39 protein-coding genes, 1 tRNA gene and 1 pseudogene are annotated in these 41,913 nt (G+C 66.9%); 28 read left to right on the top strand and 13 right to left on the bottom strand.

The window, feature by feature from the left end; translation table 11 throughout:
- Nucleotides 1–326 precede the first annotated feature (326 nt).
- Nucleotides 327–1,508, bottom strand: a complete 1,182-nt coding sequence (locus tag ACFQEY_RS14470) for a CBS domain-containing protein (protein WP_379769848.1) — start codon at nucleotides 1,506–1,508, stop codon at nucleotides 327–329.
- Between the two features lie 86 nt (nucleotides 1,509–1,594).
- On the opposite strand from ACFQEY_RS14470, the gene ACFQEY_RS14465 reads away from it, so the two are divergent.
- Entirely contained in the window at nucleotides 1,595–2,005 is a 411-nt protein-coding gene (locus ACFQEY_RS14465; RefSeq protein ID WP_379769845.1) for a cupin domain-containing protein, read from the top strand.
- An 18-nt stretch (nucleotides 2,006–2,023) separates the two neighbouring features.
- Here ACFQEY_RS14465 and ACFQEY_RS14460 read toward each other — a convergent pair whose 3' ends face one another.
- Entirely contained in the window at nucleotides 2,024–2,827 is an 804-nt protein-coding gene (locus ACFQEY_RS14460) for a M14 family metallopeptidase (protein ID WP_379769843.1), read from the bottom strand.
- 112 nt (nucleotides 2,828–2,939) lie between these two features.
- The gene (locus ACFQEY_RS14455) at nucleotides 2,940–3,488 is read right to left on the bottom strand and encodes a DUF309 domain-containing protein (RefSeq protein ID WP_379769841.1); all 549 of its coding nucleotides are present in this window, start codon (nucleotides 3,486–3,488) and stop codon (nucleotides 2,940–2,942) included.
- Between the two features lie 171 nt (nucleotides 3,489–3,659).
- Here ACFQEY_RS14455 and ACFQEY_RS14450 point away from each other — a divergent pair.
- The 5 genes from ACFQEY_RS14450 to ACFQEY_RS14430 all read left to right on the top strand — a co-directional run bounded on the left by ACFQEY_RS14450 (nucleotide 3,660) and on the right by ACFQEY_RS14430 (nucleotide 8,463).
- Nucleotides 3,660–3,743 (top strand) — tRNA-Leu (locus tag ACFQEY_RS14450).
- A gap of 346 nt (nucleotides 3,744–4,089) precedes the next feature.
- On the top strand, nucleotides 4,090–5,367 hold the full coding sequence (locus ACFQEY_RS14445) for an outer membrane protein assembly factor BamB family protein (protein ID WP_379769839.1): 1,278 nt from the start codon (nucleotides 4,090–4,092) through the stop codon (nucleotides 5,365–5,367).
- A 136-nt stretch (nucleotides 5,368–5,503) separates the two neighbouring features.
- The gene (locus ACFQEY_RS14440) at nucleotides 5,504–7,159 is read left to right on the top strand and encodes a CTP synthase (RefSeq protein ID WP_379769837.1); all 1,656 of its coding nucleotides are present in this window, start codon (nucleotides 5,504–5,506) and stop codon (nucleotides 7,157–7,159) included.
- Nucleotides 7,160–8,077, top strand: coding sequence for a glutamine-hydrolyzing GMP synthase (gene guaA / locus ACFQEY_RS14435; RefSeq protein WP_379769835.1), 918 nt, complete (start codon nucleotides 7,160–7,162; stop codon nucleotides 8,075–8,077).
- Nucleotides 8,077–8,463, top strand: a complete 387-nt coding sequence (locus ACFQEY_RS14430) for a DUF7126 family protein (protein ID WP_379769832.1) — start codon at nucleotides 8,077–8,079, stop codon at nucleotides 8,461–8,463. Before guaA ends, ACFQEY_RS14430 begins: the two co-directional genes overlap by 1 nt.
- Before the next feature lie 74 nt (nucleotides 8,464–8,537).
- Here the strand turns inward: ACFQEY_RS14430 and ACFQEY_RS14425 are convergent, their stop codons facing one another.
- Both ACFQEY_RS14425 and ACFQEY_RS14420 read right to left on the bottom strand, forming a co-directional pair.
- Nucleotides 8,538–9,380, bottom strand: a complete 843-nt coding sequence (locus ACFQEY_RS14425; RefSeq protein WP_379769830.1) for a beta-keto acid cleavage family enzyme — start codon at nucleotides 9,378–9,380, stop codon at nucleotides 8,538–8,540.
- Nucleotides 9,377–9,652 carry a hypothetical protein gene (locus ACFQEY_RS14420; RefSeq protein ID WP_379769828.1) on the bottom strand — a complete coding sequence of 92 codons (276 nt, stop codon included), beginning with the start codon at nucleotides 9,650–9,652 and terminating at the stop codon, nucleotides 9,377–9,379. The genes ACFQEY_RS14425 and ACFQEY_RS14420 overlap by 4 nt, the downstream gene beginning before the upstream one ends.
- Nucleotides 9,653–9,776: 124 nt before the next feature.
- On the opposite strand from ACFQEY_RS14420, the gene ACFQEY_RS14415 reads away from it, so the two are divergent.
- The 5 genes from ACFQEY_RS14415 (at nucleotide 9,777) to ACFQEY_RS14395 (ending at nucleotide 14,002) form a co-directional block, all read left to right on the top strand.
- Nucleotides 9,777–10,124 carry a hypothetical protein gene (locus ACFQEY_RS14415; RefSeq protein ID WP_379769826.1) on the top strand — a complete coding sequence of 116 codons (348 nt, stop codon included), beginning with the start codon at nucleotides 9,777–9,779 and terminating at the stop codon, nucleotides 10,122–10,124.
- Nucleotides 10,125–10,251: 127 nt separating this feature from the next.
- Nucleotides 10,252–10,731, top strand: coding sequence for a TRAM domain-containing protein (locus tag ACFQEY_RS14410; RefSeq protein WP_379769824.1), 480 nt, complete (start codon nucleotides 10,252–10,254; stop codon nucleotides 10,729–10,731).
- Between the two features lie 699 nt (nucleotides 10,732–11,430).
- Nucleotides 11,431–11,925, top strand: coding sequence for a Tfx family DNA-binding protein (locus ACFQEY_RS14405; RefSeq protein WP_379769821.1), 495 nt, complete (start codon nucleotides 11,431–11,433; stop codon nucleotides 11,923–11,925).
- Between the two features lie 123 nt (nucleotides 11,926–12,048).
- On the top strand, nucleotides 12,049–12,876 hold the full coding sequence (locus tag ACFQEY_RS14400; RefSeq protein WP_379769819.1) for an MBL fold metallo-hydrolase: 828 nt from the start codon (nucleotides 12,049–12,051) through the stop codon (nucleotides 12,874–12,876).
- 37 nt (nucleotides 12,877–12,913) lie between these two features.
- On the top strand, nucleotides 12,914–14,002 hold the full coding sequence (locus ACFQEY_RS14395; RefSeq protein WP_379769817.1) for a molybdopterin-dependent oxidoreductase: 1,089 nt from the start codon (nucleotides 12,914–12,916) through the stop codon (nucleotides 14,000–14,002).
- A 27-nt stretch (nucleotides 14,003–14,029) separates the two neighbouring features.
- Here the strand turns inward: ACFQEY_RS14395 and ACFQEY_RS14390 are convergent, their stop codons facing one another.
- The gene (locus tag ACFQEY_RS14390; RefSeq protein ID WP_379769815.1) at nucleotides 14,030–16,504 is read right to left on the bottom strand and encodes a DEAD/DEAH box helicase; all 2,475 of its coding nucleotides are present in this window, start codon (nucleotides 16,502–16,504) and stop codon (nucleotides 14,030–14,032) included.
- Between the two features lie 322 nt (nucleotides 16,505–16,826).
- Here ACFQEY_RS14390 and ACFQEY_RS14385 point away from each other — a divergent pair, with 322 nt between their 5' ends.
- Nucleotides 16,827–17,270: a DUF5807 family protein gene (locus ACFQEY_RS14385; RefSeq protein ID WP_379769813.1), complete on the top strand. Its 444-nt coding sequence runs from the start codon at nucleotides 16,827–16,829 to the stop codon at nucleotides 17,268–17,270.
- Nucleotides 17,271–17,276: 6 nt separating this feature from the next.
- Here the strand turns inward: ACFQEY_RS14385 and ACFQEY_RS14380 are convergent, their stop codons facing one another.
- From ACFQEY_RS14380 to ACFQEY_RS14370, 3 genes are all read right to left on the bottom strand, one after another.
- On the bottom strand, nucleotides 17,277–18,929 hold the full coding sequence (locus ACFQEY_RS14380; protein WP_379769811.1) for a long-chain fatty acid--CoA ligase: 1,653 nt from the start codon (nucleotides 18,927–18,929) through the stop codon (nucleotides 17,277–17,279).
- Between the two features lie 324 nt (nucleotides 18,930–19,253).
- On the bottom strand, nucleotides 19,254–20,552 hold the full coding sequence (gene metX, locus ACFQEY_RS14375; RefSeq protein ID WP_379769810.1) for a homoserine O-acetyltransferase MetX: 1,299 nt from the start codon (nucleotides 20,550–20,552) through the stop codon (nucleotides 19,254–19,256).
- Nucleotides 20,553–20,556: 4 nt separating this feature from the next.
- Nucleotides 20,557–21,855: an O-acetylhomoserine aminocarboxypropyltransferase/cysteine synthase family protein gene (locus ACFQEY_RS14370; protein WP_379769808.1), complete on the bottom strand. Its 1,299-nt coding sequence runs from the start codon at nucleotides 21,853–21,855 to the stop codon at nucleotides 20,557–20,559.
- Between the two features lie 147 nt (nucleotides 21,856–22,002).
- Between ACFQEY_RS14370 and ACFQEY_RS14365 the strand changes: the two genes are divergently transcribed.
- On the top strand, nucleotides 22,003–23,424 hold the full coding sequence (locus ACFQEY_RS14365; protein WP_379769805.1) for a DHHA1 domain-containing protein: 1,422 nt from the start codon (nucleotides 22,003–22,005) through the stop codon (nucleotides 23,422–23,424).
- 44 nt (nucleotides 23,425–23,468) lie between these two features.
- On the opposite strand, the gene ACFQEY_RS14360 is transcribed toward ACFQEY_RS14365, so the two are convergent.
- On the bottom strand, nucleotides 23,469–24,032 hold the full coding sequence (locus tag ACFQEY_RS14360) for a HalX domain-containing protein (RefSeq protein ID WP_379769803.1): 564 nt from the start codon (nucleotides 24,030–24,032) through the stop codon (nucleotides 23,469–23,471).
- A 144-nt stretch (nucleotides 24,033–24,176) separates the two neighbouring features.
- Between ACFQEY_RS14360 and ACFQEY_RS14355 the strand changes: the two genes are divergently transcribed.
- Nucleotides 24,177–24,905 carry an RAD55 family ATPase gene (locus tag ACFQEY_RS14355; protein ID WP_379769801.1) on the top strand — a complete coding sequence of 243 codons (729 nt, stop codon included), beginning with the start codon at nucleotides 24,177–24,179 and terminating at the stop codon, nucleotides 24,903–24,905.
- A 34-nt stretch (nucleotides 24,906–24,939) separates the two neighbouring features.
- Here ACFQEY_RS14355 and ACFQEY_RS14350 read toward each other — a convergent pair whose 3' ends face one another.
- Nucleotides 24,940–25,278, bottom strand: coding sequence for a helix-turn-helix domain-containing protein (locus tag ACFQEY_RS14350; RefSeq protein ID WP_379769799.1), 339 nt, complete (start codon nucleotides 25,276–25,278; stop codon nucleotides 24,940–24,942).
- Nucleotides 25,279–25,463: 185 nt separating this feature from the next.
- Here ACFQEY_RS14350 and ACFQEY_RS14345 point away from each other — a divergent pair, with 185 nt between their 5' ends.
- From ACFQEY_RS14345 to ACFQEY_RS14330, 4 genes are all read left to right on the top strand, one after another.
- Nucleotides 25,464–25,802 carry a hypothetical protein gene (locus ACFQEY_RS14345; RefSeq protein WP_379769797.1) on the top strand — a complete coding sequence of 113 codons (339 nt, stop codon included), beginning with the start codon at nucleotides 25,464–25,466 and terminating at the stop codon, nucleotides 25,800–25,802.
- Between the two features lie 339 nt (nucleotides 25,803–26,141).
- A complete protein-coding gene (locus ACFQEY_RS14340; protein WP_379769795.1) occupies nucleotides 26,142–26,720 on the top strand; it encodes an archaellin/type IV pilin N-terminal domain-containing protein in 579 nt (192 codons plus the stop codon).
- Nucleotides 26,721–26,722: 2 nt separating this feature from the next.
- Nucleotides 26,723–27,355: an archaellin/type IV pilin N-terminal domain-containing protein gene (locus ACFQEY_RS14335; RefSeq protein ID WP_379769793.1), complete on the top strand. Its 633-nt coding sequence runs from the start codon at nucleotides 26,723–26,725 to the stop codon at nucleotides 27,353–27,355.
- Between the two features lie 85 nt (nucleotides 27,356–27,440).
- Nucleotides 27,441–28,166, top strand: a complete 726-nt coding sequence (locus ACFQEY_RS14330) for a DUF7500 family protein (protein WP_379769791.1) — start codon at nucleotides 27,441–27,443, stop codon at nucleotides 28,164–28,166.
- 623 nt (nucleotides 28,167–28,789) lie between these two features.
- Here ACFQEY_RS14330 and ACFQEY_RS14325 read toward each other — a convergent pair.
- Nucleotides 28,790–29,248: a zinc ribbon domain-containing protein gene (locus ACFQEY_RS14325; RefSeq protein WP_379769789.1), complete on the bottom strand. Its 459-nt coding sequence runs from the start codon at nucleotides 29,246–29,248 to the stop codon at nucleotides 28,790–28,792.
- 227 nt (nucleotides 29,249–29,475) lie between these two features.
- Here ACFQEY_RS14325 and ACFQEY_RS14320 point away from each other — a divergent pair, with 227 nt between their 5' ends.
- The 10 genes from ACFQEY_RS14320 to flaJ all read left to right on the top strand — a co-directional run bounded on the left by ACFQEY_RS14320 (nucleotide 29,476) and on the right by flaJ (nucleotide 41,275).
- Nucleotides 29,476–31,881 (top strand): BGTF surface domain-containing protein, encoded by a 2,406-nt coding sequence (locus ACFQEY_RS14320; RefSeq protein ID WP_379769787.1) that lies wholly within the window; start codon nucleotides 29,476–29,478, stop codon nucleotides 31,879–31,881.
- Nucleotides 31,882–32,015: 134 nt separating this feature from the next.
- Nucleotides 32,016–32,372, top strand: a complete 357-nt coding sequence (cheY, locus tag ACFQEY_RS14315) for a chemotaxis protein CheY (RefSeq protein WP_379769785.1) — start codon at nucleotides 32,016–32,018, stop codon at nucleotides 32,370–32,372.
- Nucleotides 32,372–33,592 (top strand): chemotaxis protein CheC, encoded by a 1,221-nt coding sequence (locus tag ACFQEY_RS14310; protein ID WP_379769783.1) that lies wholly within the window; start codon nucleotides 32,372–32,374, stop codon nucleotides 33,590–33,592. The genes cheY and ACFQEY_RS14310 overlap by 1 nt, the downstream gene beginning before the upstream one ends.
- Entirely contained in the window at nucleotides 33,589–34,113 is a 525-nt protein-coding gene (locus ACFQEY_RS14305) for a chemotaxis protein CheD (protein WP_379769781.1), read from the top strand. Before ACFQEY_RS14310 ends, ACFQEY_RS14305 begins: the two co-directional genes overlap by 4 nt.
- A gap of 143 nt (nucleotides 34,114–34,256) precedes the next feature.
- A complete protein-coding gene (locus ACFQEY_RS14300) occupies nucleotides 34,257–36,098 on the top strand; it encodes a FlaD/FlaE family flagellar protein (protein WP_379769779.1) in 1,842 nt (613 codons plus the stop codon).
- Nucleotides 36,088–36,558: an archaellum stator protein ArlF gene (gene arlF / locus ACFQEY_RS14295; RefSeq protein WP_379769777.1), complete on the top strand. Its 471-nt coding sequence runs from the start codon at nucleotides 36,088–36,090 to the stop codon at nucleotides 36,556–36,558. The genes ACFQEY_RS14300 and arlF overlap by 11 nt, the downstream gene beginning before the upstream one ends.
- Complete coding sequence (gene arlG, locus ACFQEY_RS14290; RefSeq protein ID WP_379769775.1) at nucleotides 36,559–37,056, top strand: archaellum stator protein ArlG; 498 nt, start codon at nucleotides 36,559–36,561, stop codon at nucleotides 37,054–37,056. It begins immediately after the preceding gene.
- A complete protein-coding gene (arlH, locus tag ACFQEY_RS14285; protein WP_379769773.1) occupies nucleotides 37,057–37,809 on the top strand; it encodes an archaellum protein ArlH in 753 nt (250 codons plus the stop codon). It begins immediately after the preceding gene.
- Nucleotides 37,810–37,834: 25 nt separating this feature from the next.
- Nucleotides 37,835–39,508, top strand: coding sequence for a type II/IV secretion system ATPase subunit (locus tag ACFQEY_RS14280; RefSeq protein WP_379769771.1), 1,674 nt, complete (start codon nucleotides 37,835–37,837; stop codon nucleotides 39,506–39,508).
- Nucleotides 39,509–39,538: 30 nt separating this feature from the next.
- Entirely contained in the window at nucleotides 39,539–41,275 is a 1,737-nt protein-coding gene (gene flaJ / locus ACFQEY_RS14275) for an archaellar assembly protein FlaJ (RefSeq protein WP_379769768.1), read from the top strand.
- A gap of 261 nt (nucleotides 41,276–41,536) precedes the next feature.
- On the opposite strand, the pseudogene ACFQEY_RS14270 reads toward flaJ, so the two are convergent.
- Nucleotides 41,537–41,913 (bottom strand): annotated as a pseudogene (locus tag ACFQEY_RS14270) (NAD-dependent epimerase/dehydratase family protein); the annotation flags it as partial.

Below are 41,913 nucleotides of genomic sequence, written 5' to 3'. Positions count from 1 at the left end.
TCATGAAGCCGGCGCTCCGCGCCGGCGACACCGCAACGAGGGAGCGTGAGCGACCGAGTGAGGAGCGCAGCGAGCGTGCGCCCGCCTCGCGGCTGGGGCTTTGTAAGTGTTCACCGCGCTGTCGACAATCATTTATAAGAAATCAACGCCACACACTGAGCGATTCACCGCGCCGTCAACGATATATAAAAAGCGGCTAACAACACCACACGTTCACTTATAAACGACACGTTCACCGAATTGACATACCCACTCCCGGTATCGTTCAATCGATCCGAGGCAGCGATTCCAGAACCGTCGACGAATCAGCCACGAACTCGACGCTCTCAGAACACGCCGGGGCCGCCCTCGGCCCGTCGCCGGCCGCTGATGACGCTCGGGGTGCCGCCGGTTTGGATGATGTTGAACGCGGTCATCAGATCGGACCGGGAGATGAGCCCGACGAGCTCGTCGTGACCGTCGATCACGGGAAGCCGCCCCACGTCGTGCTCTTGCATTCGCTGGAGCGCGGTCATCGCGTCGGTGTCGGGGGCGACCGCGACGACGTCGGTCGCCATCACGTCGTCGACGCGGTAGGCGTCCCGCTCGACCTCTCGGACGGACCGAGCGTCCTCCAGCGTGACCATCCCGACGAGGTCGTCGCCGTGGAGGACCGGATACCCGGTGTGACGCTCCTCGAACATTCGACTCATCAGGTCGGCGATCGAAGTGTCCTCGGTCACCGTGTGGAGGTCCTCGCGCCGGGTCATCACGTCGGCCACGGTGACGTCCTCGAAGACGGCCCGAAGCGTCGTCTGCTGTGCCTCTCCCGAGGCGGCGATGTAGACGAAGAAGGCGAGCACGATCAACAACAGCTGGAAGGTGAACAGCCCGATGAGCCCCATGAAGAACGCGAACGTCTTCCCGATCGCGGCGGCGCGCTGGGTCGCCTGCGCGTGCGGTTGGTTCCGTGCCAACAGCGCCCGGAGGACGCGCCCGCCGTCCATCGGGAACGCGGGCAGCATGTTGAACACCGCGAGCACGACGTTCAACAGCGCGAGATATCCGAAGACGAAGAGGACGGCGTCGGCACCGACCGGCGCGAGCGCGAACACGGCGTAGCAGGCGACGCCGACCGCGACGCTGACCACCGGGCCCGCGATCGCGATCCAGAACTCGTGTTTCCAGTCCTCGGGGAACTCCGCGAAGCTGGCGATGCCGCCGAGCAGCCACAGCGTGATCGATTCGATCTCGTAGCCGTACCGCATGGCGACGATCGAGTGGCCGAACTCGTGGAGTAACACGCCGCCAAACAGCCCGATCGCGGCCGCCAAGCCGAGCGTCCACGGCGTGGTCCCCGCGCCGATCGCGGCGGGGTCGATGCCGGCACCGAACGCGTCGTTCATCACCCCGGCTATCATCCCGACCTGCGAGCCGATGAGGTACGCGAACAGCGGCAACACGATCAGGAACGTCCAGTTGAGCCTGACCGGGATCCCCAGTACCGTCCCGATCTTGATTCCGCGCATACACGCAGGTTCGGTCGGTGACCGGTTAAATACCCGGGCAACTCCGTGCGCCACCGTTTATGTCGCCTCGCGATCCACCGTCCCGCATGAGTGACACGACGATCGACTCGGAGGACGGCGACTCGACCGACGAGATCGAACCGGCGATCAAGCGCGGCGGCGAAATCGCCTACGAGCCAGTCGACGCCGCCGAAGGGCTCCGGAAGGGGGTACTCCTCGACGAGTCGGACGGCGCGCCGCACTTCGCGATGCGGCGGTTCGAACTGGACGCCGGCGCAGAGGTCCCTCGGCACACGAACGCGATCGAACACGAACAGTACGTCCTCGCGGGCGAGTACGTCGTCGGAATCGACGAGAACGAACACCGGGTGAGCGCGGGGGACGCTCTCCTCGTTCCCGCGGGCGTCGAGCACTGGTACCGCAACGACGGCGACGAGCCGGGAGCGTTCATCTGTGCGGTACCGAACGGCGACGACGATATCGAACTCGTCGAGTAGGTCTCGTCGCCCCGTTCCTTATTCGAGCGTCCCGACTCGATCGGCGACGTAACCGAACTGCTCGCGGTAGCCGTACGGCGAAAGCAACACGGGATAGAACGGCTCGTCGGCGCGGAGCGATTCGCCGTCCGCGGCCGCGAACGAGTCGCCCGCCTCGACGCGCTCGAAGTTCCGCGCGAACACCTCGTACTCCTCGGCCTCCGGCTTCGGGATCCGATCGCGGAGCCGGAACACCTCCACGTCCTCGCGCCCGCCGGCGTCGATCACGCCGTCGGCTCCGGGTGCCGGGAGGACGCCGGTCGCGGCGAGGAACGCCCGCGTCAGCCAGTAGGCGTTGTCGGCGGCGGCGTCGGAGCCCTGCAGGCCCGCCTCGACTTCGAGCGTGTGCGGGTGTTCGATGAGCCGTCCCTCGGTGAACGCGTCGGTCTGGATGACGGCGTCGACCGGGAGGTGGGGTGCGACGGCGCGGGTGACCTCGTCCATCGAATCGATGACCGCGAACGGTTCGGCGTACGACTGCGTCGAGTGGATCGCGAGCGTGGTACAGCCCTCGACGGCGTCCAACAGGTCGACCGCGAGGCGCTCCTCGTGGGCGTCGGAGTTGGGATCCCCCGGGAACGCCCGGTTGAGATCCGCATCGAGGTAGCGTACCCCGGCGTCGAGCGCGGCTTCGTTGGCGACGATCAGCCGCACCGCGCGCTCGACGTCGAGGTCGGCGTCGCGGAGCCGCCGGACGGCGCGGGCTCCGCAGGGCTCGTCCCCGTGGATCGCGCCGACGACCGCGACCTCGGGTTCCCCCTCGCCCAGTTCGTAGACGTCCATACCATCGAGACGCACCCGGCGGATAAGTGGCGTTCGGATCCGATCCGTGACAAGGTGACCTGCAGATCCGATCCGTGACGAGTCGACTGCGATCCGATCGACGGGAGTTCCCTCAGTTCCCCTCGTCGGCTCGCTCGGCGTACTCGTAGTCGGCCGGGTACGCTCTCGGGCGAGAGCCGTCGAGAGGGATCCGCCAGCCGTCGATCGCGGCGGGATCGTCGAGCGCGTCGCGCAGCGTCGCGCGCACTTCGTCGACGTCGACGCCGTAGAAGTCGCCGGGGACGCCGTCGAGGTACTGCAGCGCGGTCTCGAACAGGGACCGCATTCCCTCGTCGCTCTGGAAGTCGGCGCGCTTGTACGCCCCCGCGGCGACCTGGACCATCCCGTGGAGGAACGCGCTCTCGACGGTGCCACTCCCGTAGCTGTACCACTCGTCTTCGAAGCAGTCGTGCGATTCGTGGAAGTCGCCGGCGTTGAACAGCCGAACGCCGTGTTCGGTCGCCCGCCTGAGGGTCGCGTGCTCCCAGTAGCCGCCGCCGAGCTGCTCGTCGTCGGAAGGCGGATCGTCGTCGAAAGGCGGATCGTCGGATTCCGCCGCGTGCCACCCGGTCGGGTTCCCGAGCGGCGGGGCGACGCCCGGATCACGGGTGTGGTCGTCCATGGGTAATCCGTCGCGTGCGCGTCGACTTGACACCTTCCCCGCGCCGGACCGCTCGTTCGGTTCTCCTCCACGCCGCCCCACCCGGTCCCCTCCGGCATCCGATCGCAGACTCGCCCGCCCGAGGCGGAACCGACGGGATAAAGGGCTGCCCTGTCGAACTTCCGACCGCGTGCGAGGGTAGCCAAGCCCGGAAACGGCGGCGGACTCAAGATCCGCTCCTGTAGAGGTCCGTGGGTTCAAATCCCTCCCCTCGCATGAGCGCGTCACAGCGCGCGAATGCACGAAGGGAGGATTTGAATCAGGGAGCGCCTCTGGCGCGACCGTGGTTCAAATCCCTCCCCTCGCATCGTCGGGGTCACCCCCCGTGATGCGGAAGACGCTCTCGGAGCGCTCTTCCCTCGCAAAATTCACACCGCTTTCTTCCACTAGCGACGGCTTCGGGTCTCGGAAACGGCGGCGGACTCACGATCCGCTCCCGTAGAGTTCTCGTGAGCGAGCGGCGCGAGCGAACGAAAGGACGCGAGTCGCTCACCCTCCCGGCGGATCCGCTGAAGGCGAACGACCGAGGTGGCTTTTTATGCTCTCCGGCGAATCGGGTTGCATGACCGATTTGACGCGTCGCGACTGGATCCGAGTCGCCGGCGGCGTCGGCGTCGCGGGCCTCACCGGCTGTCTCTCCTCCGAAGACCCGTCGGACGACGACGCGCCGTCCGGAAACGGGACCCCGTCCGGTAACGGAACGCCGTCAGACGACGGGGAGTCGGTACTTGGTCCCGAGTCGTCGAACGGACTCACCTCGCAGTTCCGAGCGGGACTGCGTAACACCGGGTACCTCGACGTGACGATCCCCGACAGCGTCGAAACTGAGTGGGCCGTTCCGACGAACCACGGGGACCACAGCGCCTCCAAGGGAAGCCCGGTGATGGCCCCGACGGGCGCGATCATCCTCGCCGACGACACGGGGCGGATCCGGTCGCTCTCGCCGAACGGGGAGACAAACTGGTCGACGTCGGTCTCCGACGACGACCGCGGCAGCCACGGGACCGCGGCGATCGCCGACGGCACGGCGTACATCGGCACCTACGACGGCGTCATCTCCGCGGTGTCGGTCGAGAGCGGAGAGATCGAGTGGCAGACCGAGGTCGGCGACGCGGCCGCGGCCAGCCCGACCTACCACGAGGGGAAGCTGTACGTCGCCGTCGAGCACGCGACTCCGAGCGGGAGCGTCGTCGTGATGGACGCCGAGAGCGGCGAGATCGAGTGGCGCGACGAGCGGCCGACCGACCACCCGCACTCGACGGTCGCCGTCGACGTGGAGCGCGATCGCTTCCTGTTCGGGTCGAACGACGGTCACGTCTACGCGTGGTCGTTCTCGGATCTCGAACGGGAGTGGACCTACGACACCGGCGGCGACGTGAAGGCCCCGATCGCGGTCAGCCGGGGGATCGCGGTCGTCCCCTCGTGGGCGGAGACGATCACCGGCGTCGACGTCGAAGACGGGTCCCGAGTCTGGGAGTTCCAGGCCGACGGCGACATCATGTGCGCCCCCGCGGTCCACGACGACACGGTGTACGTGGGGAGCCACGACAGCAACGCCTACGCGATCGACCTCGCGACCGGCGAGGAGCAGTGGTCGACGGCGACGGGCGGCTGGATCACCGGGAGCGCGGTGGCGACCAACGAGCACGTCCTCGTCGGATCGTACGACGCGAAGCTCTACGCGCTCGACCAAGCGGACGGCTCCGTCACGTGGTCGGTCGAGGGACTGGGTGACGTGACCAGCGCCGCGTTCGCGACCGACGACGCGATCTACTACGCGGAGCGCGCGCCAGAAGATACGGATGAGCCAGGAATGTGCTACAAGCTGGTCGAGGCGTAGGGAGACGCGACCGAAGCGGCCGGCGATACGTCGGTGAGTCGGTTCCGTGTTGAGTCGGTTCCGATGGAACGTCACGAACGCCCACCCGAAACGGAGGGTCCGAAACGGTTTTGCCGGCCCCTGACGGACGGTCGATATGCCAACGGATCCCGACACAGGGTACGACCCGTCGCTGGGTCGGAAGTTCGTGTTCGTCACCGGCGGCGTCATGTCCGGGCTGGGGAAGGGGATCACCGCCGCCAGCACCGGGCGACTCCTCGCGAACGCCGGTTTCGACGTCACCGCGGTGAAGGTGGATCCATATCTCAACGTCGACGCCGGGACGATGAACCCGTACGAGCACGGGGAGGTGTACGTCCTCAAGGACGGCGGTGAGGTCGACCTCGACTTGGGCAACTACGAGCGCTTCCTCGGCACCGACATGACCTTCGACCACAACGTCACCACGGGGAAGACCTACCAGCACGTCATCGAACGCGAGCGCGCCGGCGACTACCTCGGCAAGACCGTCCAGATCATTCCGCACGTCACCGACGACATCAAGCGGCGCATCCGCGAGGCCGCCGAGGGGAGCGACGTGTGTCTCATCGAGATCGGGGGGACGGTCGGCGACATCGAGTCGATGCCGTTCTTGGAGGCCCTCCGCCAGTTCGCCCACGAGGAGGACGACGAGGATATCCTCTTTACGCACGTCACGCTCGTCCCGTACTCGAAGAACGGCGAGCAGAAGACGAAGCCGACCCAGCACTCGGTGAAGGAGCTTCGGTCGATCGGCCTCCAGCCCGACATCCTCGTCGGGCGCTCCGAAGACCGGCTGGACCCGGAAACGAAAGAGAAGATCGCCTTGTTCTGTGACGTCCCCACCGACGCCGTCTTCTCGAATCCCGACGTCGAGGACATCTACCACGTCCCGCTGATGGTCGAAGACGAGGGGCTCGACGAGTACGTGATGGAGCGGCTCGGGCTCGTCGACGAGGCGCTTCCGAAGGCGGAGCGGTCGACGGAGTGGCGCGAGCTCGTCACCCGCGACCGCGACCGCGAGATCGACGTCGCCCTCGTGGGCAAGTACGCCCTCGAAGACGCCTACATGTCCATCCACGAGGCGCTGAAACACGCCGGCATCCAGACGGAGACCGAGGTGAACGTGCTGTGGGTCGACGCCGACGAGACACGCGCGGAACACGAACAGCGGCTCGCGGAGGCCGACGCCGTCGTCGTCCCCGGCGGCTTCGGATCCCGCGGCACCGACGGAAAGATCGAGGCGGTCCGCTACGCCCGCGAGAACGACGTGCCCTTCCTCGGGCTCTGTCTCGGCTTCCAGATGGCGGTCGTCGAGCACGCGCGCAACGTGCTCGGACTCGGCGGGGCGCACTCCGCGGAAATCGACCCGGACACGCCGTACCCGGTCATCGATCTCCTCCCCGAGCAGTACGAGACAGAGGACATGGGCGGGACGATGCGGCTCGGTGCCCACGAGACCGACATCGAACCGGGCACGCTCGCGGCGTCGGTGTACGGCGCGGACTCCTGTACCGAGCGGCACCGCCACCGCTACGAGGTGAATCCCGAGTACATCGACGAGCTGGAGGCCAACGGGCTCACGTTCTCCGGTCGTGCCGAGAACCGGATGGAGATACTCGAACGCGCGGACCACCCGTTCTTCTTCGGGACGCAGGCGCATCCCGAGTTCCGGTCGCGGCCGGACCGAGCGAGCCCGCCGTTCGTCGCCCTCGTCGAGGCCGCGCTGGGATCGACGGACACAACCGAACGGAACGCGGACGTGAGGCTATAGATGGTCGAGACGGAGACGTTCATCGACGAGGCGGTAGCGGAGATCCGAGAGGCGATCGGCGACGCGAACGCGGTGATCGCGCTGTCGGGCGGCGTCGACTCGTCGGTCGCCGCGACGCTCGCGTACGAGGCGGTCGGCGACCAGCTCACCCCCGTCTACGTCGACACTGGACTGATGCGGAAGGGCGAAACCGAGGAGATCCGCGAGACCTTCTCCTTTATGGAGTCGCTCCGGGTGATCGAGGCGCAGGACCGCTTTTTCGACCGGCTCTCGGGCGTCACCGACCCCGAGGAGAAGCGTCACGTCATCGGCGAGGGCTTCATCGACGAGTTCGAGACCGTCGCCCGCGACGTCGGAGCCGACTACCTCGTGCAAGGGACGATCTACCCGGACCGCATCGAGTCGGAAGGGAACATCAAGTCGCACCACAACGTCGGCGGGCTCCCGGAAGTCGTCGACTTCGAGGGGATCGTCGAGCCGGTGCGCGACCTCTACAAGGACGAGGTCCGCGAGGTCGCTCGCGAGCTCGGTCTCGAAGCGGTCATCTCCGAGCGGATGCCGTTCCCCGGCCCCGGACTCGCCGTCCGGATCGTCGGCGAGGTCACTCCCGAGAAGGCCGCGGTCGCCCGCGAGGCGACGCACGTCGTCGAGGAGGAACTGGCGGAGTACGACCCGTGGCAGGCGTTCGCCGCCGTCCTCGGGAAGGCGACGGGCGTGAAGGGCGACAACCGCGTTCACGGCTGGGTCGTCGCCGTGCGCTCGGTCGAGAGCCGCGACGGGATGACCGCGCGCGCTCAGGAGATCGATTGGAGCACGCTCCAGCGCATCCAGAGCCGGATCACCGGCGAGAACGAGAGCGTTGCGCGCGTCGTGTACGACGTGACCCACAAGCCGCCCGCGACGATCGAGTACGAGTGATGGCGGGGACCCCCACCCGTCCCGACGGGGGCCACGTCGTCGACGCCGTCGCGGTCGTCGCCGGTCCCGACGATCACGGTCTCGGCGAGGAACTCGAAGCGCTCGGCGTCGAGATCCGCCGCATCGACGGACTCGTCACCGCGGAAACGCTGCGCGACGCCGGGATCGAGGAGGCCGCCTACCTCGTCCTGACGGACGTCGAGGAGGCGACCGGGATCCCGATCGCCAAGGAGCTGAATCCCGACGTGCTCGCGGTGACGTACGCCGAGCGGTCGCTGCCGGAGTTCGTCGCCGTCGTCGCCGATCTCGCGATCGATCCGAACCTGCTGGATCCGGCGGTGGTCGCCGAAGAGCTGACGAGCGGATCGACCGACGGCGACGTCTGACCGCGCTCGGAGAGGCTCGACCCCTCCGATGATATCCGATCGCTTCGGGCGGGATCCGACCTCGCCCGGAACCGCTACCTTCCTCGGAGTCCCAGCATCTCTCTGGTCTCGGCGGGCGTCGCCGCGGGCCGACCCAGCTCCTCGGCGATCCGCGCCGCCCGCGCGACGAGCCGCTCATTCGTCGCCAGCTCCCCTCGCTCGTAGTAGCGATTGTCCTCCAACCCGACGCGGACGTGTCCCCCCAACAGGAGCGATTGGGTCGTCAACGGTAGCTGGTGCGGGCCGAAGCCGATCACGCTGAATTCGACATCTTCGGGGAGATCCTCGATCCGGTTCACGAGGTTCCGCGGGTGTGGCGGTGACGTGGTCCCGCCGCCGAACAGGAAGGTAAAGTACGGCGGTTCGTCGAACTCGTTGAGGACCGACAGCGACTCGTTGAGGTGGCCGTCGTTGAACACCTCCAGTTCGGGTTTGATCGCCCGCTCCCGCATCTCCGCGTGCAGCGACGCAACCAGCTCTCGGGTGTTCTCGGAGGTGAGCCGATCGTAGCGGTTGAGCGGGCCCATGTCGAGCGACGCCATCTCCGGGGCGGGGTCGGTACGCAGCGGCTCGTGACGCAGGTCGTCGGGGGCCGCGGTTCCGCCCGTCGAGTGCTGGATGATCGCGTCGTCGGTGGCGGCCCTGACGGCGTCGCTCACCGCTTGAAAGCGCTCCGCCGAGAATGCACGCTCTCCGTTCTCCCGACGGGCATGCAGGTGAAGCACGCTCGCGCCGGCCGCCTCGCAGGCGGCAGCCGCCGCCGCGATCTCCTCAGGGGCCTCGGGGAGGTCGGGGTGTGCCTCCTTGCCGTGCACTCCGCCGGTCAGGGCCGCGGTGATGATCGCCGGCTTCCCGTCGAGGTACTCCTCGTAGGTCATCTGTCGTCTTCGCCCCGGACGTCGGTGCTCCCGCTCTCGTCCGGTTGGTCGGATTCCGGTTCGGCAGTCGGGTCGCGTTCCAGTCCGTCAGGATCCGGTTCGACGTAGAACTCGCAGTCGGTCTTCGGGTCGAGGCCGTATCGGGCGGTACAGATATCCGCGCGCATCGGCTGCACGAACGATCCGGTCACGGTGCAGAACGCGCGGGCGACGTCGAACGATCTCCCGTCGCCACCCTTCCGGTACGCCAGGTGTGGACACGTCTCGGTCACGGCGGGTGTACGCCGGGAAGCGGCTTGAAACCACCCGTCAGGGACGACCGCTCCCCGACCGTTCGCGCTCTCAGGGGCCGAATTGACCGACGGTGTTTAACCGAACGCCCGAGAACGGGGCGGCATGGAGCCGGTCGACGATTGGCGGACGGCGATCGCGGAGGCCGGGGAGCTGACCGGCCCGATCGCCGCCGCGGTCGTCGACGAGCACGGCGATCGCGGGAAGCGCGCGATCGAGGCGGTCGGCGAGGGCCGAGTGAAACGCTACCGCGATTTCACCGTCGTCGTCGGTCACGACGACGAGTACGTGATCGAAGACGGCGAGTGCACCTGTGCGGACGCGACGTACAACCTCGACGCCGACGATCCGTCGGAGCGGTGCTGGCACGCGATCGCCGTCGACGTGGCGGACGCGATCGGCGCGGTCGATCACCACGACATGTGGTACTCGGAGGTCCGCGAGTTCCTTTGAGCGGCACCGGACAGCCGACAGCGTTCGGCCCGATCAGCGGCCGCTCGCCCGCGTGAATCGCCCGTTTCCCGCCATTTTCGGCCTGGGAGTCGAAAACGTTTCAACGGCGGCCGGTCTGCCCTACGGTATGGCGGACTGTCCACTCGCCGACGATTGCCCCAGTTTCGACGAACGAATCGAGGGGATGGGGTGTCAACACTACGGTAACAAGGGCGGCGCGGAGTGGTGCAACCACTACGACATGCCGATCTACGAGCTGAAACAGCAGCCGGTCCAGCCCGGCGAGGAGGTCGTCGTCGAGGTCGACGACATCCACGAGAGCGGAGCGGGCGTGGGCCGCACCGACGACGGCTTCATCGTCCTCGTCGACGGGCTCCTCCCCCCGGCGCGCGCCGAGGTGCGGATCCATCGCGTGAAGTCCAGTCACGCGACCGCGCGCGACATCGTCGAGCGACTCCCCGACGACCCGGACGAGGAGGCCGACGGAGACGAGGGCGGCGTCGGTCGCGACGCGGACGGGGACGCGGACGACGAGGAGGGCGACCGACGCCGCAATCGCCCGGACCGCGAGCGGCTCGGTAGCCGGGAAAACTTCTGGGGCAAGTGACCGGTTCCCGGGGTGACCTCACCCCAACGGACAGTCCGGACGCCGCCGATCGCGTGGACGCGCTTTCGGTCTCGTTCTGGTTCATTTATACGTAATTGCTGGCGCGGTGGATAGCGACGGTACCGCGGATGGTCGCTTATAAGTGTTTGACGTCGAAACGGTGCCGAACGCCCCAAAAGCTTCGATGGATTGCTTATAAATGATCGTTGCTGGCGCGGAGAATACTCACAAAGCCCCAGTCGCGAGGGGCGGAGCGCCTCTGGCAGCCGGCGCTCCGCGCCGGCGACTGCCCCTTTGAATCCCACCCTGCACCGCACAGCACCACCGGAGGACGGTCACGCGGTTTCACCGCGTGAGCAAGCGAGACCTTTGGTCTCGCCCTGGTCGCCTCGCTTCGCTCGGCGCTGCGACTTCCGTACTCCCGCTCGCTCCCGCTCGCGGGACCGCACAGCCCCGCACCTCACGCCTCCCCAGCCTCGTCCGGACCGTCCGCCCGACCGCTGGGCGGACGGTCCGGTCTCCCTCGCGGTCCGGTCCCGGGCCTTCGGCCCGCTCCCGGGCGCGCCAGTTTGTCGCCGATTCGCCGCCCGTTCGTCGCCGGGCCGTTGTCGGATCGTCGCCGGGCCGTTGTCGGATCGTCGCCGGATCGCCGCTTCGCGAAACCGCCGTTTTTTCAGCGCGCGTCCCCTGACGACGCGTATGGTCGCAGACGACGTGCCGTCCGACTCCGTCGATCCCGCCGACGTCGACGCCGCGGACCTGTTGGAACGTGCCGGGTTCGACGCCGACGAGAGCGTCCTCACGGACCGCCAGGCGGAGGTGCTGGCGCTGCGCGAGCGCGGGCTCCGACAGTCCGACATCGCCGAGCGACTCGGCACGTCGCGCGCGAACGTCTCCAGCGTCGAAGCCAGCGCACGGGACAACGTCGAACGAGCCCGCGAGACGGTCGCGTTCGCCGAGGCGCTCGCCGCGCCGGTTCGCGTCGAGATCGAGACCGGTACTGATCTCTACGACGCCCCCAAGCGCGTGTACGACGCCTGCGACGAGGCGGGCGTGAAGGTGAACCAGACCGCGCCGAACCTGATGAAGACGATCGGCGACCGCGCGGGCGACGCGGTCCACGGCCGCGAAGTCAAACGCCGCCTCTTCGTCACGGTCGACGCCGACGGGACGATCCGAGTGCGACGGCCGTAGCCGTCCGTGGTGGCCGATACGAGCACTCCGAGCAACCCGAGCGACTTGAGCGGCAGACCCCCCGAACGGGGTCGGTCAAATCCGACCGCGGACGCTAAGGGTCTGGCCCCGTGACCGTCTCTCATGCGGGTCACCCTCCTCGGAACCGGCGACACGACGGGGACGCCGACGGTCGGCTGCGACTGCGACACCTGCGCGGCGGCGCGCGAACGGGGGGTATCGCGCTCGCGGTTCTCGGTCCACGTCGCGAACGAGCGCACCGACGAGTCGCTACTCGTCGACTTCAGCCCGGACTTCCGGAGCCAGTTCCTCGATCACGACGTCCCGCTCCCCGACGCCGGGCTCGTGACGCACATTCACTTCGATCACCTCGACGGACTCGGCAACGTCTACCGGCTCGTCGACGGGCTCCCCGTCCACGCGCCGAATGAGACGGACCCCGCGACCGACGAGAGCGTCGCGGAGACGATCCGCGACAAGTACGACTACCTCGAAGATCGGATCGGCGTCCACGCCCGCGAACCGTTCGAGCCCTTCGAGACGTGCGGGTTCGAGGTCAGATTCGTTCCCGTCGACCATCCGCCTCTGCTCTGTTTCGGGGTCGCGATCGAGGATCCGGAGACGGGAGCGACGCTCGCGATGACGGGCGACACGAGCTACGACATCCCGAACCGCTCGCGTGACGCCCTCGCCGACGCCGATCTCCTCCTGGCCGACGCCATCGTTCCCGCGTCCCTCTGCAAGTATCACCCGATCGGCGGCCGCCACGAGGGCCCCGACGGCGTTCCGCGCACGTTCGGCTCGAAGCACATGACGCGGGAGGGCGCACTCGAGCTCGCCGACGAGTTGAACGCCGACCGGACGCGGCTCGTCCACCTCGCGCACTTTTATCCGCCCGACGAGGCGTTCGACGAGCCGCTGGCGGTCGACGGCGAGGTATACGAGCTGTGACGAGGCTTTTACCTCGGTAACGCGTAGCACACTCGGAATGGGGGTAGGCTCTCGGCTTCACGCGGTGCTCGATCGGCTTGAGCCGCCGCCGCGCGCCGTCGACTGGTCGCTGCTGCTGTTCGTCTCGGCGGAAGTCGTGACCGGATTAGTCTCCTTCACCGTCGGCGTCCCCGAGGGGTGGCCGCTGTTCTGGCTCCACCGCGCGCTCGGGCTCGCGATCGTCGCGTTGCTCGCGTGGAAGCTCGCCCGCGTCCGACCCCGACTCACCGATCCCAGCCTGTGGCGGCGGTCGACTGCGCTGTCTATCCTGACACTCGTCACTGCGCTCGGGGCGCTCTCGACTGGGATCGTCTGGGTGTTCGGACTCGACGTGCGGATCTCCTACTGGACCCTCCTCTCCGTCCACGTCGGGTTCGGCCTCGCGCTCCTCCCGCTCGTAGCCGCGCACGCAACGACTCGATTCCGGCTCCCGCGGCGAGTCGATTTTGAGCGTCGACGAACCGCGGTACGCTACACCGTCCTTCTGATCGCCGGAACCGCGGTTTATCGGATTCAGGGGGCCGTCAACGACGCGCTCGACACCCCCGGCGCGGACCGACGGTTTACCGGGTCACAGCCCCGCGAAGGGACCGGAAACGGCGCGTTCCCGATCACCTCGTGGGTCGCCGACGATCCGGACCCGATCGACCGAGACGACTACCGGCTTCGCGTCGAGGGGCTCGTGAGCGCACCCGTCGAACTGACCGTCGACGAACTCGTCGCGAGCCACGAGGCCGAAGCGCTGCTCGACTGCACGAGCGGCTGGTACACGGTTCAAGAGTGGGACGGGATCCGCGTCGGCGACCTACTGGACGCGGTCGGAGAGCTCGATGACGACGCTGCCTACGTTCGATTCGTCTCCGTGACGGGTTATCGATGGAGCCTCCCGATCGAAGAGGCTGCGGACGCGCTGCTCGCGACCCACGTCGGCGGCGAGCGGCTCAGTCACGGACACGGCGCGCCGGTCCGGCTGGTCGCGCCCGACCGTCGCGGGTTCCAGTGGGTGAAATGGGTGACGCGCGTGGAAGTCAGAGCGGAGTACGACCTCGGCCAGTGGGTGGTGACGCTGGTGAGTGGGTTCGAGTAGCCGGATCGTCGACGGAACCGCGTGCCGCTACTCGTACTCGCTCCCGACGACCTCGCGGATGCGCTCTGCGGTCACCGGGCCGACGCCGTCGACGTCCAGCAGGTCGTCCTCGGGCGCGGTCATCACGGCCTCGACGGTGCCGAAGTGCTCCAGCAGGGTGCGGGCCGTCACCGGGCCGATGTCGGCGATGGAGGAGACGACGTACTCCTGCTGTTCCGTACGGGTCTTCGTCGTCTTCTCGCCGTGGACGCTCACCTCGCGGTCGCGCGTCTCCTGCTCGCGCTTGGCGATCGTCGCGAGCAGCTCCGTGGTGTCGGTCTCGCCCTCGGTCCGGAGGACGCTCACGTCGAAGTCGACCGCAAGCGACGCGAGCGCACCGCGGATCGCGTTCGGCTCGATGTCGCGCTGGCCGTAGAGGTTCGTCCCCTCGACGACCATCACCGGGCGGGCGTACGCCCGCGCGAGCTCGCCGACCTGCTCGAACATCGACCGGTCGGCGTCGAGCATCGAGTCGACGAAGTCCGCCGCCGACTTCCGCTCGACGGCCACCCGATCGGAGAGGACGTAGTCGCCGACAGCGAGGGTCTCTAGCCGGGTGACGAGACCCTCTCGCGTCGAAAGATCCTTCGCGATCGAGGAGTCGAGCTCGCGTTGATCGACGACGATCTCCACCCCCTCGTCGACGCCCGCGGTGGCGACGACGGCGTCGTCTCCGTTCGATCCGGAGTTCTCGGCGTCGATATCCGCGTTTCCGTTGCCCGTCTTGTCTTCGCTAGCCCGAGCCTCCGCCGCGAAGTCGGTGAGTCCGGCGTCGTCGCCATCGACGTTGTCTTCGCTGTCGTCCCTGTCGACTGCGCTATCAACCTCCTCGTCGCCGGCGTCGCCTTCCGAACCACCGGCGTCCGCTGACCCCCCGGCGAACGCGTCGAGCCCGGCCTGTCCGTCGTCGCCGACGGTCTCTTCGATGTCGCCGGTGGCGGCCTTCAGTTCTGCGAGCTGGTTGGCCATCTTCTTCTCGCGTCGCCGGGAGATCCAGAAGAACGCCTCGTCGCGAGTGTCCTCGGCCATCAGGACGACGACCTGCCCCTCGGCCTGTCTGCCAGTCCGACCCTTGCGCTGGATCGAGCGAATGGCGGTGGGAACCGGCTCGTAGAAACAGACCAGATCGACCTCCGGCACGTCGAGCCCCTCCTCAGCGACGCTCGTGGAGACGAGTACTTCGAACTCGCCGTCCTTGAACTGCTGGAGCGTCTCCTGTTGCTGGGTCTGGCTCATCCCGTCTGAGCCCTCCTTGTCTCCCTGTCCGACGAACTTCCGGACGTCGAAGCTCGCCGAGAGGAACTCCACGAGCGCCTCCGCGGTGTCGCGGGACTCGGTGAACAGGATCGCGCGCTCGCCGCCGTTGATGCCGAGCGTCTCCGCGAGCAGGATCCGGGCCTTCGAGAATTTCGGGTGGAGGCCGTCGAACGATTCGGCCTTCCGCATCGCCTCGCGCACCTTCGGATCGGCGACCATCCGCTGGCTCGCCTTCGACGCGCCCGACGAGCGGGCGGCCTCGCGCTGGCGCTCGAAGTAGCGGCGGACGGACTCGACCGACTGGGTCTCGACGAGCTCGGTCGCGCGGCGGAGCTTCATCACCTCCGCGTGGGTGGACATCCCCTTGTACCCGTCCGACTGGTCGTTGTCCATCATCTTCTTCAGCTTCCCGCGCATCTCGTTGAGGTCGCGCTGGGAGAGGTCGGGACTCGTCTTGTTCGTCACGCCGAGCGACTTCAGCTTCTCCAACCGATCGGTGATCACCTCGTTGAGCGCGTCGCGGATCGCGAGCACCTCGTCGGGGAGGGTCACCTGCTCCCAGCGAACGTCGGTGTCGTGGGTGTACTCGTCGACGTCGGCGTCCGCCTCGGTCATCACCTCGACGTTCGATAGCCCGAGGTTCTCACAGACCGTCTCGATCTCCTCCGTGTCGCCGCCGGGGGAGGCCGACATGCCCGTGACGAGCGGGTCCGCGGCCTCGGCGTGGTACCGCTCGGCGATGTACACGTACGCGTAGTCGCCGGTCGCGCGGTGGCACTCGTCGAAGGTGCAGTGGGTCACGTCCCGAAGCGAGATCCGGTTGCCGACGAGGTCGTTTTCGACGACCTGCGGGGTCGCGATAACGATCCGCGCGCCGTCCCAGAGCGCGGCGCGGTCGTCGGGCGGGACGTCGCCGGTGAACACGACGATCTCGTCGTCCGGAAGCTCCAACGCCTCGCGGTAGAAGTCGGCGTGCTGCTGGACGAGCGGTTTGGTGGGGGCCAAAAAGAGCGCCTTCCCGCCGGCCTCGTGGAGGCGTTCGGCGGTGACGAGCAGGCTCACGGTAGTCTTACCGAGGCCGGTCGGGAGACAGACGAGAGTGTGGTCGGTGACCGCGGCGTCTGCGAGCTGGAGCTGGTAGCGGCGTCGCTGGAGGAAGTCGTCGACGAGCAGCGGTCGATCGATTCCGGCGGCCTCGGTCGCCATCGGCGGGCCTACGCCGCCTCCGGCCAAAAGCCTTCGCGAAGCGGGGCGAACGTTATCGATCGCCGGAACGGTCCTCTCGGACCTCCTCCGGGACGTCTTCGTCGACCAGCCGCGCCCACTCGACGAGCCGGTCTCCGGATGGGGTTCGCGCGCTCATCAGGCGACGAATCAGCGTGGTGCGTATTAACACTTCCCCCGATCCCGGACGGGCCCGTCGCGCTCGCGCGGTGCCACGTCGTCGCAGCAACGTGGCCGTCGTCGCAGCAACGTGGCCGTCATCGCGACTCGCACTCCTTTTACCGCTCACGCGCGTCCGGCCGGCATGAGCAAACTCGACGAGTTCCTCGCCGGCGAGCGGCTCGACGACGTGGTCTTCTACGTGAGCGACGCGTACCTCGACGACGACTCTCGACTTCGCACCGTCGGTAGCGAGACCAACGGCGGCGTCCGACTGATCCTCGACGGCGAGACCGGTCGGTCCGCGTTCGAGGCCGGCACGGGGATGGGTGCGATGGAATTCGCGAAGACCGCGATGGGAGCCGAGGGCGAGATCGCCCGCTCGCTCGACGGCGGGGAGTGTCCGTTTACCGACGAAAATCCCGACGCCGACCACGAGATACGGTTCGTCTTCGCGTTCGCGGAGGCGCAAAACGAGGAGGTCGGCGGAATCTACGCCGACGGCGACGTGGTCCACGCGTACGCCCACTGCACCTGCGGGGAGAGCTACTCGCACAAGTGGATCGTCGGCGAGCGGGACGGCTCCTAGGTAGCCCTACTCCTGTCCCGGCGCGTCGCCCTCCGGAACCGATCCCTCGACGAGCGACTGGTCGGCGTACCGCTCCCGGAGGTCCTTCTTCGAGAACTTCCCGGTGGCGGTCTTGGGCACCTCGTCGATGAACTCCACCGCGTCCGGCACCCACCACTTGGGGTACTCCTCGCGGAGCCCGGAATCGATCTCGTCGACGAGCGCGTCGCGGTCGACGCCGTCGATCGCGACGACGAACGCCACGGGACGCTCCTGCCAGCGCTCGTGGGGCACGCCGATCACCGTCGCTTCACTCACGCCGTCGTAGGCCATGATCGCGTTCTCCAACTCGACGCTGGAGATCCACTCGCCCCCCGACTTGATCACGTCTTTCGTCCGGTCGACCAACTGCAGGTAGCCGTCCCCGTCGACGGTGACCACGTCGCCGGTCTTCAGCCAGCCGTCCTCGAACCCCTCCTCGCTGGCGTCGGGGCGAGCGAAGTACTCCTGCGTGACCCACGGGCCGCGGACGCGGAGCTCACCGAACGCCTCGCCGTCCCACGGGATCTCTTCGCCGTCCTCGTCGATCACCTCGAACTCCAGGCCGGGAACGACGAGCCCCTGTTTCGACCGCTTGTCGACCTGCGCGTCGTAGTCGGCGTCCCGAAGGTCCGCGGTGAGGTGCGAGACGGTGCCGATCGGCGACAGCTCCGTCATCCCCCACGCGTGGAGCACCTCGACGCCGCGGTCGTCGTACCACTCGATGAGTGCCCGCGGGGCGGCCGCGCCCCCGACGATCACGGTGTCGAGCGAGGAGAGATCGACGTCGTTGCCCGCCGCGATGTACTCCTGAAGCCCGAGCCAGACGGTCGGGACGCCGGCGGTGATCGTCACCCCCTCCTCTTCGATCAGCGCCGCGAGGTCCGCTGGTTCCGGCGACGGCCCCGGGTAGACGTGTTTCGCGCCCGCGGCGGTCGCCGTGAACGGCATCCCCCACGCGTTGACGTGGAACATGGGAACGACGGGCATGACCACGTCGGAGTCCTCCATCGGGATCCCCTGCGGCGTCTGCGAGGCCATCGTGTGGCTCCACAGCATCGACTGGGTGTACTCGACGCCCTTCGGCTTCCCCGTCGTCCCGGAGGTGTAACAGAGCCCGGCCGGTTGGTCGCCGTCGAAGTCGGGCCAGTCGTACTCGGTCGACTGGTCGGCGATAAACGCCTCGTACGGGGTCGCGTCGAGTTCGTCAATCTCCGTCGAACCCATCACGACGAAATCGACGTCGGCGAACTCCTCGGCCCCGTCGGCGGCCGAGGCGAGCTTCGACGCTAGCGACGGGTCGACGAAGACGATCTCGTCGGCGGCGTCGTCGACGATGTATCGAATGTGTTCATCGGGGAGGAGGGGATTGATCGTGTGGAGCTGCGCGCCGATGCTCGGCACGCCGAAGTACGTCTCGAAGTGGCGGGTGTGGTTCCAGCAGAACGTCGCGATCCGGTCTCCCCGTTCGATTCCGTACTCCTCGAGCGCGTTCGCGAGCCGCGCGATGCGGTCGTCGTACTCGGCGTAGGTGTGTCGCGTGCGTCCCTCGCGGGTCCGCGAGACGATCTCGGTGTCCGGGTACAGTCGTCGCGCGCGCCACAGGAACGGCCGAAGCGTCTGTGAGTGTCCACCGGGCATACCTCGCACACCACGGAACCGCGAACTATGAACGTTATCATGGTTGATCGTGATAATTTTGCGAGGCCGATTTTGATGACCGGCCGCTCGCTGATAAATAGTTGACGCCGATCTGACAGCGGACACTACCCCAGCCCCAGCCACGAGGCCCACCCCACCCCCCTCACAGCACCTCACACCTCCCCAGCCTCGTCACCGGACTACGTCCGGTTGCAAGCGAGAGTTTCGTTCTCGCCCTGTCGATCGTCCTCCGCTTCACTCCGGACGATGATTCCCTCGTGGGCTCTTGCCGGCGGAGCCGCCGTCGACGGCACTGCACGTCACCTATCCCTTAAAAAGGCTCGCGTGGACGGGCGCGTGGTCCGGCTCGGGGCGTGCGGACTCGTCGCCTTCACCGCCGCCGTCGGAGACGGCGCGGCCCGTCACTCCCTCCGCGAGGAAGTCGCGGAGCGGCGGCCCGACGTGCTCGGGTTCGACGAGGAACGCGTCGTGGCCGTGGTCCGAGTCGATCACGTGGTGGGCCACGGGGACGTCGCGGTCGCGGAATGCGTCCGCCAGCGACGACGACTGCTCGACGGTGAAGTGCCAGTCGGCGGTGAAGCTCACGAGCAGCGCCTCGCCCTCGAAGGCGGCGATCGCGTCGGCGTCGGTGCCGTGACCGGCCGAGAGGTCGTACTCGTCCATCGCCCGCGTGAGGTAGAGGTAGCTGTTGGCGTCGAACCGATCGCTGAACCCCTCCGCTTGGTAGTCGAGGTACGACTCCACCTCCCGGTACGGGAAGAACGCCGCCGTCGGCTCCGGTGGCAGTCCGAGGTCCCCATCCTCGCGGGTCAGCGAGTCGCGACCCGCCGATCGCCGGCCGAATTTTCGCTCCATCGACGCCTTCGAGAGGTACATGATGTGGCCGATCTGCCGGGCCAGCGCGAGCCCCTCGTCGGGCGAGGGGCGGTCCTCCCCGTAGTAGTCGCCCCCGTTCCAGTTCGGGTCCGCGCGGATCGCCCGACGCGCGACCGCGTCGAGCGCGAGACACTGCGCGTCGAGGCGGCCGGCGGTCGCGACGGCGACGATTCGGTCGACGTCGTCCGGGTACCGCTTCGCCCACTCTAGAACGTTCATGCCGCCGACGCTCCCGCCGACGACCGCCCGGAGCCGCCCCACGCCGAGGTGGTCGAGCAGCCGGCGCTGCGCGCGCGTCCAGTCTTCGACCTGCACCGGCGGGAACGCGGTCCCCCACCGGTCGTGGTCGGGCTCGTCGCGGAGGTCGAGATCCGCGGGCCGCTCGCTCGCCGGTCCCGTGGTCCCGTAACAGGACCCGGGGACGTTCGCGCAGACGACGTAGTACTCCGTGGTGTCTATCGCCTTCCCGGGACCGACGATGTCGTCCCACCACGCGCGGGCCTGTCCGGCCTGGCCGGCCCCGCGGGTCCCCTCGTCCCGCTCCGGTGCGGGCGATCGAGCGACGTTCTGACTCCCGGTGAGTGCGTGACACACCAACACCACGTTGTCGCCGTCGAACTCGCCGTGCGTCTCGTAGGCGACCTCCAGATCGGGGACCGACTGGCCGCACTCGAACGCGAACTCGCCGAGCGCGGCGACGCCGTGGCCGGTGGGAACGGTGCTCACGGCGTCACACCTCCGCGTCGGCCGCGGCGCGCTCGCCGGCATTCAGCCCCGCGTCGAGGTCGGCGATCACGTCGTCCGGATCCTCGATCCCGACCGAGAGCCGGAGCATATCCGGGAACACGCCCGCGAGGCGTCGTTGCGTCTCGTCCATCTGCGCGTGGGTGGTGGAGGCGGGGTGGATGACGAGCGTCTTCGCGTCACCGACGTTCGCCAGGAAGCTCGTCAGGTCGACGGACTCACAGAGCGCCTTGGCGGCCTCGTAGCCGCCGTCGACGCCGAACGTGACCATCCCACCGTAGCCGTCGAGGTACTCGGCGGCGTTGCCGTGGCTCTGGTGGTCCTCGCAGCCGGGGTACGCCACCCACCCGACCCGGTCGTCGTCGCGGAGGAACTCGGCGACGGTTCGGGCGTTCTCGCAGTGGCGGTCCATCCGGAGCGGGAGCGTGTTGAGCCCCTGGATCGTCTGCCACGCGTCGAAGGGTGACTGCTGGCCGCCCGTCGGGCGCACCCCTCGCTGACGGACCACGTTGGCGAACGCCGCGTCGCCGAACTGCTCGACGAAGTCGATCGGGAAGGTGGGTGACGTTCCATCGAGTTCGTCGTAGTCGGCGTCGGGATGATCCCACGGGAACTGACCGCCGTCGACGACGACGCCGCCGACGGTCGTCCCGTTGCCCGTGATCCACTTCGTCGTCGATTCCCAGACGATGTCCGCGCCGTGTTCGAACGGGCGACAGAGGTACGGGCTCGCGAACGTGTTATCGACGACGAGCGGCACCGCGTGGTCGTGGGCGATCTCGGCGAGCCGCTCGAAGTCCGGAGTGACGAGCGAGGGGTTCGCGACCGTCTCCACGTGCACGAACGCGGTGTCCTCGTCGATGACTGTCTCGTACGCGTCGTAATCGAGCGTGTCGACGAGCCGCGTCTCGACGCCGCGTCGGTTCGCGATGCTGGTGAGGTACGCGGCCGTGCCGCCGTACATCTCGGAGCTGGCGACGACGTTGTCGCCGGCGCTCGCGAGCACGGTCGTTATCGCGTCGAATGCGGCCATCCCCGATCCGGTCGCGACCGCGTCCGATCCGCCCGACAGGTCCGCGAGCCGCTCTTCGAGGACGCTCACCGTCGGGTTCGAGAGCCGGGAATAGACGTGGCCCTCCGCCCGGAGCGCGTACAACTCCGCCGCGGTGTCGGCGTCGTCGAAGACGAACGAGGTCGTCTGATGGATAGGGGTCGCGCGCGCCCCGGTCGCCGGGTCGGGCTCGCCGCCGGCGTGGAGACTCCGGGTGTTGAACCCACGTGTCATGTGTGTAGTGCATATATCTTCAAGCATCTATAACCGTCAGTTACGGCAAGTGATGCCTCTGCCTGCGGCAGAAGGGCGGCCAGTCCGAGCGATCCGTCTGCCAGCCGAAGCGTGAGTTTATCCCCGATCGCGAGCCAACGGTGGGTAATGGCAGTCGCCGATCCACCCGTGCCGGACCTCGTCGGACGGGCGAACGCCTGCGCCGACCGCCTTCGTGCGGCGGGACGCGTCCTCTTGGCGTCGCACATCGACGCCGACGGGCTCACCAGTGCCGCCGTCGCTTCCACCGCGCTCGCTCGCGCCGGAATCGATCACGAGGTCGTCTTCGAGAAGCAACTGGACGAGGCGGCCGTCGCCGGCATCGCCGCCCGGGAGTACGAGACGGTGCTGTTCACCGACTTCGGCTCCGGCCAGCTCGACGTCATCTCTCTCCACGAGGCCGCGGGTGAGTTCACCCCCGTCATCGCCGACCACCACCAGCCGGCCGACGCGGACACCGAGTTCCACCTCAACCCCCTGCTGGAGGGAATAAACGGGGCAAGCGAGTTATCCGGGGCCGGTGCCAGCTACGTGCTCGCCCGCGCGCTCGAAGGTCCCGACGGCGACAACCGCGACCTCGCGGCGCTGGCGGTCGTCGGCGCAGTGGGTGACATGCAGGACTCCGACGGCGGCCTCGTCGGCGCAAACGAGGGGATCGTCGCCGACGGCGTCGACGCGGGCGCGATCGAGACGCGCACCGACCTGGATCTGTACGGCAGACAGACGAGGCCGCTTCCGAAGCTCTTGGAGTACGCCTCCGACGTGGCGATCCCCGGCGTGTCGAACGACGAGTCCGGGGCGATCGCGTTCCTCACTGACATCGACGTCGACGTGAAACGCGACGGCGAGTGGCGACGTTGGGTCGATCTCGACGGTGCGGAACGGCAGACCCTCGCGTCCGCGCTGATGCGCCGCGCGGTCGCCTCCGGCGTCCCCGCGGATCGAATCGAGGCGCTCGTCGGTACGTCCTACACTCTCGTCGACGAGGAGCCCGGCACGGAGCTCCGTGACGTCAGCGAGTTCTCCACCCTCCTCAACGCCACTGCGCGGTACGAACGGGCAGACGTCGGCCTCGCGGTGTGTCTCGGCGACCGTGGCGACGCGCTCGCCGAGGCGCGGCGACTTCTCCGGAACCACCGACGGAACCTCTCGGAGGGGTTGCAGTGGGTGAAGACCGAAGGCGTCACCCGCGAGGAACACCTGCAATGGTTCGACGCGGGGTCGCGGATCCGCGAGACTATCGTCGGAATCGTCGCGGGGATGGCGATCGGCTCGTCGGCGGTCGACAGCTCGAAGCCGGTGATCGCGTTCGCCGAGGAGAGCGCGACGGAGCTGAAGGTGTCGTCTCGGGGATCGCACGCGCTGGTTCGAAGCGGGCTCGATCTCTCCGCGGTGATGCGAGAGGCGAGCCGCTCCGTCGGCGGCGACGGCGGCGGTCACGACGTCGCGGCCGGCGCGACGATCCCCCTCGACGGGCGAGATGAGTTTCTCGCGGCGGCCGATCGACTGATCGGCGAGCAACTCTCGTGATGATCGGGATCGAGACAGACGCGAGCGAGACAGACTGCGAGCGGTCAGGCCTCGCCGAGGTCGCGGAACATCGCGCGGTAGTCGTCGGATGAGAGAGATTCGCCGAGGTCGTCGATGTCGGCGTCGAGGTCTTCGAGCCGCTCCACGAGCTCCGCATACGACTCGTTTCCCTTCCGCTGTGCGGCGGGCTTCTGCGAGTTAAGGATAGCGCGCTTGCTCGCCAGCGACGCCGCTTCTTGGACGAGCTCGTCGTACTCGCTGCGCGTCAGGAGGGTGTCTATCGCCGCGAGCAGATCGGATCGGCTGACGGGCTTGGTGAGGTACAGGTCGAATCCCATATCGATGATGTCGAAGTCCGGTTCGACGGCGGTCACCATCGCGACCCTGCACTCGTACCCGGCGTCCCGGATGTGTTCGAGAACGTCGTCGCCGCTTCCGTCCGGGAGCCGTCGATCGAGTAACACGACGTCGACGGCGTCGTCGACCCGATCGATCGCCTCGGCCGCGGTCTCGGCGAGATCCACGTCGTACCGCTCTTCGAGGAAGCCGGCGTACAGCGCGGCGATGTCGGGCTCGTCCTCGACGACGAGGACCGAGGACTCGCTCACCGCGGATCACCGCCGGAGTCGACGGGGGACGCTTCACCGGACATACACGAACGGGCGGCGTGTCGAGAAATAAAGCTGTCGCCGTCAGTACGGTCGGTCCGTCGGATCGTCTTTTATATACTCCCGTCGCCAAGAACGGGACGAATGTCAGAACTCGTCTCCACCGGGATCGAGGGGCTCGACTCGATCCTCTCCGGCGGTATCACGGAGCGATCGACCGTGCTCGTCTCCGGCAACCCCGGCACCGGAAAGAGCATCTTCGGGATCCAGTACCTTCACCACGGCGTCACCGAGCACGGTGAGCGCGGCGTGTACGTCTCGTTCGAGGAGGACGAGGCCGACATCCGGGGCGCGGCGGAGTCGATCGGTCTCGAAGGATTCGGTGACGCCGTCGACGACGGCGACGTCGTAATCCTGGACAAGCGAGAGATGCTCAGGGAGACCGACTTCTCGACCGCGGTCGACCGCCTGCTCGACACCATCGAGGACGGCGACTTCGACCGGCTCGTCCTCGATTCGCTGTCGATGTTCCAGCTCTTTTTCGACGCCGAACAGGAGAAGCGGACCTACCTGCTGAAGTTCTCGGACATCCTCAAAGCGAACGGGTTGACGTCGTTGCTCATCAACGAACAGGGCGCGGTGTTTCCGGACACCGAGGTCGGACTGGAGAACTTTCTGACGGACGGGAACATCTACTTCATCCAGACGCCGACCGACTCGGGCGTCAACCGGTACGTCTGGGTGGCGAAGATGCGGAAACAGGACATCGACACCGACATCTTCCCGATGGAGATCGGGCAGGGCGGGATCACAGTCCACGAGCGCGCCGGCGGGTTCTCGATGATGGGGCGGTCCGACGAGCCGTCGTTTTAGCTGGATCGAGGGTCGTGGAGGTCGAACCGATCCGCTACTGTCCGGACGAGAGGTCGCGCCACACGTCGTCGAGGCGATTTTTCACCGCCGAGCGCTCTTCGACTTCGATCGTGAGCCCGTCGCGGAAGTCGACCTCCACACCGTCCACTTTCCGCCGGTATACCTTCACGCGGCGGTGCTCCTCGGAGAGCGGCCGATCGTGTAGTTCAAGCAGATCGGCCTCCTCCAGTTCGTTGATCCGCCGGTAACACGTTGCGATCGGCACGTCGAGCTCGTCGCTGAGATCCTGCGCGGACATCGCGTCCCCCGTCGCCGTCAGGATGTCCGTGTTATACTTGTTACCGAGAACCGTGATCAAGTCGTCCCCCACCATTCACGTTATCGCCGTTGATTTTTGAGCTTAAAAGGATACCGGTGATCGGAACCTCTCGGGAAGCCGCCGACGGAGGGTTGGTCGGGGGTACGTACCTGCCTCCGCTGTGAGCGATCTGTCGGACGTGTTATCGCCGGTGATAGCCGCCACCGTGGGTTTATATATCGACTTCGAGCAGGAAGCGTATGGAGCTCACCGAAGGGCTGTATCTCGTGACGACCACCGTGCTCGCCGGGGCGAGCGCGACGCTGGTCGCGTTCGCACTCTCGGCGTATCGGTCGTCGGGCCGCACGGCGATGGCGTACTTGGCGGTCGGTTTCGGACTGGTCGTCGTCGCCGCCGTGGCGACGCCCGTTGCCGCCTTCCTGACGGGGTTCGGGAACCCGGCCGCGTTGCTTCTCGTCAACACCGGACTGATCGCGGCGTCGATGGCGCTGGTCGCGGGGAGCCTCGTCGTCTACGAACCGGGAACACAGGAGTTCGTGATCCCGGAGTCGGAGATCGCGCAACTTCAGGACCGGTAGGTCTCGCCGTCGTTCGTTCATCGTCGGCCCTCGGAGCCGTTCGTCCCTTCCCTTCGGAGCCGTTCGTCCCTTCCCTTCGGAGCCGTTCGTCCCTTCCCTTCGGAGCCGTTCGTCCGGGTTGAATCCCCCGGTTCAGATGACCTTTTCCGATATTCAATAGCGATAACCACGGCGGCAGTTTGTTACTATTTCCATAAACTATTCCTAGAAAAATAACCCGATAATCGACAGACTGCAGGGGTTTATCAGGTCGAATAATCGGTACAGAGTCTTTAATAGGGAAATTCGACTCGCTATCGATAACGCCGCCGGGCAGGCCGGGGGCCCACGCAACACACAATGTTCGAAACCATACTGAACGAGGAAGAGCGCGGTCAAGTGGGGATCGGGACCCTCATCGTGTTCATCGCGATGGTGCTGGTGGCGGCGATCGCCGCCGGCGTCCTGATCAACACGGCCGGCTTCCTTCAAACGCAGGCGGAGGCAACGGGCGAAGAGAGTACAAGTCAGGTGAGCGACCGCCTACAGGTCGTGAGCCAGTCGGGGAACGTGACAGATAGCGGGGGAGACAGAATCGTTGACAATATAAGTCTCACAGTCGCGCAGTCGCCCGGTTCCGACAACATCGATCTTTCTGAAACGTCGGTCGAACTCATCGGCACCGGCGGCCAGGAGACGACCACGTTGGATGAGGGTATGATCGACATCTTCACCAACGACCAATTGGACGTCGTGCTGACGGACAGCAGCGAGCGCGCCAACATCGAAATCGACCTCGACACCGATGTCGACTACGGTGACCTCGAAGGAGGCGATCGGCTGTCGGTAACGTTCACCACACCGTCCGGTGCGACGACGACCACCGAACTGCGCGTCCCCACGACGCTAACCGAGAGCGAAGATTCGGTGAGGCTGTAACAATGTTCGAATTCATCAACAACGATGACGACCGCGGTCAGGTGGGTATCGGCACGCTCATCGTATTCATCGCGATGGTGCTGGTGGCGGCGATCGCCGCCGGCGTCCTGATCAACACGGCTGGATTCCTGCAGTCGCAGGCGGAGGCAACGGGCGAAGAGAGTACGGACCTCGTCTCCGAGCGCATCGACGTTACAACCTCTGTTGGGATCGTCAGTAACGCTTCCGAGGGGAACCTCAGTTCGATCCGCGTCGGAGTCGCGGGTGCGGCCGGTGCCGACCAGATTGACCTGAGCGAAGCGACCATCGAGGCCGTCGGTCCCAACGGTCAAGAGAACCTCGTGTTCAACCAGAGTTCGATCGATGGGGGAGATGCGACTAACATTTCCGCCAACGAGTTCGGCGTTCAGGAGGACGACGAGTTCGTCACCGCAGACGACGCGATTCTCGACGGCGACGGACAGCTAACGATCGTGCTCAATCCGGAGTCGAGCCCGTTCGGCTCGCCGGGCGATGCCTTCGGCGAGGGTGAGTCCACTTCGTTGGCGATAGTCTCGCCATCGTCGGCGACGACCTCAGTCGAACTCACGTCGCCGGACCTCTACGAGGAAGACAACGAAGCGGTCCGGCTCTAACGAGCCTCGAACAGCCCCCTACCCACCTCCGCGGCGGATTCCTCCGCCCGGAACACCTATTTTATCGCGCGTCCACGGCTACGTCATGAGTGACCACGACGCACCGTCGGCCGACCCAGACGCGCCGCCGGCCGATCCCGACGAGCTCGATTTCACCGACGACGAGACCGTCGTCGAGATCGGGGAGAGCCGGTACGTCGTCGGGACGAACGGCCGGCCCAACGTCGGACGGTCGCGGGGGGCTTCGGATTCCGCAGACGAGACGGGGTTCACCGCCGCCGATCCGGAGAGCCCCGCGGACCGACGGCCGCCCGGCGGCGACGCCAACGCTGGCGCGGCCGGCGGCGGACGAGGCGAGGAGCACTCCGCGCGGGCCGCCGGCCGCCAGTCTGGGAGGGGCCAGCAGCACGCCAGCGGACGGGAGCCCGCCAGGCGGCCAGCCGAGACCGCTCCCGCAGTCGACCGGCAGGCAGTGAGCCGCTGGCTCGCGAACTCCTTCGACGGCGACGGATTTACCTACGGGATCGACGCGACGCTACACGTCGACGGCAACACCACCCGACAGCGGATGGTCTCGAACGACGTGACGGCGACGTTCGAATCGCTCGTCTCGTGGTTCGCGTCCAACGCGGGACCGAGCTCACCGACCCCGGAGGCGCTTGGATTGTTGCTCGTCGCCTCCAAGACGACCGTCGACGTCCCGCCGGTCGCGATCAAGCGCTTCGCGGCGAGCCAGGGGCTCACGGCGAACGACAGCATCGGCGACCTCGTCCGCGCGGCGGAGAACGCCGACGGGTTCCGGATCGAGTAGCAGTTCCTCGAAGTTCTTTTCGACCGAGAGCGGGTGACTCAGCTGTTCGGTGTTCACACCGCTTGATCGACTGCGGGAGTATGTATGTCAATTCGGAGGAGTGGTCGTTTATAAGTAACAGAGTGGTGTTGCCGTCGGCTGTTTATATATCGTTGCTGGAGCGGTGAATTGCTGTGTTTCTGGCGTTGATTGTTTATTGGTGATCGTTGCTGGCGCGGTGAACACTTACAAAGCCCCAGCCGCGACGACTCGCGCGACACGCTGTGCGCTTCAGTCGCTCACTCTGTTCGCTCCCTCCAGTGCTTACGTCGTCGAGCTTCGTCCTCGCGGCTGCCCCTTTGAGTCCCACCCCGCCCCGCACCTCACGCCTCCCCAGCCTCGCGGCTCCTTTCAGTCGCCGCGTCCCTCGCGGGCTCTTCGCGCTCGCTTCAAAGCGAGCGCTCAGAGGCGCGCCACCGCCACGTTCATTTATAAGTAGTCGTCGCTGCCGCGATCGCCGCTTTAAATACCACGTCGCCGGCAGCGGTTTGCAATACTCACTCCCGGAAGCTATCGCTGGTGTCCCCGTCCCGCGTGAGCCACTGCCCCGCAGATACTGAGGTGTGCCCTGTTCGATAAGACGCTCACAACAGAAGCAGCAGCACGCCGAGCAGCGCGAATAGTACGTAGAGCCCGGCCATGACCTCGCGTTTCAACGGGCTTCCGAGCGGCTCTGCGGTCAGCCGGCGGATCGGTGGGAGGATCGCGATTCCGCCGAGGATCAGGAGGAAGGCACCGACCTGCGGGACAAGCGTGAGCGCGACGACGATCGTTCCGTAGCCGAACACGTAACAGCCGCGTCGCCAGAGCTGCTCGCGGTCGGTGAGGTCCTCGGTCGGAACGAATCCAGATCCGCCGTCAGTTCCGCCGTTACCGCTGTTCCCTGCGCCAGCGTTTCCAGGCTCGGCCGCCACCTGCTGGGCTTGTCGCTGGACGTACTCGTCGAGTTCTTCGGCGGCGTCCTCCGTCTGTGGAGCGCCGCACTCGACGCAGTACCGGGCCTCGTCGTCGAGCGACAAGTCACATCGCGGGCAGGTCTTCATCCTCACCAAAAGCGTACCGCGGTCGGACTTAACTCTTCGGAGCTTTGACGACGTCCGGGCCCCGCTGTGGTCTGTCGGTTCCTCCGCTTTCCTCCGTGATTGGCGGTTCCGGTTCTCCGACACGATAATCGGGAGGGTACGCTTTAGTCACTGAGATCCCGAGCACGTATCAAGTGACGGCGGGCCGTCGAAACGACCTGGCTCGTCACGACGAAACGGACACCACGATGACCTCCAGAGTTTCACCGGACGATGCGGATCGGTCCGGCCGGGCGACGACAGCCGATGCCCGCAGCGGTCGTACCGACTCACAACGTGGGCACGCCGGTTCGCTCAGCGAACGCACCGACCCGCCAGCCAAAGGTGCCGAGGGTAACTCGGAGACTGGCACGGAGACGGTCGCGCTACGCGCCCGACTCTCGAACCTCTGCGTGATGCTAGTTGCGATCGCCGTGCTCTTCTCGTTCCTCGGTGCGGGGGCCACGGGCCCCGCCGCGGCGACGCTCGCAGACGAGGATTCGACGCCGTTCGGTGAAGACGAGGTCACTCCCGCGATCGCTGTCGAAGACGAAGTGGAGGCGGGCGGCCCCGTTCGACAGGAGATCAGCGGATCGTTTAGCCGACCGATGTACACCGGGACGGCGGGCGATGTGGTGGAGATCAGACACGTCGTCGACGCGTCCGGGGACGACAGCGCCTACCTGCTGGTCGGCGGCAACCGGCTTACCGATTCGGGCGACACGGTCGGGTTCGTCGACGTTGTCAAGGCGTCCGGCGGGTCCACGACGATCAACACGCGACTGATCGGAACGAACGAGAGCAACGTCGACAGTTGTAGCGATTCCGACGTGGACTGCGACCTCGAATTCAGGAACGGGGACGGTGACGTGGTCGCCGAGAACCTCACAGGGCTTCGCACAGCACTGCCCGGTGCGACTGGCGCTGGCGGTCTCGCTCGCCCCCTCGTCCCGCAGCGATACCGGCTCGCGGTCACGAACGGGACGTTCGTCGTCCGAGATTCCGGTGCGGTGGATCCGGTCAAGGTAGCCGCGGAGTCCGATCTCGTGTTACGGAAGCCGACGTTCCACGACGACGTCGAGGTGTTCACGACCTTGGACCGCGACCTGATCTCCGACAGCGAAGACGGTGACGAGTCGCTCGCCGCGCTCAGGGAAAACGGGCTCGACCGGAGGGTGGTGACGAAGGGTGATCGGGTCGTGCTCGAGTTCGAATCCACCGGGATCTGGGGGTCTCTATCGCACTTCGCTGAACGTCGGTCGGGCGAGTCGATCGAGGCCGGTACCCAGATCGATCACCGCGTTCTCGCTGACCTCCTCGACGCCGAGGAGGGCGTCTCGCTACGGATTCGGCAAACGAACCCCGGACGGAACGAGCGAGCAGCGGAGTTCGACCTCGCGAACGCCGACCCGGAGGATGTCTCGCTCTATCTCTCGGAGGGAGAGGAGATCGAACGCGGCGGAAGCGATCGCTCGCCCGGTCGGCTCTCCCTCGCGATAGACACGAGCGACGGGGGACCGTTCACCAACGATCCCGAGCCGGGAGACGAGTTCTCGGTCGAGTTCGCCCTGGAGGGAACCGACGGCGAGCAGTACGCTTTTCGTGACGGTCGAGAGCCCCCGGATGCGTTCGAAGCGGAGTCGGAGACGGCCGATCGGATCTCGGAGCAGTACCCGTACCACGGAAGCGCCGACGGTCGGGTGAGCGCCGAGACGTCGTTCACCGTTCGCGAGCGATACCTCCAGTACGACAACGTTACCGCCGACGGCGACATCCTCGTCGAGGCCGACAACGGGACCATCACCGGAACGACTTCGATCCTCCCCGCGACGGAGCTGTCGGCGACGATCGTCCGGGACGACGACGAGGGACCGTCGCGGACCGAATCAGAGATGGAGATCGACGACAGGAACTTTTCCGTCGACAGCGGTCTCACCGACGCGCCGCCCGGGACTGAGGCGAACTACCGACTCTACAGAGGACAGTCGCTGCAGGACAGTCGGACGGTCCTCGTCGTCGACGATGCCGGAGACCCCGCCCGGCTACGGCTGGCGAACGGGACGACGACGAACCTCACGGTGACCCGGGACGATCCGCTGTCGAACCTCTCCGCGACGGTGCGAAACGTCGGGCAGTTAGAGACCCGTGAACGGCTGACACTCGACATCAACGACGGGGATATCACCGAAGAGCGCCACGTCACGGTCGGACCCGAGGATTGGAAAAACGAGACGTTCTCCGCCCTCGACGCCGGGCTGGAGCCGGGTGAGTACCCGTACATGCTCGAAATCGACGGGCACAGCGTGAACGGAACGCTGACAGTGGAGGCGGATCCGTCGGTGACGCGCATCGAAGAGGGCGACGACAACTCGTCGTCGGCCGACGAAGCTGAGGGGAGTGACGCGGAAAACGGGACAGACGAAGACGATTCGGATGAGAGTGGTTCGGACGAGTCTTCGGAGAGCGGTGGCAGTGAGGGAGGCACCCCCGACGAAGAGGACCAAGAACCCGACTCGGGGCCGTCGGCGTTCCTCCCGCTCGGGATCGGGACGCGCGAGACGTTTGGCGGAACCGTGCTCGTCGGCGCGACGTACCTCCTCGGGCACTGGGTCTGACGGCCGCGCCCTCGGTGCCCTTCCGATGTCGGTGGGGCGCTTTCGCGGTGCGGATGCGGCGCTCCGATCGGTTCTCATCGATGAGAACCGCGGGCGAGCGGTTAAGTGAGCCCTCCTCCGCCTTCCAGACAACTATGGCAACGCGCGTGCTTATCGCGGACGACTCGGAGTTCATGCGGAACCTCCTCCGGGAGATTCTTGAAGGGGAGTTCGAAATCGTCGGCGAGGCCGAAAACGGCGTGGAGGCGGTTAACATGTACGAGGAACACGGCCCCGATCTCGTGATGATGGACATCGTGATGCCGATCCGCGACGGGATCGAGGCGACGACGGAGATCCTCGAGGCCAACCCGGGGGCGACGGTGATCATGTGCACCAGCGTCGGGCAGGAGGAGAAGATGAAGGCGGCCATCAAGGCCGGCGCTGAGGGATACATCACGAAGCCGTTCCAGAAGCCGAACGTGCTCGACGCCATCGGATCGGCGGTATAATGCGGGTCGACGTCCGGGCGCTCGGTGCCTGCAACCGGCTGGCGGAGCAGGGGGCCGGACAGGCCGCCGGCGCGCTCGCCGAGCTGACGGGGACCGACCTCGCCGTCGAGGTCACGGGCGCGAGCGTCGCCAGCGGCGAGGACCTCGCGGAGGCCTTCGCCGGGCGCGAATCGATCGGCGTGAGCGTCGGACTCCGCGGCGGATTGCAGGGAGAGGCCGTCCTCGCGTTCGACGCCGCCAACGTCGACGCTCTCCTGTCGCTGCTCCCCGGCGGGCAGTCGATGGAGCGCAGCGCCGTGACCGAAGTCGGCAATATCGCGCTCGGCGGCTTCCTCGACGGGTGGGCCAACTACCTCGGGACGGCGATAGACATGACGCCGCCGCGGTACTTCGAGGCCGACGGCGCAGCCGTCCTCCCGGACGGAGCGCTCGCTGGCGACGGCGTGTTCCTCTTCGAGAGCCGTCTGGACGCGACGACGACCGACCTGGACTTCTCGATCTACATGCTTCCGGACTCCGAGCGATTCCGAGAGCTCATCGTGGGGAACGCCGCGCCGGCGGCGACGCCCGGCGCAGAGGCGGCCGGCGGTGCGGACGGCGCGGGAACCGGCTCCGAGAAACGCGGCCGCACCGCGGTTCCATACGAATCGCTGTCGACGTTCGCCTCGCTCGCGAAGCGCGGCTCCGCGAACGCCGCCGACAACATCTCGATGATGACCGGCCTCGACACGACCGTCGACGTAAGCCGGCTGCGGTTCGTCCCGCTGGCCGACGTGCCAGCGGAGGTCGGCGTCGAGCCGCACGCGGGGACCGTCTTCGAACTGCAGGGCGAACCGAGCGGCTACCTCGCCATCCTCTTCGAGGAGGAGTCGGCGGCGACGATCGCGGCGGCGATGCTCCCCACCGAGCCGGACGAGCCGCTTGGGGGGATGGCGGAGAACGCCCTCTGCGAGCTCGGAAACGTGATGACGAGCGGATTCATCGACGGCTGGGCGAACGTTCTCGGCACGTCCATCACGCACTCGCCGCCGGAGTTCGTCCACGACATCGGCTCCTCGACGATCAGCCCGTTGGTCGCCAAGCTGAGCCGCCGCCAGGACTACGGGTTCGTGATCGACGCGGCGATCCAGACGGAGGGTGTCCAGACGCGGTGTGACGTGTACGCGCTCCCGGACGAGCGCGAACTGGCCTCGGCGCTCTCGCGGCTCTCGGAGCCGTGAGTCACCCGTCGTCGCAGGGGCGGCGGTCGATCGACGCCGGAATCGGTGCTGATCCCGGCCGCATCAAGGTCGGCGTCGGAGACCTCGCCGTCGCGACGGGCGGCGAGACGCTCACGACCAGCGGGCTCGGATCCTGCGTCGCCGTGGCGCTCGTCGACGACGACGTCGGCGTCCGCGGGCTGTTACACGCGATGCTCCCGACGGGCGATCCGGCGCGGACGGCGCACGTCCGCCCGGCGAAGTACGTCGACACCGGGATCGAGACGCTGATCGAAGCGCTTCGCGAGGCGGGTGCGTCCACGGGACGCCTGGAGGCGCGGGTCGCCGGCGGGGCAGAGATGCTCGATCTCACGGACGCCGTCGGCCCGCGGAACGTCGAACGCGCCGAGCAGTGTCTGGACCGAGCGGGCGTCCCGATAGTCGCCAGCGACGTTGGCGACGGCGTCGGCCGCACGATCCGGTTCAGGGCCGACGGCGGGTTCGTGGTCCGCGCGGCCGACGGGTTCGAGCGGACCCTGTGACGGATCTCGTTCGTCGCGGTCGGCGAGATTTTCTTCCGTCCCGCTGCCGACGCTCGCGGTCCGGACGGCGGACGCGTGCGGTCTTCTCACACCTGATATTTTGAGGGGTGAATTGAAGTGTGTTCTGGGGGTCGTAGTTGGTAATGGGCCTCGAACTACCGGTGTGGGGTGCTCCAACGGCCGCATGGATAGTCGCCACGCTGGGGCTCGTCGGTGCGAGCGTCCTCGATCGGTTCCTCGACGACGGCGGTGCCGACGACGACGATTCCGGAGGAATGGGCGGAGACGATCCCTTCGGAGGCGGAGGGATGGGAGGCGGAGGGATGGGAGGCGGCATGGGTGGAGGCGGCGACGACTTCGACGACTTCGACGGCATGGACGAGTGGGACGACGGCTTCGACGACGGCGACGGCGGTGGTTCCAGCACCGACGAACTGGAAAACCGGCTCGACGACCTCGAGAACGAGGTCGCGTCGCTCTCGTCGACGGTCTCGACGGTCCGCTCGGAGAACGAGGAGATCTCGGCCGCGGTCGACGACATCGAGGAGGACGTCAGGAACCTGCTCGACATCTACGAGATGGTCACCCGCGGCATCAACCCCTTCGTGGACGACTCGAGCGGATTCGACAGCGTCAACGGCGGCGGCGAGGGATCTTTCGGGCTCTTCGACGACGATGAGGAGGAGACGGAGTCAGAAGACGACCTCGACGAGGACGTCGCGAACGCCGACGCAGACGGGTTCTTCGACGACGACCTGCTCGACGACGACTTCGAGGAGGACGAAGACGAGGACGACGGCTTCGACGAGCTAGACGAGGGAATGGACGGCGAGCACACGGACGACGGCGATCCCGCCGACGCCTCGTCCGAGACCGCGGCGGCGGACGACGGAGACGATATGAACGACGATGGAAAGAGCTTCAGCGAACTGAAAGAGGAGTACGACGCCGGAGAGGCCGACTGGGCCGACGAAGAGGGGAGCGACGCGGACGTCCCCGCGGACGAGGACCCGTTCGAGGGCGGGGACGGCTCGTTCGACGACACGCCCGGCGACGAAACGGATCCGTTCGAGAACGGGGACGACTCGTTCGACGACAACCTCGGTGTCGACGACGGCGTCGACGCGTTCGACGAGGGGATGTCGACTGCCGGCCCCGCGGAGAACGGTCACGAGCCGGACCCGCAGTCCGGCCGCGGGCAACGCCCCGGCGGCGACCCGGCCGAGGCGAGCGGCGACGGCTTCGAGTACGTCCGCGAGGACGACCTCTCCGGAACCCGCGGCAAGCCGTACCTCACGGAGCTCCCCGGCGACTACGTCGGCGACCTCCTGGTGATGGAATGGCTGGAGTTCCTCGTCTCCGAGAGCGATGTCACCGACGCGGTGCGCGCGATCAACTACTACGAACGGATCGAGTGGGTTGGCCCGGCGGCCGCCGCGCGACTCCGGGACTTCCTCTCCGGATTCGGGACGATCGACCGGAACATCGTCGACCGCTCCGGGACGGACCGGTTGGTCCGGGAACACCACACCCGCAGCCTTCGGTACGTGACGCAGCTCAACGGAACGAGCGGTCACCTCCTGCTGTTGGATCGCTGGGACGACCTCGCCGGCGGGTCGCTGGTTGGCGGCGGCGCGCCGGCGTTCGGATCCCGTGGAGGCGGCCGTTCCGACACTCGCGACCGAACCGATCGGAACGACCGAACCGATCGCCGAGACCGGCGAGCGAACGAGAACGGGCACGGGAGCGACGCGGATCGCCGCGACGGGCGAGCGGAGCCTCGTGATGAGCGAACGGAGACTCGCGACGAGCGGACGGAGCCTCGTGACGAGCGAACGGAGTCGCGCGACGGGCGAGCGGATCGCCGCACCGAGCGACCGGAGGGGCGTGAGCGAAACGGCGGCTCGCCCCGACCGATGAACGATCCGAACCCGCGCTCCGACCGCGCCGACCCGGCCGACGGTGGGTGGGGAGATGGGCGTTAGCGTCTCCGCGTCGACGGCCATCATCGTCGCGGGGCTGTTCTTCGCGTTCACCGCGTTCTACCCCGTGGCAGCAAACAGCTTCGACCGCGTCACCGATGCGCAACACGGGATACAGGAGCGTTCGCTCGAACAGCAGAACACGGAGTTCGCGGTGACGAACGCGACGTACGACGACCCCACGCTCACCGTCAACGCCACCAACGACGGCTCGGTCGGCCTCGTCGCGAGCGACGCGACGCTGGTCGTCGGCAACGAGTACGTCGACGTCGGCGGCTCCAACGCGAGCACGACCGTCGACGGCGACGCCGACACCGACCTCTGGCTCGGCGGCGAGGAGCTGACGGTGACGGTCGACGAGGGCGATCTGACGACCAATGTCGCCGCGGGCGAGACACGCGTCGTCCTCGTCGCCGAGTCTGGCGTCCGCGACGCAACCACCGTGACGGTGGTGAGCGGTTAGATGGCGAGCGTTCCAGTCTCCCACCTCATCCTGTTCATCGCCAGCCTCGTGATCGCCGCGGGCGTCGTGGGCACGGTCACGACCGGCGTCGACCGCGTGAGCGCCGCCGTCGACGACGCCGGCCTCGACGCGACCGAGCAGCTTCGGACCGACGTGACGGTCATCTCGGACCCGAGCGCGGGGGTGTACAACGCGAGCGGCGAGGAGAACGTGACGCTCCTGATAAAGAACACCGGGACCTACCGCCTCGCGCCCGACGGGTCCGGCCTCGACGTCATGTTCGACGGGGCGTTCGTCCGGCCGAGCGCGATGGAGGGCGAGCTCGTCTCGGCCGGCGCGGGCGCGGCGTGGAGTCGCGGCGACGTGCTGCGGCTCACGATCGACGTCAGCGAGCTCGACGATTCCGGGGCCGAACTCGAACCCGGGACCGACCACCGCGTGTACCTCACCATCAACGGGGACGAGGAGCTGTTCCAGTTCCGGACGGAGGGGAGCTAGATGCCCCGCACGGACAATCTCCTCTCGATCGGGCTCGGTGAGCGCGACCGGCTCAACAAGGAGCTCGGTGGCGGTATTCCCCGCGGGAGCATCGTCCTCATGGAGGGTGACTACGGGGCCGGCAAGAGCGCCATCTCACAGCGGTTCGCCTACGGGCTCGTCGAGGAGGGCGCGTCGGTGACGATGATGTCGACGGAGCTCACCGTCCGCGGATTCATCGACCAGATGCACTCGCTTGAGTACGACATGGTGAAGCCGCTGTTGAACGAGGAGCTTCTCTTTTTACACGCCGACTTCGACTCGGGCGGCGCGTTCTCCGACGGTGACGGCGAGCGGAAGGAGCTGCTCAAGCGGCTGATGAACGCGGAGGCGATGTGGAATTCCGACGTCGTCTTCCTCGACACGTTCGACGCCATCTTCCGGAACGACCCGACGTTCGAGGCGCTCGTCCGGAAGAACGAGGAGCGACAGGCGGCCCTGGAGATCATCTCTTTCTTCCGGGAGATCATTTCGCAGGGAAAAGTCGTCGTGCTGACCGTCGATCCCTCGGCGGTCGACGACGACGCGATCGGTCCGTTCCGGTCGATCGCCGACGTCTTCCTCCAGCTCGAGATGATCGAGGTCGGCAGCGACATTCGCCGACAGATCAACGTGAAACGCTTCGCGGGGATGGGAGAACAGGTCGGCGACACGATCGGATTCTCGGTCCGGTCGGGGACCGGAATCGTCATCGAGAGCCGCAGCGTCGCCTGAAAAATCACCGCATCCCAGAGACACCATGACCGAACACGGAACCGCGAAACCGTCGGAAGAGCTCCGGAAGGCCGCCATGCGGCGGCCGCACCTCCGGGAACACCTCCGGGAGTTCAAACAGATCACGGGCGAGTTCCCCCAGTTCATCGAGGAGCCGAAATCGGAGTACGAGTCCAACCGACCGAACGTCATCTACCCGGTCGGCGGCCCGATATACAGTCACATCTACGGCGACCTCGGACAGGACACGAAGTACTACGCCATCGAGCCCGAGGTGTCCGGACCGCAGGGGCAGATCCTCAACGAGGTGAAAAACCGCCTGCTCTCGGTGAGCGGCCAGCACAGCGCGCCCGACTCGGAGGCGGAGTACGACGACCTCATCGAGGAGCTGTTAGAGGAGGTGACGCACGTCGACAACGGGGCCACCGGCTGGCGGCGCGGGCTCTCGAAGGTGATGAATATGGGGAAACTCTCCGTCACCGAGGAGACCTACGAGAACATCCGCTACCGGCTCAACCGCGATATCGTCGGCCTCGGCCCGCTCGAACCCGTGATGCGCGACCCCGCCAACGAGGACATCCACGTCATCGGCCCCAGCGAGTGTCACGTCGACCACGGCACGTTCGGCATGTTGGAGACTACCATCGACTTCGGCACCCCGAAGGAGTTCGACAACTGGCTGCGCAACATGGGCGAACGGATCGGCGACCCGCTCTCCGACTCCGACCCAATCGTCGACTCCACGCTGCCGGACGGATCGCGTATCAACATCATCTACTCCGACGACGTCTCGCTGAAGGGCTCCTCACTCACGATCCGGCAGGGCGAGGAGGTGCCGCTGTCGATCAACCAGATCACCAACTGGGGGACGCTCTCCCCGGAGCTCGCGGCGTACCTCTGGCTGTGTCTGGAAAACGAACAGACGGTGTTCGTCGTCGGGGAGACGGCGTCCGGGAAGACGACGACGCTGAACGCGATCCTCTCGTACATCCCCAACGATTCGAAAATCTACACCGCGGAGGACACCGCCGAGGTCATCCCGCCGCACAACACGTGGCAGCAGCTGTTGACCCGCGAGGGCGGCGGCGAAGGCTCCTCCGACGTCGACATGTTCGACTTGGTCGCCGCCGCGCTACGGTCGCGTCCCGACTACATCATCGTGGGCGAGGTTCGCGGGGCCGAGGGTCGCATGGCGTTCCAGGCGGCCCAGACGGGTCACCCGGTCATGCTGACGTTCCACGCGTCCGACATCGTCTCGATGATCCAGCGGTTCACCTCCGAACCGATCAACGTCCCGGAGACGTTCATGGACAACGCCGACGTGGCGCTGTTCCAGAACCGCGTGAAACAGGGCGACGACGTGCTCCGGCGGGTGACGAGCGTCCAGGAGATCGAGGGCTACTCGAAGGAGATGGAGGGGGTCGTCACCCGCGAGGTGTTCAGCTGGGACCCCGTCGAGGACGACATCGTCTTCCAGGGGATGAACAACTCGTACGTCCTCGAAGAGCAGATCGCGACGCTCCTCGGCTACGCCGACACGCGCGACATCTACGACGACCTCTCGTTCCGCGCGGAGCTCATCGAACGGATGATCCAGGAGGGGATCTTGGGATACCACGAGGTGAACCAGGCGATCGACGCCTTCCAGCGCGACGGCGTCGAGGGACTCCCCTTCGACATGCACCGGAACGTCAGGTGATCGAGACGATGAACGGAGTCGTCGGCTAATATGGCGGTGAAGCAGTTCGGGGACGGGCTCGCCACGGCCGCGAAGCTGACCGGCGACGTCCTGGAATCGTACGAGAAGCTCGACATCTCGAAGCGGAAGTACGTCGGGCTCGTGTTGATCCCATCGGTCCTCGTCTTTCTTGCGACCCTCGTCGGCCTGTTCGCCCTCCCGCTACCGCTCGCGGCGCGGATTCCCGTGCCGATGTTCGGTGGGTTGGTGTTGGTGTCGGCACTGATCTATCCGAAGATCTACCTGAGCAGCCTCGAAAACAAGATCGACAACCAGCTGCATCTCGTGATGACGCACATGACCGTGCTGTCGACGACGAACATCGACCGCATGGAGGTGTTCCGAACGCTGGCGAACGAAGAGGAGTACGGCGTCGCGGCCGAGGAGATTGCCCGCGTCGTCCACCTCGTCGACACATGGAACCAGAGCCTCGACGACGCGTGTCGCCGGCGGGCCGAGGAGGTTCCATCCGAGGCGATGGCCGACTTCTTCGACCGACTCGGGTACACGATGGGCGCTGGCCAGTCATTGGAGGAGTTTCTCGTCTCCGAGCAGGACGTCATGCTCGCCAAGTACGAGACGCTGTACGAGTCCTCGCTGTCGAATCTGGAGGTGATGAAGGACCTGTACATGTCGATGATCCTCTCCATGACGTTCGCGCTGGTGTTCGCCATCGTGCTCCCGATCTTGACCGGGAACGACCCGACGGCGACGGTGGCGGCCGTCATCGTGCTGTTCGTCTTCGTCCAGCTCGGTTTCTACGCGATGATCCGGGCGACCTCGCCGTACGATCCGATCTGGTTCCACCCGGACGAGCGCGCGCCGGGCGACCTGAAGCTGTGGGCGTCGCTGGGGATCGGCGGCGGACTCTCGTTCCTGCTCATCGGAATCACGGCCGCCGGCATGTTCGGGCACGGTCCGGGGCTCCCCGGACTCCTGTTCTTCGTCGACGACGTCCGCCTGCCGCTGTACCTCGCGGTGCCGATCTCGCCGCTTTTCATCACCGGCATCATCCTGCGGAGCGAGGAGCAGGCGATCACCGCCCGCGACGGCGAGTTCCCCTCGTTCGTGCGCGCGCTCGGCGCGACCGAGAGCGCCAAGCAGTCGACGACGACGGACGTGTTGACCACGCTGCGCGAGAAGAACTTCGGGGACCTCTCGCCGGCCATCGATCGGCTTTTCCGCCGGCTCAACATGCGGATCAGCACCGAGGGCGCGTGGAAGGAGTTCACCTACGATACGCGGTCGTACCTCATCCAGAAGTTCTCCGAGATGTACCTCGTGGGCCGGCAGATGGGCGGGGATCCGAAGATGCTTGGCGAGCTGATCTCGAAGAACATGAACGCCGTGAACCAGCTGCGCGAGCAGCGCCGGCAGGCGGCGCTGACGTTCATCGGGCTCCTGTACGGGATCACGGCGGCGGCGACGTTCGCCTTCTTCATCGGACTGGAGATCGTCGCGATCTTAGCGGACCTGACCGCCGACTTCGGCCTCGATCAGATGGATATCGGGCAGATCGTCTATCCCAGCGCGTACGACATCCCGCTCATCGAGTACCTGCTGTTGACGGTCGTCCTGTTCAACGCCGCGCTCTCCTCGCAGATGATCCGCCGGATCGACGGGGGGAACCCCGCGAACGGCTACATCCACTTCGTGTTGCTGACGTGGCTCGGCGCGGCGACCGCCATCGCGACGCGGACCCTCGTCAACGCGATCCTGTCGATTTAAGAGCTGATTCGATATATCGATCGTTTATAAATAGTTCTCGGCGGTTTCTTGAGCGGTCCTGCGATCCCAGCCGCTCGTTTATAAACGAGCGGTGTTGGATTGGCGGCGAACATCTCCAAAGCCCCAGCCGCGAGGTGCGAAGCGCCTCTGGCAGCGAGGGACTGTGTCCCTCGGGCAACGGGCAAAGCCCTGTGACAGCCGGCGGCTCCGCCGCCGGCGACGCCACCGCACTACCTGTTTCTAGGGATCGTTCCTCATGGTCTACTCGAACAGCGTCGGCTCGGGGACGCCGTCGTCGGCCGCCTCGCGCCACGAGTGCGACGGCGTCCACCCGAACAGCCGCTCGGCCTTCGCGAGAGCGTACGCGCTCCGATCGTCGCCCTCGGCGACCGACCGGTCGTCAGGGATATCGCCGTACGCCTCTCGCAGGAGGTCGAGCAGCGGTCGGCCGAGCGCGTTGTCGACGGCGACGCAGTTGACGGCCTCGTGGGCTCCGGGCCCCACGGCCGGATCCGACCCCGTCGTCCCCGCGAGCCCGGCGGCGACGAGCTCCGCCACGTCGCGGGCGTCGACGTACGACCAGAAGTTTCCGGCCCCGGCGTCGAGGTCGCTCACGTACCCGTCGGCCCGACAGGCGT

The sequence above is a fragment of the Halorubrum trueperi genome, from assembly GCF_042662525.1.
Taxonomy (GTDB): Archaea; Halobacteriota; Halobacteria; order Halobacteriales; family Haloferacaceae; genus Halorubrum; species Halorubrum trueperi.
The sequence above is the reverse complement of the archived record's forward strand: the minus strand, read 5'-3'. Positions and strand labels throughout refer to the sequence as shown.

Coding starts and splice junctions, on each gene's coding strand:
- ACFQEY_RS14470 (WP_379769848.1), bottom strand. CDS start 1,508: ATGCGCGGAATCAAGATCGGGACGGTACTGGGGATCCCGGTCAGGCTC.
- ACFQEY_RS14465 (WP_379769845.1), top strand. CDS start 1,595: ATGAGTGACACGACGATCGACTCGGAGGACGGCGACTCGACCGACGAG.
- ACFQEY_RS14460 (WP_379769843.1), bottom strand. CDS start 2,827: ATGGACGTCTACGAACTGGGCGAGGGGGAACCCGAGGTCGCGGTCGTC.
- ACFQEY_RS14455 (WP_379769841.1), bottom strand. CDS start 3,488: ATGGACGACCACACCCGTGATCCGGGCGTCGCCCCGCCGCTCGGGAAC.
- ACFQEY_RS14445 (WP_379769839.1), top strand. CDS start 4,090: ATGACCGATTTGACGCGTCGCGACTGGATCCGAGTCGCCGGCGGCGTC.
- ACFQEY_RS14440 (WP_379769837.1), top strand. CDS start 5,504: ATGCCAACGGATCCCGACACAGGGTACGACCCGTCGCTGGGTCGGAAG.
- guaA (WP_379769835.1), top strand. CDS start 7,160: ATGGTCGAGACGGAGACGTTCATCGACGAGGCGGTAGCGGAGATCCGA.
- ACFQEY_RS14430 (WP_379769832.1), top strand. CDS start 8,077: ATGGCGGGGACCCCCACCCGTCCCGACGGGGGCCACGTCGTCGACGCC.
- ACFQEY_RS14425 (WP_379769830.1), bottom strand. CDS start 9,380: ATGACCTACGAGGAGTACCTCGACGGGAAGCCGGCGATCATCACCGCG.
- ACFQEY_RS14415 (WP_379769826.1), top strand. CDS start 9,777: ATGGAGCCGGTCGACGATTGGCGGACGGCGATCGCGGAGGCCGGGGAG.
- ACFQEY_RS14410 (WP_379769824.1), top strand. CDS start 10,252: ATGGCGGACTGTCCACTCGCCGACGATTGCCCCAGTTTCGACGAACGA.
- ACFQEY_RS14405 (WP_379769821.1), top strand. CDS start 11,431: ATGGTCGCAGACGACGTGCCGTCCGACTCCGTCGATCCCGCCGACGTC.
- ACFQEY_RS14400 (WP_379769819.1), top strand. CDS start 12,049: ATGCGGGTCACCCTCCTCGGAACCGGCGACACGACGGGGACGCCGACG.
- ACFQEY_RS14395 (WP_379769817.1), top strand. CDS start 12,914: ATGGGGGTAGGCTCTCGGCTTCACGCGGTGCTCGATCGGCTTGAGCCG.
- ACFQEY_RS14390 (WP_379769815.1), bottom strand. CDS start 16,504: ATGGCGACCGAGGCCGCCGGAATCGATCGACCGCTGCTCGTCGACGAC.
- ACFQEY_RS14385 (WP_379769813.1), top strand. CDS start 16,827: ATGAGCAAACTCGACGAGTTCCTCGCCGGCGAGCGGCTCGACGACGTG.
- ACFQEY_RS14380 (WP_379769811.1), bottom strand. CDS start 18,929: ATGCCCGGTGGACACTCACAGACGCTTCGGCCGTTCCTGTGGCGCGCG.
- ACFQEY_RS14370 (WP_379769808.1), bottom strand. CDS start 21,855: ATGACACGTGGGTTCAACACCCGGAGTCTCCACGCCGGCGGCGAGCCC.
- ACFQEY_RS14365 (WP_379769805.1), top strand. CDS start 22,003: ATGGCAGTCGCCGATCCACCCGTGCCGGACCTCGTCGGACGGGCGAAC.
- ACFQEY_RS14355 (WP_379769801.1), top strand. CDS start 24,177: ATGTCAGAACTCGTCTCCACCGGGATCGAGGGGCTCGACTCGATCCTC.
- ACFQEY_RS14350 (WP_379769799.1), bottom strand. CDS start 25,278: ATGGTGGGGGACGACTTGATCACGGTTCTCGGTAACAAGTATAACACG.
- ACFQEY_RS14345 (WP_379769797.1), top strand. CDS start 25,464: ATGGAGCTCACCGAAGGGCTGTATCTCGTGACGACCACCGTGCTCGCC.
- ACFQEY_RS14340 (WP_379769795.1), top strand. CDS start 26,142: ATGTTCGAAACCATACTGAACGAGGAAGAGCGCGGTCAAGTGGGGATC.
- ACFQEY_RS14335 (WP_379769793.1), top strand. CDS start 26,723: ATGTTCGAATTCATCAACAACGATGACGACCGCGGTCAGGTGGGTATC.
- ACFQEY_RS14330 (WP_379769791.1), top strand. CDS start 27,441: ATGAGTGACCACGACGCACCGTCGGCCGACCCAGACGCGCCGCCGGCC.
- ACFQEY_RS14325 (WP_379769789.1), bottom strand. CDS start 29,248: ATGAAGACCTGCCCGCGATGTGACTTGTCGCTCGACGACGAGGCCCGG.
- ACFQEY_RS14320 (WP_379769787.1), top strand. CDS start 29,476: ATGACCTCCAGAGTTTCACCGGACGATGCGGATCGGTCCGGCCGGGCG.
- cheY (WP_379769785.1), top strand. CDS start 32,016: ATGGCAACGCGCGTGCTTATCGCGGACGACTCGGAGTTCATGCGGAAC.
- ACFQEY_RS14310 (WP_379769783.1), top strand. CDS start 32,372: ATGCGGGTCGACGTCCGGGCGCTCGGTGCCTGCAACCGGCTGGCGGAG.
- ACFQEY_RS14300 (WP_379769779.1), top strand. CDS start 34,257: ATGGGCCTCGAACTACCGGTGTGGGGTGCTCCAACGGCCGCATGGATA.
- arlF (WP_379769777.1), top strand. CDS start 36,088: ATGGGCGTTAGCGTCTCCGCGTCGACGGCCATCATCGTCGCGGGGCTG.
- arlG (WP_379769775.1), top strand. CDS start 36,559: ATGGCGAGCGTTCCAGTCTCCCACCTCATCCTGTTCATCGCCAGCCTC.
- arlH (WP_379769773.1), top strand. CDS start 37,057: ATGCCCCGCACGGACAATCTCCTCTCGATCGGGCTCGGTGAGCGCGAC.
- ACFQEY_RS14280 (WP_379769771.1), top strand. CDS start 37,835: ATGACCGAACACGGAACCGCGAAACCGTCGGAAGAGCTCCGGAAGGCC.
- flaJ (WP_379769768.1), top strand. CDS start 39,539: ATGGCGGTGAAGCAGTTCGGGGACGGGCTCGCCACGGCCGCGAAGCTG.